Origin of the sequence: Pseudoalteromonas phenolica (assembly GCF_005876835.1) — a bacterium.
Classification (GTDB): Bacteria; Pseudomonadota; Gammaproteobacteria; order Enterobacterales; family Alteromonadaceae; genus Pseudoalteromonas; species Pseudoalteromonas phenolica_B.
The window spans coordinates 57,672-115,342 of the sequence record NZ_PPSW01000012.1; the positions used below are offsets into that span (position 1 = coordinate 57,672).

At 40.1% G+C, this 57,671-nt stretch carries 52 protein-coding genes (2 of these 52 cut by a window edge); 23 read left to right on the top strand and 29 right to left on the bottom strand.

Features of this window, described 5'->3' with window-relative positions; all coding sequences use genetic code 11:
- From C1E24_RS08370 to C1E24_RS08390, 5 genes are all read right to left on the bottom strand, one after another.
- Nucleotides 1–701: the 5' portion of a zinc-binding dehydrogenase gene (locus C1E24_RS08370; protein WP_138480478.1), read on the bottom strand. It extends 307 nt beyond the left edge of the window; only the first 701 of its 1,008 coding nucleotides appear in the window; its start codon is at nt 699–701; its stop codon lies off the left edge, out of view.
- 13 nt (nt 702–714) lie between these two features.
- Nucleotides 715–2,133 (bottom strand): TolC family protein, encoded by a 1,419-nt coding sequence (locus tag C1E24_RS08375; protein WP_138480480.1) that lies wholly within the window; start codon nt 2,131–2,133, stop codon nt 715–717.
- A gap of 1 nt (nt 2,134) precedes the next feature.
- Complete coding sequence (locus C1E24_RS08380) at nt 2,135–5,263, bottom strand: efflux RND transporter permease subunit (protein WP_058029459.1); 3,129 nt, start codon at nt 5,261–5,263, stop codon at nt 2,135–2,137.
- Between the two features lie 8 nt (nt 5,264–5,271).
- Nucleotides 5,272–6,447, bottom strand: coding sequence for an efflux RND transporter periplasmic adaptor subunit (locus C1E24_RS08385; protein WP_138480482.1), 1,176 nt, complete (start codon nt 6,445–6,447; stop codon nt 5,272–5,274).
- A 137-nt stretch (nt 6,448–6,584) separates the two neighbouring features.
- Nucleotides 6,585–7,157: a hypothetical protein gene (locus C1E24_RS08390; protein WP_138480484.1), complete on the bottom strand. Its 573-nt coding sequence runs from the start codon at nt 7,155–7,157 to the stop codon at nt 6,585–6,587.
- 310 nt (nt 7,158–7,467) lie between these two features.
- Between C1E24_RS08390 and C1E24_RS08395 the strand changes: the two genes are divergently transcribed.
- From C1E24_RS08395 to C1E24_RS21075, 3 genes are read left to right on the top strand one after another with little or no spacing between them, the layout of a single operon-like run.
- Entirely contained in the window at nt 7,468–7,815 is a 348-nt protein-coding gene (locus C1E24_RS08395) for a metalloregulator ArsR/SmtB family transcription factor (RefSeq protein WP_138480486.1), read from the top strand.
- Nucleotides 7,816–7,834: 19 nt separating this feature from the next.
- On the top strand, nt 7,835–7,990 hold the full coding sequence (locus C1E24_RS21070) for a hypothetical protein (protein WP_240721965.1): 156 nt from the start codon (nt 7,835–7,837) through the stop codon (nt 7,988–7,990).
- Between the two features lie 54 nt (nt 7,991–8,044).
- Nucleotides 8,045–8,329, top strand: a complete 285-nt coding sequence (locus tag C1E24_RS21075; protein WP_276609847.1) for a protein-tyrosine phosphatase family protein — start codon at nt 8,045–8,047, stop codon at nt 8,327–8,329.
- A gap of 1 nt (nt 8,330) precedes the next feature.
- Here C1E24_RS21075 and C1E24_RS08405 read toward each other — a convergent pair whose 3' ends face one another.
- The gene (locus C1E24_RS08405; RefSeq protein WP_138480488.1) at nt 8,331–9,209 is read right to left on the bottom strand and encodes a LysR family transcriptional regulator; all 879 of its coding nucleotides are present in this window, start codon (nt 9,207–9,209) and stop codon (nt 8,331–8,333) included.
- Between the two features lie 107 nt (nt 9,210–9,316).
- On the opposite strand from C1E24_RS08405, the gene C1E24_RS08410 reads away from it, so the two are divergent.
- The gene (locus C1E24_RS08410) at nt 9,317–9,691 is read left to right on the top strand and encodes a YybH family protein (protein WP_138480490.1); all 375 of its coding nucleotides are present in this window, start codon (nt 9,317–9,319) and stop codon (nt 9,689–9,691) included.
- A gap of 45 nt (nt 9,692–9,736) precedes the next feature.
- Here the strand turns inward: C1E24_RS08410 and C1E24_RS08415 are convergent, their stop codons facing one another.
- From C1E24_RS08415 to C1E24_RS08435, 5 genes are all read right to left on the bottom strand, one after another.
- Nucleotides 9,737–13,111, bottom strand: coding sequence for a hybrid sensor histidine kinase/response regulator (locus C1E24_RS08415; RefSeq protein WP_138480491.1), 3,375 nt, complete (start codon nt 13,109–13,111; stop codon nt 9,737–9,739).
- Between the two features lie 88 nt (nt 13,112–13,199).
- Entirely contained in the window at nt 13,200–14,405 is a 1,206-nt protein-coding gene (locus tag C1E24_RS08420) for an EAL domain-containing response regulator (protein WP_138480493.1), read from the bottom strand.
- Nucleotides 14,406–14,413: 8 nt separating this feature from the next.
- A complete protein-coding gene (locus tag C1E24_RS08425; RefSeq protein ID WP_138480495.1) occupies nt 14,414–14,764 on the bottom strand; it encodes a response regulator in 351 nt (116 codons plus the stop codon).
- Between the two features lie 7 nt (nt 14,765–14,771).
- On the bottom strand, nt 14,772–16,562 hold the full coding sequence (locus C1E24_RS08430) for a PAS domain-containing sensor histidine kinase (protein ID WP_138480497.1): 1,791 nt from the start codon (nt 16,560–16,562) through the stop codon (nt 14,772–14,774).
- 37 nt (nt 16,563–16,599) lie between these two features.
- Nucleotides 16,600–17,625, bottom strand: a complete 1,026-nt coding sequence (locus C1E24_RS08435; RefSeq protein ID WP_138480499.1) for a response regulator — start codon at nt 17,623–17,625, stop codon at nt 16,600–16,602.
- Nucleotides 17,626–17,743: 118 nt separating this feature from the next.
- Between C1E24_RS08435 and C1E24_RS08440 the strand changes: the two genes are divergently transcribed.
- Nucleotides 17,744–18,430, top strand: coding sequence for a response regulator transcription factor (locus tag C1E24_RS08440; RefSeq protein WP_138480500.1), 687 nt, complete (start codon nt 17,744–17,746; stop codon nt 18,428–18,430).
- 17 nt (nt 18,431–18,447) lie between these two features.
- On the opposite strand, the gene C1E24_RS08445 is transcribed toward C1E24_RS08440, so the two are convergent.
- Complete coding sequence (locus tag C1E24_RS08445; RefSeq protein WP_138480502.1) at nt 18,448–20,604, bottom strand: exonuclease domain-containing protein; 2,157 nt, start codon at nt 20,602–20,604, stop codon at nt 18,448–18,450.
- Between the two features lie 286 nt (nt 20,605–20,890).
- On the opposite strand from C1E24_RS08445, the gene cspE reads away from it, so the two are divergent.
- Nucleotides 20,891–21,097 carry a transcription antiterminator/RNA stability regulator CspE gene (gene cspE / locus C1E24_RS08450; protein ID WP_058029451.1) on the top strand — a complete coding sequence of 69 codons (207 nt, stop codon included), beginning with the start codon at nt 20,891–20,893 and terminating at the stop codon, nt 21,095–21,097.
- Nucleotides 21,098–21,165: 68 nt separating this feature from the next.
- On the opposite strand, the gene C1E24_RS08455 is transcribed toward cspE, so the two are convergent.
- On the bottom strand, nt 21,166–21,780 hold the full coding sequence (locus tag C1E24_RS08455) for a response regulator transcription factor (RefSeq protein ID WP_138480504.1): 615 nt from the start codon (nt 21,778–21,780) through the stop codon (nt 21,166–21,168).
- Nucleotides 21,773–22,897 carry a histidine kinase gene (locus C1E24_RS08460; RefSeq protein ID WP_138480506.1) on the bottom strand — a complete coding sequence of 375 codons (1,125 nt, stop codon included), beginning with the start codon at nt 22,895–22,897 and terminating at the stop codon, nt 21,773–21,775. Before C1E24_RS08460 ends, C1E24_RS08455 begins: the two co-directional genes overlap by 8 nt.
- A gap of 140 nt (nt 22,898–23,037) precedes the next feature.
- On the opposite strand from C1E24_RS08460, the gene C1E24_RS08465 reads away from it, so the two are divergent.
- Nucleotides 23,038–23,340 carry a hypothetical protein gene (locus C1E24_RS08465; RefSeq protein WP_138480508.1) on the top strand — a complete coding sequence of 101 codons (303 nt, stop codon included), beginning with the start codon at nt 23,038–23,040 and terminating at the stop codon, nt 23,338–23,340.
- Between the two features lie 5 nt (nt 23,341–23,345).
- Here C1E24_RS08465 and C1E24_RS08470 read toward each other — a convergent pair whose 3' ends face one another.
- Nucleotides 23,346–23,789 (bottom strand): hypothetical protein, encoded by a 444-nt coding sequence (locus C1E24_RS08470; RefSeq protein ID WP_138480510.1) that lies wholly within the window; start codon nt 23,787–23,789, stop codon nt 23,346–23,348.
- Nucleotides 23,790–23,999: 210 nt separating this feature from the next.
- On the opposite strand from C1E24_RS08470, the gene C1E24_RS08475 reads away from it, so the two are divergent.
- The 5 genes from C1E24_RS08475 (at nt 24,000) to C1E24_RS08495 (ending at nt 27,088) form a co-directional block, all read left to right on the top strand.
- Nucleotides 24,000–24,833 (top strand): DUF6279 family lipoprotein, encoded by an 834-nt coding sequence (locus C1E24_RS08475; RefSeq protein ID WP_138480512.1) that lies wholly within the window; start codon nt 24,000–24,002, stop codon nt 24,831–24,833.
- A 409-nt stretch (nt 24,834–25,242) separates the two neighbouring features.
- Nucleotides 25,243–25,626 carry a thioredoxin family protein gene (locus C1E24_RS08480; RefSeq protein WP_138480514.1) on the top strand — a complete coding sequence of 128 codons (384 nt, stop codon included), beginning with the start codon at nt 25,243–25,245 and terminating at the stop codon, nt 25,624–25,626.
- A 2-nt stretch (nt 25,627–25,628) separates the two neighbouring features.
- A complete protein-coding gene (locus C1E24_RS08485) occupies nt 25,629–26,339 on the top strand; it encodes a cytochrome c biogenesis CcdA family protein (protein WP_138480516.1) in 711 nt (236 codons plus the stop codon).
- 72 nt (nt 26,340–26,411) lie between these two features.
- Entirely contained in the window at nt 26,412–26,660 is a 249-nt protein-coding gene (locus C1E24_RS08490) for a DUF2798 domain-containing protein (RefSeq protein ID WP_138480518.1), read from the top strand.
- On the top strand, nt 26,657–27,088 hold the full coding sequence (locus C1E24_RS08495) for a YtoQ family protein (protein ID WP_138480520.1): 432 nt from the start codon (nt 26,657–26,659) through the stop codon (nt 27,086–27,088). Before C1E24_RS08490 ends, C1E24_RS08495 begins: the two co-directional genes overlap by 4 nt.
- An 87-nt stretch (nt 27,089–27,175) precedes the next feature.
- Here the strand turns inward: C1E24_RS08495 and C1E24_RS08500 are convergent, their stop codons facing one another.
- From C1E24_RS08500 to C1E24_RS08510, 3 genes are all read right to left on the bottom strand, one after another.
- Complete coding sequence (locus C1E24_RS08500) at nt 27,176–28,531, bottom strand: sensor histidine kinase (protein ID WP_138480522.1); 1,356 nt, start codon at nt 28,529–28,531, stop codon at nt 27,176–27,178.
- A gap of 94 nt (nt 28,532–28,625) precedes the next feature.
- Nucleotides 28,626–30,581, bottom strand: a complete 1,956-nt coding sequence (locus tag C1E24_RS08505) for a HAMP domain-containing methyl-accepting chemotaxis protein (protein WP_138480524.1) — start codon at nt 30,579–30,581, stop codon at nt 28,626–28,628.
- 152 nt (nt 30,582–30,733) lie between these two features.
- The gene (locus tag C1E24_RS08510; RefSeq protein ID WP_138480526.1) at nt 30,734–31,678 is read right to left on the bottom strand and encodes a sodium-dependent bicarbonate transport family permease; all 945 of its coding nucleotides are present in this window, start codon (nt 31,676–31,678) and stop codon (nt 30,734–30,736) included.
- A gap of 94 nt (nt 31,679–31,772) precedes the next feature.
- On the opposite strand from C1E24_RS08510, the gene C1E24_RS08515 reads away from it, so the two are divergent.
- The 3 genes from C1E24_RS08515 to C1E24_RS08525 all read left to right on the top strand — a co-directional run bounded on the left by C1E24_RS08515 (nt 31,773) and on the right by C1E24_RS08525 (nt 35,720).
- Nucleotides 31,773–32,726 carry a LysR family transcriptional regulator gene (locus C1E24_RS08515; protein ID WP_138480527.1) on the top strand — a complete coding sequence of 318 codons (954 nt, stop codon included), beginning with the start codon at nt 31,773–31,775 and terminating at the stop codon, nt 32,724–32,726.
- Between the two features lie 166 nt (nt 32,727–32,892).
- A complete protein-coding gene (locus C1E24_RS08520; protein WP_240721967.1) occupies nt 32,893–35,172 on the top strand; it encodes an LruC domain-containing protein in 2,280 nt (759 codons plus the stop codon).
- Nucleotides 35,169–35,720, top strand: coding sequence for a hypothetical protein (locus C1E24_RS08525; RefSeq protein ID WP_138480528.1), 552 nt, complete (start codon nt 35,169–35,171; stop codon nt 35,718–35,720). The genes C1E24_RS08520 and C1E24_RS08525 overlap by 4 nt, the downstream gene beginning before the upstream one ends.
- A 51-nt stretch (nt 35,721–35,771) precedes the next feature.
- Here the strand turns inward: C1E24_RS08525 and C1E24_RS08530 are convergent, their stop codons facing one another.
- A complete protein-coding gene (locus tag C1E24_RS08530; RefSeq protein ID WP_138480530.1) occupies nt 35,772–36,551 on the bottom strand; it encodes a putative porin in 780 nt (259 codons plus the stop codon).
- Nucleotides 36,552–36,688: 137 nt separating this feature from the next.
- Here C1E24_RS08530 and C1E24_RS08535 point away from each other — a divergent pair, with 137 nt between their 5' ends.
- From C1E24_RS08535 to C1E24_RS08555, 5 genes are all read left to right on the top strand, one after another.
- Nucleotides 36,689–38,473 (top strand): ABC transporter transmembrane domain-containing protein, encoded by a 1,785-nt coding sequence (locus C1E24_RS08535; RefSeq protein WP_138480532.1) that lies wholly within the window; start codon nt 36,689–36,691, stop codon nt 38,471–38,473.
- Nucleotides 38,474–38,664: 191 nt separating this feature from the next.
- Nucleotides 38,665–39,504: a pirin family protein gene (locus tag C1E24_RS08540; RefSeq protein ID WP_138480534.1), complete on the top strand. Its 840-nt coding sequence runs from the start codon at nt 38,665–38,667 to the stop codon at nt 39,502–39,504.
- A 148-nt stretch (nt 39,505–39,652) separates the two neighbouring features.
- Nucleotides 39,653–40,309, top strand: a complete 657-nt coding sequence (locus tag C1E24_RS08545) for an ABC transporter ATP-binding protein (RefSeq protein WP_138480536.1) — start codon at nt 39,653–39,655, stop codon at nt 40,307–40,309.
- Nucleotides 40,310–40,312: 3 nt separating this feature from the next.
- On the top strand, nt 40,313–42,709 hold the full coding sequence (locus C1E24_RS08550; protein ID WP_138480538.1) for an FtsX-like permease family protein: 2,397 nt from the start codon (nt 40,313–40,315) through the stop codon (nt 42,707–42,709).
- Between the two features lie 2 nt (nt 42,710–42,711).
- A complete protein-coding gene (locus C1E24_RS08555) occupies nt 42,712–43,767 on the top strand; it encodes a lipocalin-like domain-containing protein (protein ID WP_240721968.1) in 1,056 nt (351 codons plus the stop codon).
- 157 nt (nt 43,768–43,924) lie between these two features.
- Here the strand turns inward: C1E24_RS08555 and C1E24_RS08560 are convergent, their stop codons facing one another.
- From C1E24_RS08560 to C1E24_RS08600, 9 genes are all read right to left on the bottom strand, one after another.
- A complete protein-coding gene (locus tag C1E24_RS08560) occupies nt 43,925–44,251 on the bottom strand; it encodes a hypothetical protein (RefSeq protein ID WP_138480540.1) in 327 nt (108 codons plus the stop codon).
- Between the two features lie 419 nt (nt 44,252–44,670).
- Complete coding sequence (locus C1E24_RS08565; protein ID WP_138480542.1) at nt 44,671–46,857, bottom strand: OsmC domain/YcaO domain-containing protein; 2,187 nt, start codon at nt 46,855–46,857, stop codon at nt 44,671–44,673.
- Nucleotides 46,858–46,980: 123 nt separating this feature from the next.
- On the bottom strand, nt 46,981–47,622 hold the full coding sequence (locus C1E24_RS08570) for a protocatechuate 3,4-dioxygenase (protein WP_138480544.1): 642 nt from the start codon (nt 47,620–47,622) through the stop codon (nt 46,981–46,983).
- Nucleotides 47,623–47,806: 184 nt separating this feature from the next.
- On the bottom strand, nt 47,807–49,564 hold the full coding sequence (locus C1E24_RS08575) for an endonuclease (protein WP_240721969.1): 1,758 nt from the start codon (nt 49,562–49,564) through the stop codon (nt 47,807–47,809).
- A 470-nt stretch (nt 49,565–50,034) separates the two neighbouring features.
- The gene (locus C1E24_RS08580; protein ID WP_240721970.1) at nt 50,035–50,544 is read right to left on the bottom strand and encodes a GNAT family N-acetyltransferase; all 510 of its coding nucleotides are present in this window, start codon (nt 50,542–50,544) and stop codon (nt 50,035–50,037) included.
- Between the two features lie 86 nt (nt 50,545–50,630).
- Nucleotides 50,631–52,469, bottom strand: coding sequence for a S8 family peptidase (locus tag C1E24_RS21035; RefSeq protein ID WP_138480546.1), 1,839 nt, complete (start codon nt 52,467–52,469; stop codon nt 50,631–50,633).
- Between the two features lie 385 nt (nt 52,470–52,854).
- Nucleotides 52,855–53,253: a fosfomycin resistance glutathione transferase gene (gene fos / locus C1E24_RS08590; RefSeq protein WP_138480548.1), complete on the bottom strand. Its 399-nt coding sequence runs from the start codon at nt 53,251–53,253 to the stop codon at nt 52,855–52,857.
- A gap of 51 nt (nt 53,254–53,304) precedes the next feature.
- Nucleotides 53,305–53,571, bottom strand: coding sequence for a hypothetical protein (locus C1E24_RS08595; protein WP_138480550.1), 267 nt, complete (start codon nt 53,569–53,571; stop codon nt 53,305–53,307).
- Between the two features lie 108 nt (nt 53,572–53,679).
- Nucleotides 53,680–54,042, bottom strand: coding sequence for a hypothetical protein (locus C1E24_RS08600; RefSeq protein WP_138480552.1), 363 nt, complete (start codon nt 54,040–54,042; stop codon nt 53,680–53,682).
- 207 nt (nt 54,043–54,249) lie between these two features.
- On the opposite strand from C1E24_RS08600, the gene C1E24_RS08605 reads away from it, so the two are divergent.
- The 3 genes from C1E24_RS08605 to secF all read left to right on the top strand — a co-directional run bounded on the left by C1E24_RS08605 (nt 54,250) and on the right by secF (nt 57,544).
- On the top strand, nt 54,250–54,690 hold the full coding sequence (locus tag C1E24_RS08605) for a hypothetical protein (RefSeq protein WP_138480554.1): 441 nt from the start codon (nt 54,250–54,252) through the stop codon (nt 54,688–54,690).
- 72 nt (nt 54,691–54,762) lie between these two features.
- Nucleotides 54,763–56,649: a protein translocase subunit SecD gene (gene secD / locus C1E24_RS08610; RefSeq protein ID WP_138480556.1), complete on the top strand. Its 1,887-nt coding sequence runs from the start codon at nt 54,763–54,765 to the stop codon at nt 56,647–56,649.
- Nucleotides 56,642–57,544 (top strand): protein translocase subunit SecF, encoded by a 903-nt coding sequence (gene secF, locus C1E24_RS08615; protein ID WP_138480558.1) that lies wholly within the window; start codon nt 56,642–56,644, stop codon nt 57,542–57,544. Before secD ends, secF begins: the two co-directional genes overlap by 8 nt.
- A gap of 49 nt (nt 57,545–57,593) precedes the next feature.
- Here secF and C1E24_RS08620 read toward each other — a convergent pair whose 3' ends face one another.
- Nucleotides 57,594–57,671: the end of an adenylate/guanylate cyclase domain-containing protein gene (locus C1E24_RS08620; protein WP_138480560.1), read on the bottom strand. It continues 1,182 nt past the right edge of the window; the window shows 78 of its 1,260 coding nt (coding positions 1,183–1,260); its start codon lies beyond the right edge, outside the window; it ends in the stop codon at nt 57,594–57,596.

Sequence of the window (57,671 nt, forward strand, 5' to 3'; positions counted from 1 at the left end):
TGAATATCTTGAACGACACTTTCTTTGCCAATTGTGTTAATCACACAATCAAAGCCATCAGGGCCAATTTCGTGCTTTATTTGGGCACAGATTGCATCGTCTTTTTTACTACAATCAAACACAAAGTCAGCACCCAGTTTTTTCAAACGTTTATGATGCGCCTTTTGAGCAAACGCAAATACTTGTGCTCCCTGTTTTTTTGCATACTGAATCGCAAAATGAGCCACTGCACCTTGTGCGCTGTTTATTGCGAGTGTGTCTCCTTCTTGCAACTTAAGTTTTTCAAGTGCAAGCAATGCCGCCATACCCGAGTTTGGCAATGCAACAGCTAATTCGCTTTCGATTAGCTCTGGTAACTCAGAAACCGCATGATTTGGCATAACAGTAAATTGCTTTAGCATGCCTTGCTGGGCAAGGTTCGCATGAAATAAAACCCGTGCGCCTTTAGCCGGAAATACCCCTTTTGGTGCATCAACAACCGTACCCACAGCATCTGAGCCCAAAATATGCGGATATTGCCACTGGCTAAAGCCTTTTACAGCAAAGCTGGCATCTAAATGATTTAACGCGACATACTCTACTTTTATCAACAGTTCATTACCTCTAGGAGTAGGCAAATCGAGTTGTGTCATTTCCAAATCGAAGTCAGCCCCATGTTGGCGTAACTCCAATGCATTCATTTTGTTGTTATCCTTGTACATGAGGCCTCCTCTTTTAAAGGTTAGATACTAATTGTGATGACCAGCCACCGCTCAATTGGCTATATGCTGCAACAGAAGCACTTAACCATTGGTTATGGGTCAACACTTGGCTGCGCTCAGCACTGAGCACGTCTTGTCTTGCTGCAAGCAAATCAAGGTAGGCTAATTGCCCTTCTTGATATCCCGCTTCAGCTTGTTGATAGGCAGCTCGCGCGGCTTTTACAGTTTGCGTAGAGAGTGCATATTGCTGCTGAGCATGTTGCAGCGCACGCAAAGACAATTCGGTTTGCGACAATGCATCGGTCAAAGTTTGCTTATAACTGTGATAGCTTGCTTCTGAAAATGCAGTTTGAGCGTCAAGTTGAGCTAATAACTGCGGGTAACTGAATAAAGACCAATTGATGCTTGGCGTAACTTGCCAATTCGATTGGGTATTATTGAAGTTCATACCCGGCATATTTAATACGCCAGCAAAGGCCGATAAGCTAATATCAGGATAAAGCGCACGCTCTGCACTTTGTGCCAAATAACCTTGTTGATGTACCTTGGCCATGGCTGAGCGAATATCACCGCGCTGCATGAGTGCGTCATCTGCCGATTGTACATTCACTGTTAAATTAAGCGCATCGTAATCTGTTTGACTCAACACAGTGAAACTAAGTTCATCGGCACGTTTATAGGTTAGTGCACTTAAAATTTGCTCAACTTGGGCAAGCTCAACACCAATTTGAGGTAATCGTTGCTTGAGCTCAAAGTACTGCACACGTGTTCGGTTTAACTCAAGCTCTGTCGCTATGCCCTCCTCAATACGCACTTGAATGATCTCCATCGAGTCTTCAAGTGCTTTTAATTGGTTAAGGGTTAATGCCTGTTGCTGTTGTAAGTTTTGCCATTGTAAAAAACTACGAACAGACATGCTAACCAGCTCAGTCACTAACTGCTGATATTGCGCTTGGCTATCAACTGCCACCGCTTCTGCCGCTGAAGTGAGTGCTGCAATGCGACCCGACAAATCCAGTTGCCAATTCATGTTACCACCCGCGGTTGCTGAACTCACAACATCTGCGTTTGGATTTGAACTACTAGGCGTATTAGAACGGTTACCAGATACCGCTAAGCCACCTTGCGGTAGGTTTGCGTGTTGCTGAGCTGACAACCCAGCAAGGGCGGCGCGCAAACGCGCCATTGAAGCTTTCAAATTTTGGTTTTTGTCCAATACATCAACCACAAGTTGGTCTAACTCAGCGATGTTCAGTTGCTGCCACCAGTTTTGTTCGCTTTGTTTCGACACTTCAGATAACAACACATGTGTGCTTAACGCATTACTGAAAGATTGCGACGTTTGCTGTGCTTGGTCAATATTTGGGGCACTTGCGCATCCTGCCAATACAGCCAGAGCAATGCCCGATAACGTCATTTTAAATACGCGCATTTTATTGCTCCTTAGCCGTTACTAGACGATAGAATACTGGCGTGAATAATAAGCCAAATACCGTTACACCAATCATGCCGAAGAATACGGCATTACCCATTGCTTGACGCATTTCAGCCCCTGCGCCTGATGCCAGTACCAGAGGTACTACACCTGCCGTAAAGGCAATTGATGTCATCAGTATTGGACGAAGACGTAAACGACACGCTTCAATGATCGCCTCTAGATGCGTTGCGCCTTGTAAGTGCTTATCTCTGGCAAATTCGACCATTAAGATTGCATTCTTAGAAGCCAGCGCAACCAGTACAATCAAAGCAATTTGCGTAAAGATATTATTATCGCCACCGAGCATGTATACACCTGCCAGCGCTGAGAAAATCGTCATTGGTACAATTAAAATAATCGACAATGGTAAACGTAAGCTTTCATATTGCGCTGCCAATACCATGAAGACCAATACAACCACCAGTGGGAATACATACACCATAGTATTACCCGCTAAGATCTGTTGATACGTCACCTCAGTCCACTCATAGGTGATCCCTTCTGGCAGTGTTTTCGCCAGTACCGCTTCAATCGCTTGTTGCGCTTGGTCTGAGCTATAACCCGGTGCCGGGCTGCCGTTCAATTCAGCGGTAACATAACCGTTATAGTGCATCACACGATCAGGACCTGTAGTTTCTTCTACAGTCACAACAGAACCTAGAGGCACCATGAGACCTGCAGCATTGCGCACTTTTAAGTTGTTGATCTGCTCTTTCTTCGACCTAAACTTCGCTTCAGCTTGCGCTTTTACTTGATAAGTACGGCCAAACATATTGAAGTCATTCACGTATGCAGAACCTAAATAGACTTGCAGTGCGTTGAATACTTCGTCTAACGGAATGCCTTGAATTAGCGCTTGCTCACGGTCAATGTTAATGTCCATTTGCGGTACTTGAATTCTAAAGCTTGAATATAAGCCCATGAGTGCGGGGTCTTTTTGTGCAGCGCCAATGGTTGCTTGCAGTGCAGCAAATAGCGCTTCAAACCCTTGGTTACTTCTGTCTTCAATTTGAAGTTTAAAGCCACCCGTTGTACCTAAACCCAGAATTGGCGGTGGTGGGAATACGGCCACAAACGCTTCATCAATGGCAGCAAAACGTTGGTTTAATTGCATTGCAATGGCAAAGGCCGACAAGCTAGGGTCGTTACGTTCGCTAAAATCATCCAGTGGCGTGAACACAATGCCGCTATTGGTACTATTGGTGAAGCCATTGACCGATAAACCAGGGAAAGCAACCGTATGCGCAACGCCCGGTACTTCAAGGGCGATCTCTTGCATTTGCTTAATCACTTCTTCAGTTCTATCAAGGCTTGCTGCATCAGGCAGTTGTGCCACTGCAACTAAATATTGCTTGTCTTGCTGAGGAATAAAACCACCCGGTACAGAGTTGAATAAGCCAATAGTTGAGCCAACTAAGGCAAGATACACCACACCAACAACCACACTCATACGGATCAGCTTTTTCACGACTTTTTCGTAGCCTTGTGCGCCTTTATCAAATAAGCGATTGAATGGTTTGAATAACCAAGTACCGAATAACGCGTTCAGCAGTTTTGTCAGCTTATCTTGTGGTGCATCATGTGGCTTTAATAAAATTGCCGACAATGCAGGTGATAAAGTTAATGAGTTAAACGCAGAAATAAGTGTTGAAATTGTAATGGTTAATGCAAACTGCTTATAAAATTGTCCTGAAAGACCGGTAATAAACGCCGTAGGGATGAATACCGCACACAGGACAAACGCAATCGCAATAATTGGCCCTGTTACTTCGCTCATAGCGATTTTAGTGGCCTCAAATGGGCTATGACCATCGGCAATATTACGCTCAACGTTTTCAACAACAACAATGGCATCATCCACAACAATACCGATTGCCAAAACAAGACCAAACAACGACAAGGTATTAATAGACACGCCCAGTAATTGCATGATGGCAAAAGTACCAACCAATGACACTGGCACAGCAATTAAAGGAATAATAGAGGCGCGCCAGGTTTGTAAGAACAACACCACAACCACAACAACCAATAGGATCGCTTCTGCTAGGGTTGCAATCACGGCATCAATTGAGCCACGAACGAAAACCGTTGGATCATAGGCAATTTCATACGTCATACCTGCAGGAAAATCTTGCTGCAAACGCGCCATGGTTTCACGCACATCATCCGATAGCTGAATTGCGTTTGAGCCAGGGCGCTGGAACACAGGCATCGCGAGTGCAGGCTGGTTATCTAGCATGGCACGCAGTGCATAGTTCTCTTGACCCAGTTCAATTTTAGCTATGTCTTTAAGACGTGTAAGTTGACCGTTTTCACCCACTTTGATGATGACTTGCTCAAATTCTTCGATGCTTTCTAAACGCCCTTTTACGTTTAACAGAATTTGAAACTGGTTTTCTTCAGGCGAAGGTTGTGCCCCTAAAGAGCCTGCTGCCACTTGTTGGTTTTGCGTGCGCAAAGCGCCCATTACATCTGTCGCTGTGAGGTTACGTGCTGCTAATGCATCTGGGTTTAACCACACACGCATTGAATATTTTGAACCGCCGAATAGCTGTAAGTCACCCACACCCGGTAAACGCTTAAGCTCATCTTTGATATAAATGTCAGCATAGTTCGCCATATATGCGGTATCTTGAGCGCCATCAGGTGAAACCAAGTGCACCACCATCGCCAAGTTGGGTGACGACTTTTGTGCCGTTACACCTAAGCGCTGTACTTCTTGTGGTAAACGCGGCAAGGCGTTATTCACTCGGTTTTGCACCTGTACTTGCGCTTGGTCAAGATCAGTCCCCAGTGCAAATGTCACCGTTAAGGTTAAACGACCATCACTGGTAGCTTGAGATGAGTGATACAGCATATTCTCAAGGCCATTGAGCTCTTGCTCAAGGGGCGTTGCAACCGTTTGTGAGATAACTTTTGGGTTGGCACCTGGATACGTTGCGTTTACAACTACCGTAGGTGGCACCACTTCTGGATACTCACTTACTGGTAGCTGAAACAATGAAATCGCTCCGGTGATCACGAAGATCAAAGAGAGCATGGCCGCGAATATAGGCCTTGAGATAAAAAAGTGTGAAAAGTTCATAATACTCTCTACTTCGCTGCGCTAACTAATAAATCACTTGAGGTATTTGTAGACTTAAGAACAAACTGAGTATTCTCAAAATTAAATGCCACCTTATTCGGTGTAATTGGCATACCCGGACCAACGCGCGCTGGGCCATTTACTGCAATGCGTTCGCCACGAACTAAACCGCTTTTGATGGCACGATACGCACCATAGCGCTCACCGAGTTCGACCAAGCGATATTGCAAGGTGTTATTTTCATCGACGGTTAAAACAAAGCGATTTTTAAGATCGGTACCAATTGCGCGCTCTGGTACAATTGCCAAGGTTTTTGGTGTTTCTGCAGCCATTGAAATACGCGCAAAGGCACCCGGTTTTAAGTTATGCGCTTGCGCGTCAAACACTGCGCGAACACGCAAAGTACCGGTTGTTGGGTTGATTTCGTTATCAATGAAGTCGACTTTACCTGCAATTGGCTGTTGGCTATTAATGCGTTGTAATTGCACCATCACGCCAGTGTCTGCGTTCATGCCAGCAAACTGTTTGCTCCAAGTGCGTTCGTCTACGTCAAAATACGCATAAACCAAGTCATCAGAAACAATGGTTGTAAGGGCTGTATCACCGGCACTCACATAGTTACCTTGCGTGACATCCGCACGAGAAATGACACCGCTGATAGGCGCAGTTACTTGGCTAAACTCTAAGTCTAATTGCGCTTTTTCAAGCTGTGCAGCAATGGCATTTTTGTTTGCAATGGCACGGCGTAGAGTCGCGTCACGTTGATCTGCTTGCTCTGTCGACATGGCGTTTTTAGCAACCAAACGCTGTGCGCGCTTTGCTTCACCTTGCGCTTGGCTTAACGCAGCTTCAGCACTTACAAGTTGTGCTTTCAAGCTTTCAACCTGAGTTGCAAATGGACGAGGGTCAATGCTAAAAAGTAATTGACCTTTTTCAACGCGCTCACCTTCTTTGAATGCCATGCTTTTAAGTTGACCAGATACGCGTGGTTTAAGAACAACACGTTCAGGTGCTTCTAAGCGAGTCGTGAAGGTATGCCAAGACTGAACTTCTTCTAATTGAACGTTAGCCACATCAATTGTTAATGGCGGCGGTTGTTGGCCTTGTTGTGCATTCGATTGACCACAGCCGCTCAGCACTAAGGCTAAAGCAACTGCACTAAGTGTATAGCTAAGTTTGTTCATGACATTCTCCGATAAAAGTGATTAATGTGATCGTACGGAGAATATCTGTGCAGAAAAATACGCAATTATTAAAAACATTAGTGCCTAATTGGCACCAATAATGTTATTCAGTCATAACAAATCTTGAGAAACCTGCGCTAATCGGACTTCATGACAAAATTATGCTTTTTTGCTTGCTGAGAAATAAAATCAAAGACTGCGTCTTCATCTATCTCGAATTCGCGAGCTTCAAAAGAGCATGAATGTTGACTGTTATCTGCTTCAAAGAAATACGCCTGATGAGACTTATTCACTGAGCAAATTACACTGCGAACATTTGACCAAAGTAGAGAGTGCTCAGCTTCACCAAGCTTTAGACTGACACCTTGTTTATCAAGTCGTAAATAATCGCCTTTGTGTCGCTGATACTTTCGCTTTTGCAGCAAATAAATAAAAGGTGTTGCGACCAAGATAAAAGGCGCAAAAAAAAGTTTAGCTTTAACTAATCCTTCCGTGAAAAGTATCCATGTGCAACATGCCATGGAAATAAATATAGCAATGCTTCCTATCAGGTTATTATTTGGCCGCATAGCTTTCAGAACCGTTTCTTCAGACCAAGTTTTAAGTCGTAACTCCAATGCTTCAACCCGCGCAGGGTACGCTTCTTTATCAATGCTTTCTAAAGCTTCTAGTAACTCCCTGTAAGTGTAATGCGCATAATCTGGTTCCATACATTTCCCTTAAGATTGAATTCAATATACAATAATTGAAATATCATTCATTTTCATCTGCTTATTTATCAATTAAAAACAATTGGAACTGTTAACTTTGTGAGTTAGTTGGCTCGATTTCATTCAATGCTGGCATAAACTGACTGTATTTATCAGCAAAATCTTGCTGGAAAACACAATTGAATATATGATTTTTCATATATTCAATTTTCGCTCAAATATAAGCGCACTTTGTTTTAGAAACTTTTTATACCAATCCTTTTAATTAAGCGAACGAGTTGAAGCTTGCTATCAAAGGCTTAGGAAAATTATGGAACCTGTACAATTTTACAAATGTCTCGCCGATGAAACTCGCTTGAAAAGCTTGCTTCTCATAGAAAAAGAGCAAGAACTATGTGTCTGTGAATTGATGGCAGCGCTTGAAGAAAGCCAACCCAAAATATCGCGTCACTTGGCGCAGCTCAGAAAGTGCGGATTACTTACCGACAAGCGTCAAGGTCAATGGGTCTTTTATAGCATTAATAGCGAGCTCCCTAAGTGGGCTAAAACTGTGCTGAGCAGCACTACTGAAAATAACCCTGACTTTTTAGCAAATGATTTGGCGCGCTTAAATGAAATGGGCGATAGACCTACCCGTGTTTCATCTTGTTGCCCATAAATTCTAGTTAGGAAAGATTATGTCTTTACATCCATTTGATAAATTAACTGTAAAAAACGACATTAGTTTTTTGTTCACGCCTTGCCCAGGAATAAGAGACGCGAATTTAGTCGACTCTGTATCGCAATTGAAAGCGGCTGGTACCAGTGCCATTGTGACGCTGATGTCAGATTAAGAGCTTGAAGAGAATAATGCCTCAACGCTAGGTGAAGTCTGTGCTAACCAAGACATCACTTGGTTTCAATTACCTATTTCTGATGATAAAGGACCTGATGAACGATTTTTTGATGCTTGGCAAAAGCAAAAATCAGCGCTGCTGACTTTACTGAATACACCGGCAACTGTCGCTGTACATTGTAAGGGAGGCTCTGGTCGCACAGGCTTAATGATAGCCATATTGCTCGTTGAGCTGGACTACAGCAAATCTGAAGCAAAAGAAAAAGTACAAGCAATGCGCCCTAAGGCGCTCAGTAAACCTGATCAAGTATCATTCTATGAGCTTTATCAAGCTTAAATTAATGGGTACTTTGAGCAACTAATTTTGTTAGTTGCTCTGTTATCGCTTCAGTACACACTCTGACATTCAATGGTTGATTTTTGCCATAAGGATGCATTGCGAAGACAGGGTTACTCGGCAATATTAATTCAGAATCTACAGCCACCAGCTCATCGGCAAATTGAGACAAATAAAAATCAGGCACAACTCCAATGCCTGCCCCCGCTTTAAGCAATGATATACATGAATAAAACGAGTTCGTTATACATTGTGCCTCCGTAGAAAATTGCTGCACTTCTTTATTCTCTTTCACAAAGGTGTGCGAAACCTTTTTACCTTGCCACATATTAGCAATATAGGGTAACGACCCTAATTGCTGACCAGCAAACTCTGGCATACCACAAAGTACATCTTTGAATGAGCCAATGCGCTTTTGCGTTAAACTGCTATCAGAAGAGCGGCCGACTCTGATTGCCAAATCAATATCATGCTCCATAAAGTCTAACTGCTCATCGGCGTTTATCAATTCAGGTTTTAGGTCTGGGTAGCGCTTGAGCAGCTCAGCAATCACTGGTGTCACTAAAGTTTCCATCAAAGCGTTTGGCGCTGTGATCCTTACACGCCCTTTTGGTTCATTTAGAAAGGTTTGTGCTTGTTCCCATGCATTACTAGCAATAAGGTTTATCTCTTTGCATTGCAAATAAAACCGATTTCCCGCATCTGTGAGCGACAATTTTCGCGTAGTACGCTTTAACAAAATAACCCCAAGAGCAAGCTCAAGATCTTTTAAGTTTTGGCTGATCACAGACTTTGAGAGCGATAGTTGCTCACCAGCTGCAGATATAGATCCAGCTTCAACTATCGCGGCAAAAATCATCATTTGTTTTAAACGTTTCATTTTATTGTTCTGTATAGAAAAACAGTTATTTCTATTATATCTGTTTTTAAAACTTTTAAATCCGTTAATCTAGCCTCAAAAATATTGATATAAAAGAGAGACTAGAAATGATCGAACAACAAGTATTAGAGGCATGTAAACAAGGGATCGCATCATGGCAAAAAGCCTTTAACAACCAAGACGCTAAAGGCTGTGCCATGCAATATAACGATAATGCAGTTATGCAAGCACGCCCATTTGGTACCTTTGAAGGCAGACAAACAATAGAGTCATTCTGGCAAGGCATTATTGACCAGGGCTTCAAAGAGGTTGAATACACTGATGTAGAATGGAGAAAATTTGATGATACAAGCTTCATTTTGACTTCAAAATGGACCATGAATAAAGCATTTGGTGTCGTTCTTCGCGAACTATGGCGAATAGAAGCAGATGGTAAAGCACGCCTTATTGAAGACGAATTCGAAATTATGGGCGAACGTTAATACCTTTAAATAAATTAAGCAGGCTGTATTCTTCCTGCTTAATTACTAAGTTTTAAAAATGATATTGATCATATTGAGCAGTTTTTCTTTATTGAAGGGTTTATAGAGAATTGCATCACCAATAATTTGCTCAGGGTCATCAGTGCCTATATACCCCGAGATAAATAAATAGTTTAAGCTTGGGTTATGTAGTTTCGCTTGCTTAATAAACTCTATACCGCCGTTATTCGGCATAACAACATCACTGATCACAAAATCGATTTTTTGCTCTTTGAGAATAGAGAGTGCTTCAACTGGGTCTTCTGTATCAAATACTTTAACGCCTTCAGCTTCTAAAAAAGTTCTGATCAAAAAGCGAATACTTTCTTCGTCATCAATAAGCAGTATTTGTTGTAGTGAGTCAGGTAATCGGCTTTGTAATTTTTTATCATCTACGGTTTTTTCTGCTTCACGGTACTCGCACATTGGAATATATACTAAAAACGATGTTCCCATTCCCAACTCAGAAACCACATCAATACTGCCACCGCAAGATTTAATAAAACCATAGCATTGCGCGAGACCTAAACCATTGCCTGACTCTTTCTTCGTTGTAAAGAATGGGTCAAATACTTTATCGATATGCTCTAGTGGAATACCACACCCTGTATCTGTTAATGTAATTTTGATCACTTCTTCAGCATTAAGCTCAAGAGCACTGGACTCTTCATAACTTAAAGTATGTCGACACGTTTTTATTAAAAACTGCCCACCATCAGGCATCGCATGCATGGCATTGATTGCCATATTTAACAACAAATCTTCAAATAAATTTTCTTCTAAGTAGGCATCAGCAATTTGCTTGTCTAACTCAAGATGTAATTTTATTTTTGAAGTCATTGCTGTTTCTAGCAACTTTTTATTTTTTTCGATGAGTTGATTTATATTTACTTGAATAGGCGTCAAATTACTTTTTTTAGCAAAAGTAAGTAGGTTATTTGTCAGCTTCTGGCCACGTGAACAGGCGTTTTCAATGGCTTCAATGCATGAACTGGGGTCTTGTTTAAATTCATTTAACAGTTCGGTATAGCCTAATATGATCCCCAAGATATTGTTAAAGTCATGGGCAACGCCACCAGCGATATTTCCTAATGACTCTAGTTTTAAACTTCTATTAATAAGTTTTCTCTGCTGCTCATGTTCGCTCATATCTTGAAAATTAGCGATAAAGTGCAAGTCACCTTGCTCAGTCGGAGGCATACTTGCGACCGCGATTCTAATTGGGAATGTATGACCCTGTTTGTGTTTGGCTCTTATATCTCGACCAAGGCGATTATTAATAATCAGTGAGAATCCAGTTTTTATAAAATTCTGAACTGTTTCTTTATGGTGGCCTACGCCGTCAGTGAGCATATCAACATTCTTACCCACCACTTCGGACTCTTTATAACCAAAAATATTTTCAGCTTCTGGGTTAAATGAAAGTATTTTCCCCTCACTATCGACGGTAAAAACTCCTTCAAGCATAGACTCTATGATGTGCTTTTGCTCGGCTTCTTTGAGCTCAATAATCCTCTGTTTAGCTTCAAGCTCAGTGATATCTTCCCCTTTAAAAATAAAGCCAACAATGACTCCATCATCAGACCAATAAGGTATATACGATACTTTTAAAGCTTTAATCCTTGTTGTATTTGGCAAGTTAGTTTCAATAAAGCTCACTGACTCCCCTTGTAATGCCTTGTCTACTTTTTCTTTTAATTTATTGAAAAATAAGGTTTCTCCTAAAATTTCAGAAACCGACTTGCCAATAACTTCTTCTCGGGTTAAACCATGTATATCAAGGTAGGCTTGATTGACTGTTTTATATCGATAGTCCAAATCAAGAAAGGCAAACATATCACGGGAGTTTTCTATGATCCCTTTGTAACGTTTTAACTCTTTCATCTGATGATATTTTTCAGATAAGTTAACCACGAAAACGATAAATTCTTGACTGTCTTTATTAAAAATAGAACCGCCAATTAATATAGGAACAGGATGCCCACTTTTATGGATATACACCTTCTCAAAGGGGGTCCAATACCCTTTAATATTGGCCTCCTCTACGGCTTTTATATCCAAATGAAGATACTCAGGCGGGGTTAAGTTTTTCCAATCTATCTCTCCACTTTCAAGCTCTTCTCTTGAATAGCCAATCATGTCTAATATGGTCGAATTTGCATCTAAAATATGCCCTTGTGCATCAGAATGAATGATGCCGATAAAGTTAGACTCCTTCCAACGCTTGAACCGTTCAGCCTCAGAGTCGAGCTTGGCGTTTAACTCTGTTAACTCCGAAATCGATGTATGCAAAAAATTATCAGACTCAAGTCTTTGCTTATTCATTGAGTTAATGGCTTTGCTTACCTCTTTAATTTCTCTTATGGCTGAGTGCTCTTCGATGAAATCAATTCTCCCTTTCGCTGATTTAGCCAATGCCAAATAAATGTTGATGAAGGGTTTTGTAAACCAAGCGGCAATCAAGATTGAGGTAAAAGTAACTACTAAAAGAGCCGCTAATAACACTTTGAAAGATCGTATTGTCAGTACTTCAAGTTTTTTGAACATCTCCTGTTTATCTATTTTAACTATCATGCCCCAGTTAGTTTCTGGTATGTGATGAGAGATTGCTAATACAGGAATATCTCGATAGTCCACATAGTGTGGGAAAACATCATTAACGCCGTTCATCGCATGAGTGATTGGGATTTCTAAATTACTCTTTGGGACTGTAAGTGTTAGTGCGACTGAAGGATCATGTCTGGTTGGGGTTAAAAATATAGCATCGCCATTTTTATCTTTTGCAGCTAAGACTATCTCCCCCGTCTGACCTAGCCCTGTATAATCACTGACAATTCGGTTTAATTCGTCACTTTTAAACGCAACTTTAATGAAGCCTATCACATCATTCTTCAATGTGATTGGTTCAATAAACAGTAATTGCTGCTGGTCTTCTATGAAAATCACCTCAACATTAAACGCATTTTTTTCGTAACTTTCGCCTCTATTTAAAGTCGGAATATTTAGCCAATCATTAGAGGGGAGGAGCAAATTTTGCTGTCTACTATACAAGGCGATGCCTTCAATGCTATCTATAGCTTCAATAACATCTGTAATGATTTGTTTAAGTTTTTCAGATTGTTGCTTTGATAAATCTGAAGCACTGTCTTCTATAATTGTGCGAAGCTGAGTCCGACTTTTGATAAGAGCCACAGCTTGCTTTTTATTTGCAAGCAGCGTCTTAATCCTTTGATGTTGTATGTCTGCAATTTCTTTTAACTTAAACTGTGTTTCACTCAGCAGTAATGCCCTTTCGTTGTCTATGTTAATCATATGCAATACCACCAAAGGCAGCATGGTGCTGAAAAACATGATTGCCATAATCAGGGTGCGAAGCTGCATAAACTCGGTCTCTTATAAAATAATCAAATAAGTCATATTTGTTGCTTGATTACATCCAGTTAAAGTATAGCCAACACTAAACTCTGTTTTAATGTGATCTTCTAGATTTCTCGATTTTTTTTAATATAAAGTAATTGAGTTCATTTGCTTTGAGTGGCTTTGAAAATAAGAAACCCTGCATGATACAACTCCCTTGCTCTTGCAAGAAATCAAGCTGTGCTCGCGTCTCTACCCCTTCAACAATCAAGGTAAAATTTAAGGAGCTCACAAGATTAAAGGTTGCACACACTATTGCTTGTGCCTTGGTATTTTGGCCTAATTGCGAAACAAAGCTTCGATCTATTTTAATTTCATCAAAGGGTAAATCTACGAGTTGGCTAATAGACGAATAACCTGTGCCAAAATCATCAATAGATAATTTAACCCCAAAAAGCTTCAATCTTGATATTGCATATAACGCCTCTGCGTTCATTTGTATTGCAATGCTCTCTGTGAGCTCTAAGGTGATCTGTGAGGGTGTAACTTCGTAACGCTTAAATAACTGCACCAAGCTATCAGCAAAGTCTTTATCTAAGTTTTGTGCTGAGATATTAAAAGAGCATGTCAGCATTTTATCTTGCACTAAAAAGTGACTGATTTCTTCAAGTGCTTTATCTATCAATTTCAACGTGTAATCATCTATCAACTGACACTTTTCAAGCACAGAAATGAATTCAAAAGGACTCACACTACCAAGTTCAGGATGGTTAATTCTGGTTAGGCACTCAAATCCTGTTAAAGCTGAAGTAATGCTAGAAAACTGTGGCTGAAACACAGGATAAACGTAATCATTGTTAAACCAAATCGCTAAATCAGTCGCTTTTAAAGATGACTCTATACTTGGTTTCGTTTTTTCAAATAAAGTTCTGGTTTTATGAGGACACGCATTCGCCATATCAATTAGCTGTGAAAGCTTAGATAACTTAATGGGTTTGCTGAGCGAGCCTGCAAAAGCAATATCTAACTTTTTAACCGTCGCTTCAACCGATGAAATAATCTCTTCATCAGCACCTGACATCACCGCAAGGCTGCTAGAAAAGCTATTTTCAGCTAGCTCTAGAATGATATCTAAAGCATCTTTATCTGGCATATAAATATCAATTAAGCACAAGTCTTGGTTATTCATGTTTGAAGTACAAAATGATGCATACGATTTGTGCCCTTCGAAATCTAACCCAAGCGCATCGGCGAATCCTGACAAAATATCGATATATCCTGGGTCATCATCTAAGACTATCAATCTATTTATAGACATAATCCCTCCTAATGCGCTACTTCAAAGTCGGGTGACAACAATTTAACTGTGTCTAACAACTCAGCCAACCTAAATGGTTTTGCAACCAATGCATCAAACTTATAACGAGTTTCAATTTGAATATCACCGGTCACTAATACTTTTTTAATCTGACTCGGTACCCTTTGCGCGATTTCATCGCCTCTAAGTGTTTCGAGACGAAAATCAACAAATAAAATATCGGGCGGGTTCGCAATACAAAATTCAATGGCCGCAAACTCATCGCTAAAGACCGTTAAATCAACCCCTTTTTCTTTGAAAAAACAAAGGAAAATATCGGTTAGATACACTTCATCATCTAAATACACTATGCTGACCATCTTGCACCTATTTTTCTGTTGCTGGGAATGTGATCACAAAACTGGCTCCAAGTTCATTATTTGTCATAGCAATTGTTGCTAGGTGGTCATCCAAAATACCTTTTACAACCGAGAGACCTAACCCTGTTCCATTTGCTGCAAGCTTTGTTGTGACAAACGGCTCAAAAATCGTTTGTATTACTGATGAACAGACCCCGCCCCCGGTATCTTCTATAACTAACTTAGGTAACATGTCTTGCTTCATAAGCTCGACGGTGACAGTTCTTAACTTGTGCTTTGCAAGCGCATCTAACGCATTGTTGATTAAATTTATAATCACTTGCTCTAGTTCAATGTGATTACCCAATACCCATACTTCGTCATGCGCATTCAAATAAATTTTAGAATGCTGACGTTTGGCTCTAGGTAAAGTGAGTGAGATTGCGTCATTAACAACTTCTAGTAAGTTCACAGGTAATTTTTGAGGGGTATCATCAGTTCTTGAGAAGCGTTTTAAGTTTTTAACAATATGAGTGATCCGATCACAAGACTTTAGAATTGCCTGATACTTATCATCTTCACTCCCACCTTGCATTTGCAATAGTTCTGCATAGCCAGAGATGATCCCCAAGGGGTTATTAATTTCGTGAGCCACACTTGCAGCAAGTTCACCTAACGCGGAGAACTTCGCGTTTTGAATACTCTTTTGTCTTTCTTGCTTGAATTTTATCTCGTTTGATTTTTTTTCATGAATATCTTGTACCGTGCCTGATATGAGAAAAGCACCTTTACCTGTCTTATTTGGCTTACCTGTGAAGTTAACCCACTTCTTTTCACCGCTTTGTAAACTCACTAAACACTCTCTGGAGAATGCCCGTTGTTGTTTTTCACAAAACGTAATATCTTCAAGTAAACCTTGTTGATCTAACTCTGTTAAACATGAAAGTACTTCCAATAACGAGGTATCGTTATTATGTGTTGAGCCTAAATTAAAAATTTTGTAAGTTTCTTGAGTACAGGTTAATTGCTGAGTTTCTACATTAAGCTCCCAGCCACCAACTTTGGCTATTTCCCCCGTCTGATTTAACATCTCTAATGTTTTATCATTCAATTTCTGAAAATGAATTCGTTCAGTAATATCTTGCCTTAGGGCAATGAAGGCTTCTATTTTTTTATCTAAATCGAATACCGGAATAATGATGCTTTCTACAATATATAAGTCACCATCTTTCTTCCTATTTTTGATTAACCCCGTCCAAACTTGACCCGATGAAATAGTTGCCCACATCTCTTTGAAAAAAGCTTTATCATGGCACCCTGAGTTCACTATTTTATGGGTTTTACCAATAAGCTCTTCACTGCTGTAACCGCTTATGTCGCAAAACTTTTGATTAACCTCACAGATCACCCCTTTCACATCTGTTTTAGCAAAAATAATATTCTTGGTAATGGCTTGATAGAGCTGTGTATATCGGCTTGAAATTAATCTCTCAGAGGTGACATCCCTAGCCGTGGCAAATATCAACTGCGTTTCTTGATCAAATGTGGCTTTCCAATTCAATATTTTGATTTCTTTACTCGCGGAGATATAGCGGTTTTCAAAATTAATAATCTCTTTTCCTGCACCTAAGCATTCAAGTTCACGGACGGTTTTAGTCACATCATCAGGATGGACAAGATTTAGAAAGGATTCAGATAACAAATACGCTTTGTCGAAACCCAAACAATTTATAAAAGCGTCATTAACTTGAATAAATTTACCATCTAGGGATGCAATACAAAGTAGCTCGTTAGAATAATTAAAAAACCGCTCAAACATACTTAATTTCCTAGTATCAGCTCATGGGCATACGTATTCATCTAGTGACATATTTTCGAACAGATTGATGGCTACTAGACACGAGTTCAGTGGCTTTGGCTATTGTGTCATTAAGCTGGCCTAATTCATCTGGTACCTTTGAGTTCTCTTTATCTGAGGGATTGAATGAATACTTGCACAGTTCAGCCAACAACATTTGGCTTTGCTTTAATTCGTAAGCCAGTTTGCCTAAATGAGATTGTGCGTAAAGGGAGCGAATTTTGTCATCAACGCTGTAAGTAATAGATAAAATATGATCTTGTATTTCAAACATATAGTCTTTTTGCGATGCAACTTTACGTATTAAAATAGAGACATATTCAGAGTTGAATAATAAATGGTTATTAAAGTCTTTTATGCCTGCTTTATAACTTGCCAAAGATGAGAACTTATCATCATCTTCTGATAGCACTTTTCCACCGCCTCTAAAATCGCTCAACACATCAGGCCTGATGTAAATTGCAGCACTAAACCCCAATGTTTCTATGGAATCCGTCAATCTTGAAATTAGGCTATTAAAGTCATTACAACTAGAAATGCTTCGAAAGCAAAATAGCGCTTTCTTATAGCACATTGTTAATTCGGAGGAGACATGAGTCTGAGACGACGCCACTTTGGCTTCTTCAAGCGCCATTTGATAAAGCAAATGTTTATCAATACTCGTAGATACTTTTTTTCTAAGCTCTTTGACTTGAAACGGCTTTGAAAGAAAATCCACTGCACCAATGTCAAATGCTAGCATTTTCTTAGAAAGACTGGTTTCACCCGATACAAAAATAATGTCGCTATGCTTAAGAGAATAGTTTTGATCTTTAAGTTGGTTACAAAACTCAAACCCATTTAAATCAGGTAGATTCAAATCAAGAATAATCGTGTGAGGATTAATATCGTGAATGTTTAGCAATGCATCGCTAGCACAACTAAATGCATAGACATCAAACTCATCAACTAAAATATTGTGATAGAGCTCTAGATAATTTTGATCATCATCAACTAGTAATACTTTGCCTTTAATGCGTTCCATAATCACTGTTTCTCATTTCTTACTTTCGTGGAAAAGACTAATTCAGGTATACCGCATATTTTTGTCTATACTTTTTCTTAGATGTTTCTGAAATGTTTCTTACTCCAAGGGCGCTAATTTGAATTCAATATTGCTCATTGAAGATGATGTACAACTTAGTGAAATGACGTGTGCCTATTTAGAGCTGTGTGGTTTGAAGGTAACGGCGGCACCTTCTGCGAATGATTGTTGGTCATTACTTGAATCAAAGACTTTTGATTTGATCATTCTAGATTTAGGCTTGCCCGATGAAGATGGCTTGGTGCTGTTAAGAAAAATCAGAGCACAAAACTGTGACACCCCAATCATTGTTTCTTCAGGCAGAGCATCTGATGAAGACAAAATTGCGGGGCTTGAATTTGGAGCCAATGACTATCTAGCAAAGCCTTATAAAGTCAAAGAGTTGATGTTGCGGATAAAAATATTACTCAAATCAACGCAGCTATCCGATTCTAGTGTCAATTTAGTTAAGCTTGGGGTGACGTCTTTAAACCTTGTATCTCATGAACTAGTTAATAGCGACGGCCATGAAATATCTCTCACCGCACACGAATATGCCGTTTTGAAGTTTTTAGTGAAAAGTGCTCCAAGAACACATTCTAGAGCAGCAATCATAGATGCCACCCATTTAGAAGAAGGTCCTGAATCTCCGCGCGCTGTCGACACCATCATTTGCCGATTAAGAAAGAAAGTAGAAATTGACCCAAAAAAGCCAACAGTCATTAAAACAGTTAATGGTGTTGGCTATAAAGTCATAACTGGTTAAACATTTCCATCAACACATCAACTCGCTGTATTTACCCTTGCTTTATTAATCTTAATGAACAATTCAGCGGTTGCCATCGCATCATTTAATGCTCGGTGGTGACCGACAAGGCTAATATCCAGATCTCTGCAAATATTGCCCAAAGAATATGATTTATGCCCGGGTAAAAACTTACGCCCTAGCGACACAGTGCATAGCTTTGCGCGCTTGTAATACATGCCGCAACGTGCAAACTCAGCGCGAATAAAACCCATATCAAAATTCACGTTGTGGGCAACAAAAATACACCCCTTTGTAAATGATGCTATGTGCTCAGCAATCTCAACAAACTCTGGTGCATTACGGACCATTTGATTATCAATGCCTGTTAATTCGGTAATGTATTTAGGAATGTGTTTGTTCGGATTAACTAATGAGCTCCAATGCTCAATAACCTCTTCACCAATCACTTTGACCATCGCCACTTCGGTAATACGTTCGTATTCTTTTTTACCCCCCGTGGTTTCTACGTCTATGATCACATAAGGCTGGGCGGGATCAATTTGCCATTCGACTTTTTTAATCGAGACATCAAAGCCTGCTTTTAATAACTGGTTCATGGTCACCAGTTGATTGCGTCTTACACTGTCACCCGGTGCTTTGACTTCGACACAAAACAGCTCGGTATCTTTAACACAAATAAGATCTGGGTAGCCGTCTTTTAGCCCTTTATAATTTTTAGCCATGGCTCGAAGATGCGCACAAAGCGACTCAATGGGAGCGTGCTTTACAAATAGTGAGAGCTCATCAAACAAGCTCTCATACCAAGCAATAAAGCCGTTAGGCTTGCCATAATGGGCTGTGGTTTGTTTTAGCAACCAAGTGTATAAGTCATGATTACTCGAAAAACTAGTTAAACGTTTTTCGATATCTACCTCAAATATGTCATAAAAGCTATTTTCTTTGATAGGTTTAGGTAAACGAGAAAATTCATTACCTAAACCACTGAGTTCATGCTCATAAAGTTCTGGCCAAAATGTTAAACAAAATAGCGCACGCCAGATAATATTCTCGCAGTGAATCGCAGTGATCCCTTGACGAGCAAAGCTATCTATCAGCCCCTGCTCCGGCGAGCCAACGAATGCTTCATCTAAAGGAATAGCCTCCCCTGAATTTCTAAGCATATTTGTTAAAATTGAAGTGCGTTCAGAACAAAACTTTCTTCTTGAAAAGTCTTCGGCAAAAATTAATAAACCTTCATCCGCTGAGTGTTCAATAATATCGTCAAGTTTTTGCTTGCAAGCCTCTATATCGCCTTGAGCATATAAAGTTCTCACTAACTTTTCTTGCGCACTGACATGACCGCTAAGCGTCATTAATTGTGTAGCAAGCTGTGCATACTCAGGCAGACAAAACACGGCGAGTTTATAGGTCAGAGTGTTGTATTTAGATTCGGCCTGAAAGCCCGTTGGTTGTGGAGAATCAGAGTTTACAAGGGTGTGTGCCAATGTCAGTTTTTCATCATCACTCAATGTTTTTAAAGATTGTAGTAATTTAGAGAAATAAAAAGCGGTTTGAGCTTCTTCTTGCTCATCAAAATGGGCGTTTATTTGTGTATTCGTTTTTTCATGTACATCTAAAACACCCAGGTCGCGCATGGAAAACTGCGAAAGTGTACCACCCAATTTGCCAAAATATACAAATAAGCAAAGCTCAAAAATCGGCTTGAAATCAGAATACACATAACGATTAAACACCGAGCACTGTTGCACATTAATATGCTGAACTTGCTGCAAGAGCGCTTCTACCCAAGCTTGTTTTTTTGCTGATTTAACCGGCGTGTTCTCAAGATTTGAATTAATACATACTTGCTGAAGATCTTGTTTTTTCAGCTCTTTAATTAACTCATGAGGTGGTTTATGAATTGCAAACTTAACAAACTCAGCGTCAAGTAGCTCACTGAGAGCAAGTTCAACATCTGTTATTTCGTCATAGTTTAAGTGCTCTTTAAAAACAAACTCACTTTTTCTATTTACAATACGCAATAACAAACACAATGCTGATTCATTTAATAAAGACAATTTTTCTAATTGTTGACGTTGTTTATCTGTAAATAAATGCATACTTGTCGAGCGTAAAAAATTCATTAATTCATTGAAATGTGACAAGTAATACTTTTCAGGTAGAGCTTTCATAACAAACAATAACTGTATATCAATACAGTTATCATATTTCAGATGCTCTGAGCTGTCCAGTTACTGTCTAGTTACCGTTCACTCAAGAAAAAAATTTAAGAAATAACTGGACTTACTCAATCATTGCCTATAAAGTGCGCATCAGCTAGAAAGAAAGTCTAAATTTAAAATCTACATTTCGTTGTACTACTCGTAATACTCGTCCTGAAGCTTTAAGTTCAAGTTTTATTTTCCAAGCAATACCGCCTTCGGGCACATTTTACAATTTATTTTTTAGGATATGATTATGTCTAAAGTAACTGGTACAGTTAAGTGGTTCAACGAATCTAAAGGTTTTGGTTTCATCGCTCAAGAGTCTGGCGCAGACGTATTTGCACACTTCAGTGCAATTTCTGGCGACGGTTTCAAAACTCTAGTTGAAGGCCAAAAAGTTGAGTTCACTGTAACTCAAGGTCAAAAAGGTCCTCAAGCTGAGAACATCGTAGTACTTTAATTTTTAATTAAAATACTCTAGAAAAAGCAGACATTGTCTGCTTTTTTTGTGCCTCAATCTCAAGGTGCTTAAATAATCCCTTCATTAATAGCTTTGATCACAGCTTGCGTCCTGTCAGTAACACCTAACTTTTCTAAAATCTGCGAAACATGATTGCGGATCGTCCCATAAGAGTTGTTTAATGTGCTAGCTATGGTTTTATTGGCCATACCTAATGCCAAACATTTCAGAACTTCATGCTCTTTTTTCGTTAAAGCATCAAACTGCGAGTGTTGTTTTTGTAGTAGAAATTGAGTTAAAGCTGGCTGCAAAACTTGATGACCTTGATATACCGATTTAATCGCTGTTATTAAAGTTTCAAGCTCGGCATTCTTTAGAATATAACCCATGGCGCCTAATTGCATGGCTTTTGCTAATACATCACAATCTTCAAACGTCGTTATTATCAGTACAGGTAACTTTATTCCTTGCTTATTAAGGTAAGTGAGTACACCCAAACCATCTAAATTTGGCATTCTCATATCAAGCAAAACAACATCGAAAGATTGCTCGTTAAGATAGGAAATACACATCTCTCCATCTTCTGCCATAGCGCTTATCATGATTGTCTTATCGAGCTCTAATAGACTCTTTAAACCTAACCTTACTAACGTTTGATCTTCTACTAATAAACACTTAATCATCACAACATTCCTGCTCTTTGAAAGGGAGTCTTATTTGATTTACCAAAATACCATCTTCAATTTCTTGAAAAAATGTCCCACCCACTGCACCGAGTCTTTCTGACAAGCCTTTAAGACCATTTTTCTTGATTGGTAAAACATGTTCGGGCTGATTATGTGAGGCTTCTGCTTCAATCATTGAAACAGACTCATTGCTCACTCTAATAGAAAAATTAAGCTCAGAGGCCTGTGTATGCTTCAAGGTGTTATTGATCATTTCTTGGCAAAAGCGAACTATACATAAAGCAGGTGTACCGTTTAAGTTCTCTAATTCTTTTACCAAATGAACAGAGCATTGTAAGTTAGGTGTTTGAGAAATAAGATTTTCTAGACTGAGTTTTAGCGCCCCTCTACCCCTTCGTTGTGATGAAACAATTTCTCGAACTTCCTCAAGTATTTCTTGGCTGATTTGATGACAAGACGATAGCATTTCTTTAGAGCTATCGTCTGCGGTGCGTTTTAGATAGTCTAAATTTATAGAAAGCGCTGTGAGTTTATGACCCAACGCATCGTGTAATTCGTGTGAGATATGCAACCGCTCCTGCTCTGCACTCATCGCCTGCAGCATGCCTTGCGTCGCTTTCAACTCCTCATAGTTTTGTTTAGATTGGTAATGCATATTTAAACTTTCAACAATCTTTTTGCTAATTACCCCATTCATCAACGCAAACCCAGCCCAAATAGCGACTGTACTCCAAACTAAACTGCCTGATAGCCACCAGTAATATGCTAAATATTCGCCCAGCAATGCCCCAATTAACCCCGACATAATTGGCCAAGAAAAGTGAACACTAAATAAAGCGGTAAACATCACCATATGGATTAATACTAAACTGGTATTCGTTAAGGGGATAAGGGCCACTAGCGAAAGCCAATATACTGCTGCGATAACCCTAACTTGCTCATTTGGTTTTCTGATCGAGTGCCAAAGTAAAACAAGTATTAATGCGTGTATCGGCAACTGCCAATATATAGATATACCTCCGGCTGGGTATAGTAAGCAAAGTGCTGTAACAATACCCCAAGAGATTAAGGTCGATGCTGACCAATCGGTTGTGTGATGAATAACCTGTGACATGAATAATTTTTTCTTTAATTATGACAAACATACAGGTTTAGGAACAGTGCCAAATGTCATAGTTAAGCTCATATTATTGTCACTGTTTTGTTGTTTAACAATCGGGTAAGCTAAATATAATAATTCAAAAAGGAAAAAAAATGGCAACTGCACTTACAAGCCCTGCAACTATTCAAATCGGCGCGATGCGTTCTGACGGCCAACTGTCTTTAAATGAGCAAGGTTTAAGCTTTAAACCTGCAAGCAAATCTTTATCTTTAGGGGCTTTAAAGATTGCCTTATCTGAAGTGAGTCAAGTTGAGCAGTGTTTAGCCAAAGGGGCGGGATTTTTACCTATTTCAGAGCAGGCTATGAGAGTGACTTTAAACACGGGCAAACAGTATGAATTTGTTTTGGCTGAACAAGAGAGTTGGGTAAGTGCCATAAACGAACTACTTAATTAATGCGATTACCCACACTTTTGTAATAACTGCTGTGTTAGCCACGCTTGAGCTTGCTCATGGGTTTTGAAAAAAGCAATATTTTGCTCAAGCAAAGCGGGTGAACGCTGTAGTATGATGTGTTTCGTCATTCTATCATTGACGATAAATGCTTTAGCAATAATCGGTTGAGTATTGAGCCAAACATTATAGGCTTGCAAAGTTTGATACGCCTCAGGCGTGCCACCTTCAAGTTCTAGGTCATCAATCAGCATTGCAAAAGGCTCACCATTCAATGCTCTAACGATGTTTTTTACCGATTCGGTATAATTAAAACAGCCCCTTTCATTGAAGCTGCCAATTAGCTTTGCACTGATAATATTATTTTCTAAAAGCGTTGTAGAAAAACGCCCATGTCCACGTTTAGAAGAAATTGCCATATCACGAAAATAAACCTTAATATCTGACGGCATTATAACCAATCCAGCCACGAGTTTGTTGAACTTTATCAATTTATGGGCAAAAAAAGTGAACAAATAAGCTTGCTCAAAGTCTGAGCATTAAATAATAAATAAGTATGTTTAGTAAAGCCTCGACTGATACAGTCATGGCAACACAAGCTTGTTAGTAATCTAAAACAAAATTAACAACGTAGATTTACGTAAGCTCAGAAAGGAAGACTTATGAAAAAATATTGTTTGCTCTTATTGTTCATACTGTTAACAGGTTGCTCGACTAAGTTTGCTTATAAGAATGCGGACTGGTTAGCTTATTGGTATGTTGACGATTATGTGTCATTAAACGATGCCCAAGAAGGCCTACTCGATGAGCACCTAAAAACTTGGCTTGATTGGCATAGAAGCAACGAATTGCCTGCTTATATCGCCCATTTAAAACAAATCAAAACAGATATCGAACAAGGAAACATCACCCCAGCGCGTATTGCTTATCATAACGATAAAGCCGTTGCGCATTGGCACTCTGTACGTGCAGAAATTGTACCCGACCTAGCCGCTTTAGCACCAAATTTAACTGAAAAACAAGTAAATAACCTGTTCGAAGAACTCGCAGAGCAAGAAAAAGAAAAACAAGAGAAACGAGTAAAACTCAGTGATGAAAAACGCCAAAAACGTTGGTTTACTCGCACGGAGAATTCACTAGAAAATTGGTTAGGTGACATCACCTCATCTCAACACAAAATGGTCAAATCACTTTACCTTGCTCAATCGCCAACATCAGATCTTTGGTCAGATTATCGAGCACGTTATCAAGCCTCTCTCAAAACAGTGTTGTTAAATATTGTTTCTGAGAGTAAAGATCAAGACAAACTTAAATCGCTGTTACTAAGCCCTGAATCATTTCGTAGCGACGAGCTAAACAAATTGAACAACCAAAATCGTCAAAGCTACCACGATTTTTTATATGGTGTTTTTCTAAGTTTAACCGACAAACAAAAACAGCACCTCTTGAGCGAAATTGATGATTTAATTAATGATATTTCTGAATTATCACAATAAATTTGCCTTATAATTTTTGTTAAATTGTTTGTAGATTTTTATAACCAAACCTAGGGCGTGTTGACCTTTGTTGTGTGCTTTTGCAGCAGTGAGTTGGATATTTAGGCAAGGCAGAGGCTGCGTAGCATAGTTATTCTATGTAAGTCAGCCGATAACGCTGAATAAATTTCCAACTCGCGCTGCTCGAAGAGTTCAACCAAAGGCTTCCACTACTTTGTCATTCGCCACTTACATAACCCATTATGCTGCGTAGCTCATTTCGCGTATTAAAAGCCTTTGATTTGAACAAAATTTATACCTCAAAGATAAACACGCCCTAATTTAAAAAATATTTTTATGTTTTTTTGAAATAAAAAACGCATTCCCTCTCTCTACTAGAGCAATTAATCAGTCTTTTAGAGAGAGCAACATGAAGTATATTTTCACCAGCCTTATTAGCTTATTTATGGCATTTTCTGCCTCTGCATTTGAGAAGAAACCATTTAGTGAAGCACTGTTTTCAGAACTACAAACTCAAAATGCGGTCATCATGATTGATGTATATGCCCCTTGGTGCCCAACGTGTAAAAAACAACAAAAGCTTTTCCAACAATACCATGAGCAAAACCCAGATAATCCGTTTCATGTGCTTGTTGTTGATTATGACAACGATAAGCAGTCGGTAAAGAAATTTAGAGCACCTAGACAATCAACGCTGCTTTTATACAAGGGTGACAAACAGTTTTGGTACTCTGTAGCCGAAACCCGTTTCAATGTTATTGAAGAAAAACTAAATAGCGCATTTAAGTTTTAATCATGGGTATTGAATTTGTCTCTTTGCCATTAGCATTAATGGCGGGTGTGCTAAGCATACTCTCACCGTGCGTATGGCCCCTTGTTCCCATTGTGATGGCTTCATCTTCAAATAGCGGTAAAAAAGGTCAATTTGCATTAGCACTGGGTTTGAGTGTCGCGTTCGCGCTTGCTGGCGGTGTATTAACCTTTATTTTATTTAGTCTTGGACTGTCGCCAGAAGTTTTACGCTGGTTTGGTGCTGCTATGTTAGTTCTTATGGGTGTCAGTTTGCTCATACCTAAAGTCGCGAATTGGTTATCTTTGGTATTAACCAAATTGACACCAGAACAACGAACGCAACAGGGCGAGCGAGACGGTGTTTTCAATCAATTTATGATTGGCATGATGCTTGGCCTAGTGTGGCTACCTTGCGTTGGTCCAACACTTGGTGCAGCCATTGCTCTAGCTTCGCTAGGTCAAGACTTACTGATGGCGAGCTCTGTGCTCTTTTTATTTGGCTTAGGTACAGCAAGCGCTTTAATCATTACCAGTATTATCTCGACCAGTGTCTTACAAAAATTCCGACCAAACGTATTCAGTAATGTTGAAAAGCTTAAAAAGCTGCTAGGAATTCTGTTACTCATTTTGGCTATCATGGTCATAACAGGATTTGATAAAACACTTGAAACAATCGCACTTAATTATTTACCTTCATGGGTGACTGGTGTTTAAATAATCCATTCTCAATCACAGAAAGCCAAACATATTGGCTTTCTTTTTCTTTCGTCAAAGGTAGTGCATAAAATGATCTCTGCTAAATATCAAAAACTCGTTTTCTCTTTTTTTATGGCACTATTAATGTCATGCATTATGTCTTTTGTCATTACGCTTTTTAATGTTGGTTTTATTGAAAATATCCTGTTTGTTTGGTTAAAAGCATGGGCTTTTGCGTTTGTTGTCGCGTTTCCAACCATCAATCTTGTCGCCCCCATCGTCAACAAACTGGTAAGCTTAGTTATTATTCAATCAACACCACATGAGGAGCAATCATGAAAATTTACTTATCTGGCGAAATTCACACGGATTGGCGCGACCAAATTATTGCTGGATGTAAAGCGAAAAACTTACCGGTGACATTTATTTCAGCAAATACCGACCATGGGAGTAGTGACGCAGCCGGCGATTGCTTGGGAGAAGAAGAAAAACAGTTTTGGCGTGATCACAAATCAGCTAAGGTTAATGCCATCAGAATTCAAAATGCCATTAAAAGTTGTGACCTTGCGGTGATCCGCTTTGGCGATAAATATAAACAATGGAATGCCGCATTTGATGCCGGTTTCTGTGCTGCACTAGCAAAGCCTTATATTACTTTACACGACGAATCTATTATTCATCCTCTCAAAGAAGTTGATGGCTCTGCACATGCCTGGGCAACCACAACAGAGCAAGTTGTTCAATTAATCGAATATACTTTGGGTTAAAGATTATTAAACCATCTTGCTAACCGCGCGGTTTATGCCGCGCAAAACATAAATTTATATTACGTATAAATTCTCTAACCGAGAGATTTAAGCTGTCTTCTCAACTTGGTGTTTCACCGGCAACTGAATTGTAAATACAGTGCCTTGATTATCAGAATCGACACTCAATTTACCGTTATGCTCTTGGCATATGATTCGATAGCAAATCGCCAAACCCAACCCCGTGCCCTCTCCCACAGGTTTGGTTGTGTAAAAAGGCGTGAAAATATCTTTTAGGTGAGATTTAGGGATCCCACAACCTGTGTCGCTGACTTTTACCTCTATCCAATCACCAAAATACTGGGTGCTAATTGCGATTTTTCCTCGCTCAGAAATCGCCTGCTTTGCATTCATAATGAGATTCATAAACACTTGGTTGAGCTTACCAATATTGACCGACACCTCAGGTAAAGGCTGCAAATCAAGGGAGACTTCACAATCTGTTTTAAGCTCATTCCGTAAAATATTTAAAGTCGATTCAATGCCTTGATTAATATCTGAGAGAATGAAAACATCAGAGTCTTCCCGTGAAAAACGCTTTAAATCTAGCATTATCTGCTTGGCTGATTTGAGGCCATTTAACGTTTCTTGCGTCAGTGCAGATAAGTCATCTAACACATAGTTAAACTCTTCGTCATAAAGCAAGGCTCGGCTTGTAAGCGGCAGATCTGGATCTGATTTTACTCGTTGAATGACTTGGGTTAGCTCAGGCAAAAAGTCTTCTAAAACTGTGTTTAGATTGCTTATTGAAAAACCCAAAGGGGTGTTAATCTCATGGGCAACCCCCGCTGAAAGCACACCCACAGAGGCCATTTTTTCAGATTGGATCAATGCAGCTTGATTCTTCGCGAGTTCATTTAAACTATGCTTTAACTCTTCGTTACTTCTTTCTAAACGAACTTGTGTTTGCTTCAATTTCAATTGATATTGCGCTGATGCAATACGCGGTGAGGCAATGTTAGCTATTACCTGTAATAAGGCTTGTTCAAATTCAGAATAGTCGTTTGGCTTATTTGATTCAGAGTCTATTACAGCTATGGTTTCTCCTTCATAGACTACAGGTACCGCAAGCTCAGACAAACCATCATATTGGTCATTGATGTAACGAGGATCAGTTCGGGTATCACAGACGATTTCGGATTCACCCGTTAAAGCAACAGTACCAACAATCCCCTCACCCACAGGTATTTCTATTCGCTCAAAAATTTCTCTGTCTTTGGGGTTTTTAATACCGAAAGCTGCCATTTGCACGAGTTTATCGCCATTACGCAAATAAATGACGCAATCATCAAACTCCATAATTTCGCCAACACCTTGTGCAATTGACCAGAGCAAATCGTCTAACTCAGCTTGGTTTAACATGGCTAGAGCAAAAGCATTAATTTTATCGACACCATACATCATAAGCAGTACCTCAAAGTATGCATATACAAAAGCATAGTTGAGATACTGCGTTATGGCTGAGAAAAAATATTTAAATGGTTAATTTTTTATTAAACTAGCGCACTCTAAATTGTTTAACAATCCCATCTAGCTCACTGGCAAGTTTGGATAAGTTATCTGCAATTTGAGAAGCTTGATCGGCCCCTTCCATCGTATCATGCGCTTTCTCATTAACGTTTTGCACACTGTCACTGATTTGCTGGCTCACCACATTTTGCTCTTCTGATGCACTGGCAATTTGTACATTCATATCTTTAATGGTGCCAACTGAGTGGGAGATCGTTTCTAAAACTTGCTCTGTTTTAGCGGTTTTTTCAGCCGTTTGCTCTACACCTTGCATATTTGCACGCATAGAATCGACTGAGCGTTTTGCTTCATTTTGTAGCTTAGAAATCATCACCTGTATTTCTTCTGTACTTTGTTGAGTCCGACTTGCTAATGACCTTACTTCATCAGCTACAACTGCAAACCCTCTGCCCTGTTCACCAGCACGCGCAGCCTCAATTGCGGCATTCAAAGCGAGTAAGTTAGTTTGATCTGCAATCCCTCTAATTACATCAAGAATAGACCCCACAGACTCAGTTTCAGCTTCTAAATTTTCTATGGTTTGGCTGACATTGAGCATAGTCTCTACTAATTCAGCCATGGCCTGTTGCGTTTCTTGCACAACTTCTTTACCCGAAACCGCATCGTTATCTGCATTCATTGCCGAATCAGCTGCCATTTGCGCACTTTGTGTAATTTCATTTACAGTGGCAGCCATTTGATTCATCGCTGTAGCTGTTTGTGTTAACTGATCAGTCTGTTGCTCGGCGCCTATTTTTGATTGAGTAGTGATCTGATTCAATTCTTTTGATGTGTTGGTTACTTCAGTCGTTGACTGCATCACTTGTGCAATCATGGCATTTAATCTGTCGACCATTTCGCGCATAGCTAAGTATATGCCCGTCTCATTCCCGGTATTTTGGAAACGATAAGTTAAATCTCCTTGAGATACTGCTTGTACAATTCTCTCCATTTCTGTTGGCTCACCACCAATGGGGGTGCGAATGAGATTCGAAATGAAGTAACTCAAAAAGATACCGACCGCGATAACAATGAGAGAAAATACAATAATCGTCACAATTGCAGATTCACTATCAGCTTGTAGTTCAGGACCAATCTCGTCCTGACGGCTTTTACTGGCTAGCTTAATTCTTTCAATTTGCTCTGCAATTTCAGGCCCTATCTTATTCAATGAATTCTCTATGATGTTGTTGCGAGAAATGATGATATCTTGGACCTTTTTAATGCCTTCAACATATACCTCCGAGCGACGCTTAAAATCATTAAATGCGGCAATATCACTACTATTACTTAATACCGCTTTTAATTTATCCGCTTCTCGCGCAACTTCATCGAACTCATCTAAAGAGCGCTGGTATTCTTCCACAGAGTTATTGATAAGGAACTTACTGACGTATAAACGACCAAGTAGCAATGCTTCTTGCAATTTTGAGGACTTATGCAATAAATCTGTATCCCTGATTGACGCACTTCTATCAATTATCTTGGTAATACTTTTACGCATCTCAGCGCCATTACCATCTAAGTCATTTTGCACAACCTGATTACGTTGTTCAAACAATTGAACCACTTGATTAAAAGCATCTTTGTATTGCTCTGACTTGGACTGAATATCATTTATGACACGTATTTTATTTGGATCTTTAAACTGAGATTTGCCCTGAGTAATAAGATCGTTTAGCAACACAAATCGTTCGTTAAATTGATTCACACTCTGTTGGTCTTGCTCTTTCAAAAACTTTAGTGCATTGAGGCGCACGGATAATAAATTCGCTTGTATTCGCCCAGATAAATTACTATCTCTAGCGTTCATGCGGTATTCGACAAAATTGTCATGGCCAGAGCTTAACGCAAAGTAGGACACTAAGCTCACAACACTCAGCAGGGCAATCATTAAACCAAAAGCAAGGTTTAGTTGGGCGTTTAGTTTTAGACGTTGAAACATTAAAATGACTCTCTGTGATTAACACATCCTGTGCATTTATGATCCATTAAAAGACTCGTTTGATAACTATAGATGATATATTAAATTTTGCGGGATAATATTGATTAAAATTAACTTTTTAGAAATAAAGCTGGCTATGCCAGCTTTATAGATTAAGCAAGATGCCACAAGGCTATGTGATGGTACACGCCAATACCTATCACCACATTTAACGGGAAGGTCAAACCCAGCGAGCTTAACATTGCCAAACCAATATCTGCTTCTTTAATAGATGCCTTAATTGCCGCTGGTGCTGCAATATAAGAGGCACTAGCCATAATACTCGCAAGCACAACGATAGAGCCTAAGGTTAAACCTAGCGCAGCCCCAACAAACACACCCAAAGTGCCTAAGATAAATGGTACTGTTAAGGCAAATATTGCCAACTTCCAATACTTAAATGGCATCGGCCTTAACGTTTGCGCCGCTGTAATGCCCATTTCTAATAAAAATAGTGCCAGCACGACTTTAAAGCTTGAGGTTAGTAGTCCTGTTACTTGTGCCCCTTGCTGTTCGCCATACATTAAGCCGATAAAGACACCGCCAACGAGCAAAATAACACTTTTGTTCGTTAACGCTTCATGCCACAGCGCCTTCATTGATACTTGCGAGCTAGTATCTTGAGAAAGTCTTCTAAATAACAGCAAACCAACAATAATTGCAGGTAGCTCTAACAATACTAGGTAAAGAGTAACTTCTGCACCGACTGTTAATTGATTTGTTTCAGCATAAGCTAAAGCAACAGCAAAAGTACCAGCGCTTACCGAGCCATAGTGGGCTGCAACACTTGCACTATTTGCAATCGACAGGCCAATCAACTTTCTTAAAATCGGGAATAAACTTAGGGGGATAAGTGCCCCTAACGAGACAACCGCCAACATTTGCGGTAATAGAGACCAGCTCACATTACCATGTAATGCTATCCCGCCTTTTAGACCTATAGTCAGCATGAGTAACAAACTTAACGTGTCATAGGTGGCTTTGGGGATCGCAAGATCAGATCTCAATAAACCCGCAACGAGTCCAAGAATAAAAAACATCACGATAATATCTGGCATAAGCACTCCTTAATTTCGACGAGCGGCATTGTAAAAGACTCTTAATATTGATAAAAATTAAACTTAAAGAATACACCTATAGATAAATATCAATATGATTGAGCGATATCTCACTTTTCGGCTATTAAGAGTCTATGTGACTTTAGTACAAACAAGTTCAATTAGTGAAACTGCAAGACGCCTTCACCTCACTCAGCCAACCGTCTCGATACAATTAAAGAAACTGCAAGAATCAGTCGGGCAAACTCTGTATGTTTTTAAACAACAAAAATTTGTTTTAACAGAAGCTGGCAATGCCTTGTATTTATCGTGTCAGCGCATTTTTGCTTGTTTAGATGAATTTAATGCACAGCTTACTGATATTAAGGCTGGGCACTCTGGACACTTAAAAATTGCTATGGTTAACACTGCGCAATATATATTACCTAGGCTGATTGGGCCATTTCAGGCACTATACCCTGAAATAGAAATAACCCTTGAAATCGGTAATCGAGAACAAGTTTTACAACGCTTTGAACGCGGGCTAGACGACCTATATGTATTTAGTCACCCGCCGTCTCTTGAGCATGCGATAGCTGAGCCTTTCTTGGCAAACCCGCTTGTTTTAGTTGCTGATAAAAATCACCCTTTAAGTTCACGCAGCAGCATCAAGGCAAATGAGCTGGTTGCGCATCGTTTTTTAATGCGTGAACAAGGATCTGCCACTAGAATGATGTTTGACGGCTTTTTACAAAGTAACAGTCTCGCACCCGCCCATATGCAGCAACTTTCAAGTAATGAAGCTATCAAGGTGGGTATTTCTTCGGGTATGGGTATTGGTATGCTTTCACAGCATGTTTTGGATCTCCACAACGCGAATTTAACCGTATTGCCCGTAAAAGGGCTGCCTTTAGTTAATCATTGGTACTTTATTGCAAGAAATGACCGCTATATGCCAAAAACAGCACTGAAATTTTTATCTTATTGCCAATCATCGGTTGAAGACGTTTTAGGCAAGCCTTGGCAAGGTGAGCTAGAAGGGAAAATAGTCGCGTTTTTTGAGACTTAATAGAATAGCCCCCCCCTTTGTAGTGCTTGCCAGATAAATTTGCAAAATGCCACGCAGAACAAAAATAAACACTCATTCATTTTTTAATATCATTTTAAAACAGACACTTAAACATTGGGCTTAATCATGCATCTACTTTTAAAACTCTAAAGCCCTAGGTGCTAACATGATTAAAAGATGCTTAATTGCTGCTGCATTAACGCCATTTTTGGCCAATGCCGCACCTTTTGAAAACTGTCCCAGTCAAGCCTTTTTAATGCAAGATAGCAATGCCAAAATGTATGGCATTGACTTAGCATCAGGGCGAGCCAATCTCATTGCTGGCACCCTAAGATTAAATGGTTCTGAAGACACAGCTAGCGTGAATGCTATTGGCTTTAACTTCAAAGACCAATATTTATATGGCTTTAGAAAAGAGAGCAAACAAGTTGTTCGAATTGAACAAACCGTTGAAGGCGAGACAACCCATTACGATTCAACACCGCTGAATGTGAGCGGTCTTCCCGAGGGTATTCATTTCTTTGTTGGTGATGTAAAAGTCAGTGGTGATGCCCCTGCTGAAGGTGAAACCGATAACCGTACATCGAGCTACTTTATTTATAATAAAGGTAGAGGTCTATTCGAAATCCCGCTTTCTGATGACTTAAGTGCACCACTTACAGCGACTAAACAACCGGGCAGTGAAACTTGGTCTACAACAATTTATGATTTCGCTTTTCACCCTATCACTAACAAACTTTATGCGATGGAATCAGATGGTGATCTGTTCGAGATTTCTCTTGAACCAAACAGTACCCCCGAGCTGGTTACACGCCTAGATATTGGTACAGATACCGGCGCTTTTGGTGCGGCTTATTTTGGCGTACAAGATGTTTATGACGAAGCGACTGGCGAAACAACTGAAAACATCATTTTTTATGTTAGCAATAATAACTCTGGCAATATTTTTAAAGTCGACTTAACCAATGTACCTGACGACAAATCAGGCTATAGTCCAACCACGGAAATCTTCACGCTCGGCCCAAAATCAGGGCAAAACGATGGCGCGCGTTGCGCTATCGCAAAAGTCGAAGTAACAGATGAATCGATGGATTTCGGTGACGCGCCACTCCCTTATCGCAGTGCACTTGATAACAATGGTGCACGCCATGTATTCGACCCCAATCAAGATAGCCAAAATCTTATTTTTTTAGGTGACTCTGTAGACGGAGAAAACATCAACACCAGTAGTGATATGAACATTGATTATTCAGACAACTCTGATGATGGCGTGATTTTAGCTACAGACTTCGCTGCAGGTTTAACCGCGCAAGTCATCGTCACAGCATCTCAATCAAGTACCTTATATGCTTGGTTTGACTGGAACCAAGATGGTACCTTCTCAGAAGACGAAAAAGCCATTGATAAAGTTAATCTTGCTCAAGGTGCGAACAGCATTTTGATTGAAGTACCTGAGGACGCAGCTAATGGTAACTCATGGGCTAGATTCAGAGTTACAGACGGACAAGAAGTAACTTTAACAGCCTATGGTTCGGTACAAGGTGGAGAAGTTGAAGACTATGAATTCGAGACATATGGGTCTGAAAGTTACCCTGGCCAAAACGATTGGGTAACACTGGCCTATGAAGACCGATGGCCATACCTTGGCGATTCTGATTTTAATGATTTAGTCCTTCATTATCGTACCACTAAATACTTCTCATCTGAAGGGGTAACAAGCTACCGCATTGAAGGTGAAATTCTTGGTGTGGGTGCTAGTTTCCATAATGGTTTTGCTGTCAGACTTTACGAAAAAGATGTTGATTCTGAACTCGTGAAAGTACTTTCTGCAGAGCAAATCGACAGCTCAAATTCGAGTTTGTTTATTAATGGTCAAGCTGTTTCACAAACGATTATTGAACCTAATAGAACTGAAGCCATTGCCATTGTCGCACCTGATATTTGGGATCATATTAATGTACAAAACGGTTGCGAATATTTTAGAACAGAGGTCAACTGCGATGTGAACGCTAAAGTCACTTTCTCAATGACCTTACCTCTTAAAACAGCGCTTTCGCCAGAGAGTGCACCGGGTAGTATGCTCGACCCGTTTATTTTTGCGAGTAGCGACCATTACCATGGTGATGCCATCACAGACGGTAACTACAGAGGCTTAGAGGTTCACTTAAAGAACCAAGTACCTTCAGAAGCATTTAACACCGCTCTCTTTTCTGTTGCAGCGGATGATGCGAGTAATCAAAGTAAATCATTATATTTTCAAACTGAGAACGGCATTCCATTCGCTATAGCCATTGGTGCTTCTTGGCGCCACCCTCATGAACGCGTCGATATAAATCGCGCATACGACAGGTTTGCAGACTTTGCAACCAGTAGCGGGGAATCAGCACCGCTTTGGTACAACACAGTGAACACAAACATCACTATTCAATTTGGAGCCGAGCAATGAACAAATATCTTATTTTATTAACTAGCTTACTTGCCCTGAGTGCCTGTGGCGGTGGTGGCAGCGAAAGTGATAACAGCGTATCGAACACATCAGCGAGTTCATCTGCTTCGCAGCAAACCAACAGCACTTCGAACTCAGATAACTCATCACAAACAGATAACTCTGATAGTTCGAGTGATGATGCAAATAATGAAGACAATGCTAGCTCAAACTCTGAAGTCATTATGACAAACCTAACAATTGATCAATCGTTTGACTTGAAAACAGATTTTGATTTATTGATAGATGCCAAAATATCTACAGGCAATGTAAGGGCATATTTAAATGTCTGTCAAAGTAAAGTTGACTCTAACAAAGCTGATTATCAAAACTGTATTTTAAGAAAACCGATTAAGAATGGTGAGCTGTCGCAGCAAGTAACTTTAAGTCGCCAAGACATCGCCCTTGTCGCGGAAATCTGGCTTTACGATAACAATCCTGAACCACTTAGATATCAATGGCAGTTCGACGAAAACGCAAATCAGCAACAATTTGAAATAAGATATTAATATTAGATAAAGCCGTTTTGTTGAGCAAAACGGCTTTACATTGAAATGTGATTAATACTGAGCAGTGAAAGAAAGCTGGTAAACTTCGCCACTATCAAAGTCGATGATACTTCCGCCTAAATGAAACTTATCATTGAAGAAATATTTCGCTTGGATGCCTAAGTCATTGTCATACGAGCCCACACCAAGTGATATATTTTTATTCACATAGTAATCAGCTTTAATAGTGCTAACATCATAAGAGCCTTCATATTCTTTATGATCTACATCTATCGCAAGATAGCTATCAGCACCTAAGTGTTTGAAGTATCTACCTGAGAGTGTATACGAGTCTAGATCAATATCTGCTTCGAAAGTAACGCCCAAATAATCGCTGCTATTAAACTGGTGATTATACTCGGCCTTGAAAACAGTGTCGTTAGGTCCTCGCTCTTTTTTATTATAGAAAAGGCTAAGCTTCAATTTATCATCAAATAAATACCCAAAGCCGAAATTGCTGTTGTCATTTAAATCGCCAACATCTGCTGTACCTGCTGTTACAAACCATTCTTTAGTTGTAAACCATTCACCAGATAAACTGAAATCTTTAGAAGAATGACTATTCAAGTACGCAGCTTTTATATTACTGTCTGTATCCAGATAGCCAAAGTCATCCCACACTCCGCTATTTTGCTGCTTAGCAAAGTAATAATGACTAGTAAAGTAATAAGCTGCTCGAGAATCTTGCTTGTCTGTGAGGTATACCTGATTGAAAAGCTGTTTAGAATCATCAGCTAGGGAATTGAAAGAGGTAAGAGAAGCTAGTATTGATAAGGCTATTATTTTTTTCATTGTAATCCTTTATAAATAACTTTGAATAAAACAACTTTAACAATAACATTAAAGGCTTATTCATATTGTAAAGAACTGTATTATTAAAACTTGGATCATTATACATTTCTTAACAAGAAAAATTGTTGCGCTTTATTATGTCTCCAAAAGAAAAAGATAACGGTCAAGATTCAGCTTTTAAAAGCCTGCTACCTATTTTTGGTTTTGTAGAACCTTACAAGCTAATTGCACTTTCAGCCTTGTTAGTACTGCTATTTACTTCTGGCTTAAACCTTTTATTGGGCCAAGGGGTGAAATATGTCATCGACCATGGGTTTATAGCTGGCTCTGTAGAACAGCTCACCAATGCGGTTTTTGTCATGATTGCGCTGATTGTTTTATTTGCAAGCGGTACATTTACCCGTTTTTATTTAATGAGCTGGATTGGCGAACGAGTATGTAATGACATACGCAAAGCCGTGTTTAATAAAATTATCCACCTACACCCGAGTTACTTTGAAGAAAATCGCAGTGGCGAGCTGATGTCACGCTTAACCACGGACACAACACTGTTACAATCTATCGTTGGTTCTTCATTTTCAATGGCGCTGCGCAGTGCATTGATGATGGTTGGCGGTTTAGTCATGTTATTCATTTTGAACTTTAAGCTGACTTTATTGGTGATGCTATGCGTACCTTTGACCCTGCTCCCTCTTTTCTTCTTTGGTAAGAAAGTACGTAAGCTTTCAGAAAGCAGCCAAAGTGCTATTGCGGATATAAGCACCTATGCAGGTGAAATCATTCAAAATATCAAAGTAGTTCAAAGTTATACCCATGAAACAAAAGAAAAAGCCGCATTTGGCGAAGAAGTAGAAAAAGCCTTCACAGTTGCAAAACACCGTATCACACAGCGTGCAATCTTAATTGCCGCAGTAATTGGTTTAACATTTAGCGCCATTACAGTGATGCTTTGGGTTGGTGGCATGGATGTGATCGCTGGACGTATGTCAGGCGGTGAATTGGCTGCCTTCGTTTTTTATGCCGTGATTGTTGCCTCAAGTGTCGCAACTGTCTCTGAAGTATATGGTGAGCTTCAACGTGCAGCCGGTGCTGCAACCCGATTATTAGATTTATTGAATGTCAAAAGTGACATAACTAACAAAGACAATGCCTCTTTGCTTACTTGGCATCAAGACGCCCATTTAAAATTTGACAATGTTACCTTTAATTATCCTTCAAGACCTGAAGTTGCTGCACTTGATAAGGTTAATTTGACAGTCGAAAAAGGCAAAGTTGTTGCTATTGTTGGCCCTTCAGGTGCTGGCAAAACCACCTTGTTTGAGTTATTACTGCGCTTTTACGACCCGCAAACCGGACGTATTTGTATTGGCGAGCAATCTATTGATTCTCTGACTCTAGATTCTCTTAGACACACAATGGGCATGGTGCCGCAAAACCCTGTACTATTTAGCTCCGATGTCTGGCACAACATTCGATACGGCAACCCTGACGCAACGGATGAGCAAGTAATAGAAGCCGCAAAACGTGCCCATGCCCATGATTTTATTACCAGTTTACCCGAAGGCTATGGCAGCTTTCTTGGTGAGCAAGGCGTAAGATTATCAGGTGGACAAAAACAGCGGATCGCGATTGCTCGAGCTATTTTAAAAGACCCATCAATTTTATTGCTTGATGAAGCCACCAGCGCCCTTGATGCAGAGAGTGAATTTCATGTTCAAGCTGCTTTGAATGAGCTCATGCAAGATAGAACGACCTTAATTATTGCCCACCGCCTTGCGACCGTCATGCATGCCGATACCATAGTGGTGATGAATAAAGGACAAATTATTGCTCAAGGTAAACATCAAACACTACTCAAAGAATCAAAGCTATATCAAAGACTTTGTGAGTTACAATTTGAACATTCGGGTAAATCAGCTTAGTCAAGTTTCTTGCTTTGAGTTAACTAACAATATTGCTTATCACCTAGCTTGATTACACCCAATCAAGCTAGGCAACCTACTCTAAAATAAACTATTCAAAATATTTGAATATACCCATCAATTTACTGCACTTATTTACCTCAATAAAACTTGCTAAATTTACCTCATCAAAACGTTAGAGATTAAACAACATGAAAATTATTCGTACCAACAAAGCACACGCCACCCAAGATGGTGCTGGCGTCAACATTAGCCGTATTGCGGGGTTTGACGGTAGAAGCCTTGATCCATTTTTGATGATCGATGAACTAAAATCAGACAACAAAAGTGATTTTATGGCAGGCTTTCCCGCTCACCCTCACCGTGGAATTGAAACCTTTACTTATATTCGTAAAGGCGGTTTTGAGCACCAAGATCAAATGGGTAATAAAAAAGCCATACGTGCAGGTGACGTACAGTGGATGAGCACTGGACGCGGTGTCATTCACTCTGAAATGCCACTCGCCGATGCCGAACACGGTATGCATGGCTTTCAGATTTGGTTAAATATGCCAGCGAAAGACAAGATGCGTCCACCTCGTTATCAAGATACCACGGAACAAAAAGTCCCGGTGTTACAAAATGATGCTGGTATAGAGCTAAGAGCACTGGCTGGTACCTGGCAACTAGAGCAACAAAGCACGACATCATCAATTGATGAATTAGCCGGTAATGGCGCGATTGCCGATGTAATATTGCCAGCCAACACTGAAACAACCTTAGACATTTCAGCTCACAGCAAAGCTCTTGTTTATATTCATTCTGGCTCTATTGCTGACACTGAATACGTCGAAACCTACCAGTTTGAAGTTGACCCCAAAGCACCACTGACTTTAAAAGCAGGTGAAAGTGGATTAGGTGCTTTAGTATTAGTCGGCGAGCCTATTCGAGAGAAAATCGCCCACATGGGGCCTTTTGTGATGAACACCCAAGAAGAGCTTCATCAAGCTGTTCGCGATTATCAAATGGGTCGCTTTGGTGACATTGTATAAAACTAGATTGAAGGTATTCTCGAGGTAATTCATTGTAGCTACTTCGAGAATATTCGCTGATGAAAATACTTTGTTTCAAGTTTATGCTTTCACTTATTTAAATCGATTATGTAAACTAAGCAAAACCACTGAGCAACAAGGAATTACAGTGATAAGCGTAACTGATCTTTGCTTCTCTCGCGCTGATGGCGACCAGGTACAAACCCTATTCGATGGCTTTAGTTTTGAAGTCGATGCACAAGAGCAAGTAGCTTTGCTTGGCGACAGTGGTTCAGGAAAAACCACCCTTTTACACCTACTCGCGGGGTTACTCTCACCCGACAGCGGCCAAATCAGTATTAATGACGAGATTATCTCTGCGTATAACGACAAACAACTTGCCCATTATCGTCGAAAAATAGGTCTTATATTCCAGCATTACCAATTGCTTGATTGCCTAACGGTTAAACAAAATATCTTATTTCAGCACCAGCTTAACTACCCTAATCAAGACGCCAAAGAGTTTGATATTTTAATTGAGCAACTTGGTTTAACTGGTAAATTGAATAAGTTACCGCACCAGCTGTCTGGTGGTGAACAACAAAGAGTAGGAATAGCCAGAGCCTTATTAAACCAGCCTAAGCTCATTCTTGCTGATGAACCTACCGGCAACTTAGATCAAGCTCGCTCCCACCAAGTAGTTGAAATGCTCACAAGCTTATGTAAAGAAAGACAAATCAACTTAATTATGGTCACTCACTCGCAGCAACTGACACAGTATTTTGATACGGTGAAAGTGCTCGCTAACGGGCAATTCAACGAGTAACTCATGGCCGAAATTAAACTGATTTTGACGACGCACATTGCTTATTTCAGGCGCCACCCTTGGCTATTATTGCTCTTCATTGTGGGCTTGAGTTTAGGTAGTGCCCTACTCTCCGCCATTGCAGGGCTTAATCAAGAAGCAAAAAATCGCCATAGTAAATCATCGGCACTCATCGACTCTGCAATTAGCCACATCGTAAAGCCACCCATAGGGCAAGACTATATTGATGGTAGGTTGTGGCTAACGTTACGCGAACATGGTTTTAGCAACGCCCAGCCAGTATTACGGGGAAAGCTGACTCTCGCGTCAGGTCAAACGCTCTACCTGCAAGGTATCAATAGCTTGCTCTGGATGACGAAGCCCATTACTACTTCGTCAACACAGACCGAACAGTCAAAAAATCAAAACGCTGGTTTTTCATTTGATGCCATTATGATTGATACTGATCGGGCACAAAAATATCAACTCAACAAAGATGACAATGCGCTTGCGCTGCAAAACAACCCGCATACGCCAAAATTTATATTAGTTGATGACATTGGTGTTTGGTCGCTCACCGATATTGCTTATGCAGACATGCTACTCAACGCACAAGGTAAACTCAGTTTTATCGAGTTTACAGGCTTATCATCTGAGCAAGTTTCGCAGGTTGAAGCCATTTTAGGCAATGAAGCCAGATTAACTTCCTCACAAGAGCAAGACTTTGATGCGCTTTCCGAAGCTTTCTTTTTTAACCTCGCAGCACTGGCAATACTTGGTTACATTGTCGCAGCGTTTTTAAGTTTCAATGCCATTAAGCTTTCTATTGCTGGGCGCAAAAAACTGCTCACTCAATTTAACCTGTTGGGGTGCTCAAAACTGGCGGTTACGACGGCCATTGTCATAGAGTTTACCCTCTTGAGTTTTATGACCGCGCTACTTGGCAGCGTGGCAGGCTTTTTAATTGCCAATGCACTGGTGCTCGATATAAACCGTACCTTGATGGGGCTATATCAGTTAGATAAAGCGCTTACCATCGGCTGGCAGTGGCAAACTTTAGCACTGGGATTTATTGTCAACTTAGCAACATTGGCACTAATGGTTGTAACTCAAAAAAATACGCTGAAAAACCAAGGCAATATGCTTTTCGGTCTATCGCTCATTAGTATTCTTGCCGCACTGAGTTACTTGTATTTAAATGCCAACACTGAATTTGAAGCACTGTTATTGTGTTTTTTCATCTTAGCTTTGTTTGTGCTGCTCACTCCAACTTGCCTACAAGGTTTGCTGAGTTTCAACAACCCATTTAAGCAACCTCTTTGGCAATGGTTATATGCCGACAGTAAATCTCAATTAACTGAATTACGTATTGCCATTGTGGCTATCTTAGTTGCGCTTGGTAGCGCTATTGGTATGCAAATTATGGTAGAAAGTTTCAGTAACACCCTCAATGCACACCTTGAGAAACAACTTAGTGCCGACATGTATATTCATGTTGATAAATACCAATCAGAACTAAGAGCGAACCTAAGTAATGATGTTGAGATTCAGCGCGTCGGTATTTACATGGCATCAAACGGTTACATCGACGCTATACCTGCTAAACTTGCCAGCTTTGGTAATAGAACTGAAGCTTTCTCACATATCAACTTAACATCGGGCGAGCATGTAAATCAGGCTCATTTTGCTAATAGCGGCTGCATAGCCAATGAACAAGCACTTATAAAACACGGTATTAAACTTGGCGATACTGTGATGTTCAAACAAAACCAACACACTTTCTTATGTCGTATTTCTGCCTTTGCTTATGATTATGGCAACACCGCATTGGGTCTCATTACCCTTGAAGGCAATATCAAGCAAAGCCCATTACATTGGCAAGTGCATGGCTTATCACTGACCTTAAAAGAACAAGTATCAACCTCTCAAATTACTGAAAAGCTGATTAATAACTATGGAGTAGATAGCGCCGCTATCTCAGAAAATAAACGCTTTAAAGAAATCGCTAATAAACTGTTTAACGACACCTTTAAAGTCACGAAAATACTTAATGGGTTTATTCTCGCTATTGCGCTACTCAGTTTATGTATAAGCTTATTAAGCCTCAGTGCCCAGCACGCAAAACAACTGGCTGTGCTTAACAGTCTAGGGGTCGAACCCACTCAACTACATAAGTTAAAACTCATACAAACCTTTGCTTTAGTTGGTTTTACATGTTTATTTGCCGTCCCACTCGGCTTAGCGTTAGGTTTAGCGCTGTTGAAGTATGTTATGCCCATCGCCTTTGGTTGGACCATTCATTTCTATTTAGATATACCAGCTCTGATCAGCACTTGTTTCTTCTTGCTGTTATCTGCTGTGATATGCGCTTATCTACCTGTGAAACGGCTCACAGCAAGCTTGAATCGTAAGGAAGGTTAATTGTGAAATCCTTTTATGTCTTATTATTCTCTTTATTGACACTACTGGGGTGTGAAAGAGCGCCACAACCGCAAGAAAAACAGCTTTTACATACCATGCGCGGCGAACCTGTCGATGCTAAACGTGGTATGAAGTTTCCAGAAGATCATGGCGCACATTTCGCGCAAGGCATTGAATGGTGGTACATCACTGCAACCCTCACGGCTGAGACAGGTGAAACATTTGGTGCGCAGTGGACGCTATTTAGAACCCAAGTACCTCTACCTTTTAAATCAACTTGGTGGGACGATCAGCTCTACTTCGCGCATTTCGCCCTGCAACATGAGCAAAAACATGTTGCCTTTGAGCGCTATGCCCGTGCAGGCCAAGCGCAAATAACATCACAACCCTTTGCTGCTTTTTTAGATGATTGGTCACTTGAAAGTACAGCGCACAGTTTTCTACCTTTGCAAATGAAAGCAAAACAAGGCGACTATGCCATTGATGTTTTGCTAACTAACAGCCCAATTACGCTACATGGCGACAACGGCTACAGCCAAAAAACACAAAGCGGTCATGCCTCTTACTATTTTAGCTACCCGTTTCTTGAAACTGCTGGCACCCTAACCTTTGCAGGTAAAGAGTATAAAGTCACAGGTAACGCGTGGTACGACCGAGAATGGTCGGCAAGCTTAATCGACAAAAACCAAATGGGTTGGGACTGGTTTAGCCTTGTAAGTCAGACGGATGCAAAACAAAAAATAGGCCTGATGTTATTCTGCATTCGTGATGCACAACAAAACTATGATTACTGTAGCGGCACACATATTGATGAAAAAGGCCAAACACAGCAAATTCTCAAACAAGATATTCTGCTAGAGAAGCTCGAACACATAAGCATTGATAATAAACACTACCCGAGCAAATGGCGTGTTACTTTGCCCAATATCGAACCTATCGTAATTGAAACCATCACCAAAGATTCTGTTAATAAGCTTTCGATTCAATACTGGGAAGGCAGAGTTCGAGCCAGTGGCGGCTTTAAAGGTATGGGGTATGCAGAGTTATTTGGATACTAACTATCAGGGTGCTGGCTATTTGAGTACTGGTTATGTAGGTTTTAGTTTTTGATAGTGGAAGCGGTTAGTTAGACAATTTATAAACTAACCCTCGTCACTCATCTCTTTCACTTCTACTGGCTGTAGGCGTGGCTTCATGCCACGCTCAAGTTTACATTTAAGCCCGAACAGCTTGAGCTTTAACTTCAGACTTGTTCAGCTTTAAGACACACAAAACAGCCATTAACACGCCGATAAGATTAATCACCATATAACTGTCTGGCGTAATATTAAAATGTAAGCTGATTGCTACAGCAAAAGAAAAGCCGAGTTTAGTACCACTCCACCCAACTACAAATATTTGGCATAACCAAAAAATCTTCACGAAATTTTGACCTAAGCCATGTCCTCTTAACAGAGAAGCACTCGCAACTAAGCCGAAAATATATAATAACGCTGACAAAGGCTCTAAGACATCGTGAGATACGTAACTATAAACGTTCACAATTAAGCCTAGAATAGCTGAGACTGCGGTAAAAGAAACAATAAATATAATGGGGTTATTAAATTTGAACACTCAGGTTTTCTCTTACTTCTAATAATAGCTGATAATAAATAGTTTCAAACAATTCAACAATACTCAGAAAATAAAAAAGCCCCAACATGTGGGGCTAAAATAGCTCAAGCTTGGATGGGAGGTAAGCTTTAACCTTGTGAAAATAAGCAGTCAGGTAGCACTCCTAAAGTTTGGATAACTAATCTGAATGAGCTCACAGTGTATTACTTTATTTGCACTAATTGATGTCAATTTTGCTTTTAAATGTAAGCGGTTATGTCTAGCGACATACTCTAGAATAAATCGAATACAAAAAAGGCGCTAACGTTCGCTAGCGCCTTTCAATCTTTTTATTCTCGAAGCCAAAATTAGCTTTGTGTTAAACGTGCTCGTGCAGCATGAAGCTTTTTATAGCTTTCAATTAAGCGTAAATGCTTGTCTAGACCTTCAAGGTTCATGCTGGTTTCAGTTAAACCATAGAAAGTCACATCGCCATTGATTGAGCCGACAACCGCGTCCATCACTTCTTGACCGAACATACGTGTGAAGCTGTGAATGTAATCTTCAATTTCAAGCTCTTCATCAAGTGCTACTTCTAAGGTTGCATCCATCGCTTGGTAGAATAAACCACGCTCAACAATGGTGTTGTCGTTGTATTGTAAGAAGGCTTCAACAAGCTCTTTAGTCGCTTCTAAATCACCTAACGCTAAATAAATTAATAGCTTAAGCTCAAGAATTGTCAGCTGACCCCACACTGTGTTTTCGTCAAACTCAATACCAATTAAGGTGATGATGTCGATGTAGTTGTCTAGTTCAGATTCTTCTAAACGCTCAACTAAATCAGCCAATTCATCTTCACTCAAACGATGTAGATTTAAGATGTCTTCACGATATTGTAGAGCTTTATTGGTATTATCCCAAATTAAGTCTTCAACCGGATACACTTCTGAATAGTCTGGTACAAGAATACGACATGCGTTGCCAATGTGTGTAAATTCAGTCACATAAGCTTCTTTACCCATTGATTCTAATATACCAAATAACTTGTCTGACTCTTCTTCAGTTGTGCCTGAGAAGTCCCACTCAACAAACTCATACTCGTGCTTAGCACTGAAGAAACGCCAAGAAATTTTACCTGTTGAATCAATAAAGTGTTCTACAAAGTTCTCAGGCTCTTGCACTGCCATGCTGTTAAATGTTGGCTTAGGTACATCGTTTAAGCCCTCGAAGCTACGACCTTGCAATAGCTCAGTTAAGCTACGTTCAAGCGCAACCTCAAAGCTTGGGTGTGCACCGAATGACGCAAATACACCGCCCGTTTTCGGGTTCATCAGTGTCACACACATAACCGGGAATTGACCGCCAAGTGATGCGTCTTTAACAACAACAGGGAAGCCCTGCTCTTCAAGACCTTGTATACCTTCAACAATACCAGGGAATTTATCTAATACGGCCTGTGGTACATCTGGTAATACAATTTCTTGCTCGATGATCTGACGTTTAACCGCACGTTCAAAAATCTCAGACAAACACTGAACTTTCGCTTCAGCTAGGTTGTTACCCGCACTCATACCATTACTTAAGAATAAGTTTTCGATTAAGTTGGTTGGGAAGTAAACCGTTTCACCGTCTGAGTGACGTGTGTAAGGAATTGAACAAATCCCACGTTCAACATTGCCTGAGTTAGTATCGATTAGGTGTGAACCACATAACTCACCCTCTGGATCGTAAATCTCGCGCGTATATTCGTCTAAGATCTCTGTTGGTAATTCATCTTCTTCGTTTGGCTTGAACCATTTTTCATTTGGATAATGCACAAACTCAGCATTGGCGATTTCAGTACCGAAGAACTGGTCGTTATAGAAGAAGTTACAGCTTAAACGCTCAATGAATTCACCTAGTGCCGAGCATAAAGCGCTCTCTTTGGTTGCACCTTTACCATTGGTAAAGCACATTTCAGAAGCCGCATCACGGATATGCAAAGACCAAACATTCGGTACGATATTACGCCATGAAGAAATTTCGATCTTCATGCCTAAGTCTTCCATTACCGATGTCATATTGGCAATGGTCTGCTCAAGCGGTAGGTCTTTACCTAAAATATATGTCTCTGTGCCGCCTTCTGGCGTTGTCATCAACATCGCTTGCGCATCAGCGTCTAGGTTTTCAACGGTTTCAAGTTGGAAATCAGGGCCAGTTTGGATCACCTTTTTCACAGTACAGCGGTCAACCGCGCGCAACATACCTTCTCTATCTCTCTCAGAGATATGCTCTGGGATCTCTACCTGAATTTTAAAAATCTGGTTATAGCGATTTTCAGGATCAACAATGTTGTTTTGCGCGACACGAATGCCATCAGTCGGAATATCACGGGCGTTACAGTACACTTTAATAAAGTAAGCCGCACACATTGCTGATGAAGCTAAGAAGTAATCGAATGGGCTTGGTGCTGAGCCATCACCTTTATAACGAATTGGTTGATCGGCAATAATTGAGAAATCATCGAATTTCGCTTCAATTCGAAGATTATCAAGAAAGTTAACTTTGATTTCCATAGAGCGGTTTCCACGGTCGCGCGCTTACTATGCTTTGTAAGCGCTTTTCTAAAAATACCGCTAATTATCCGCTTTTTCTGCTCAACTGTCTTGGATTAATTATAAAAAAACGCCAACGGCAGACTAAAATGCCTTTTGCAGAAAAATATCGTAGCGATACTCGTTCAATTTACTGGTTTTTTTAGCCGTCATCATTTTCTGCTCTTGCTTAGATTTACGTTTAAACAAGCCATCTTTGTCGTTTAAAGGCTGTTCGGGAAAATACAGCTGTGTCAGTAAAGATTTATATCCGTACTTACTGATTTTTATATGAATATGAGGTGTACGCTGCTGCGGTGCATTTAACGGATATGCTCCCGGCATCACGGTTTTAAATTTAAAGCGCCCTTGTTTACCACTTTGCAAAATCGCCCAGCCTTGAAAATGCGGGTCAATTGGCGCTTCACTGTTATCGTGAGGGTGATGATATTTACCATAACTATTAGCCTGCCATAGATCTATGGTGACATCTTCAATGGCATTACCATCTTGGTCAAACACTTGTCCAAAGATTTCTATAATAGTGCCTTTGGCACGCCCTACTTTACCTTCGACTTGGGTTAAATCTGCATCTTTGTCTTTTTGCGGGGTTATAGGATAAAACGGCCCTTCGACTTCTCTAGGGGTTAACATATTAGCGCCTGCCTGTGCGCCAAACGTTTGGCTTACAAGTAACCCCCCCATCGAGCCTAAGGCTGCACTTTTAATAAATTCTCTGCGCTTCATTGTATTCTCCTCACCTACTTAACATGGCTATTTGTCATTGCATGGTTTTCACTGTAAAGCGCAGCGGTTTATTCGTCTTATTAATCTTCTATTATTTTTCTATCTCAAAATTTATTTAATTAAACTATGAAGTTGAAACAAAAAAGCCCGCTTAACAAAGCGGGCTTCTCGTCTTAAAAGATTATTAGTTAATCTTAATCGACCAGGCGTTTAATGTGCCCACGTCTTGGTTATAGTGATCTTGCACTCTTAACTGCCAAGTGCCTTTTACACTACCCGATAAATTCACCATGTAAGACTCGACTACATTGTCAGCACTATCACTGCCGTTATAGTTTTTAAGCTGATATTGAGCACCTGTTGGCGACGTTAATACAAGGCTAATATCACCACGGTAAGTGTGGCTGATATTAACGTTTACCGTTGCTGTGCCTGAAGTCGTTGAGTTATCAACATCCAGTGTTGAAGCCATTGCGCTGTTATCAGGAATCGCTGATACGCTATTCATTTCAAAGAATGTGTCTTCAACTACAGGGTCAGTAACAGGCGTTCCACCATTGAAACTTTGCCCTGCATTCACTTGGTTGTACGTTGAAGCTGTTACTTGCCACGTAAAGTCACTGTACTTTGAACCTGAGCCAGTAAGTTGTAGCGCATGGCCTACTGCAGTAGATGACGTTTCAGAGACAGGAATTGCTGTTGAAGATTGACCCTGCGCTGCACCATCGGTTGCAGTAAAGGTACCTTCATAACTTAAGAATTGAACCAGCTTGCCAGAATTATCGACTAATGCGATACCGTCAGGGCCACCATTTTGTAGGCCACTCATGGCGAAAAATTTAGTACCAAAACCAGATTGTTGATCTGCTAAAGTGCCTGATAGTGAAATGGTTTTGTATGCCGCACCGCCGTTGCCGTTATAAGCAACAAGTTGCCAGCCACTTAGATCTGTTCCAACTGCACCTGCAATTTCAACCCCTTCGTTCACATCCGAACCATTGTTATCATAATGAAGTTCGTTGATCCAAGGTGTTGCGTCATGACTACCTGTGTCACCACCACCGGTTTCGCCACCGCCAGTTCCAGTACCAGCATCTACGCCTGAACAATCACTTTCGAAAATACACGCTGCAAATTCAGGGTGATCGATAAATGGGTTACGGTTACCTTGATATTCAAAAATCACATCGTTGCGACGACGTTCAAAATCATCAACTGGGTCGTCTTTGTGCCATTGAATAAGCACTGCTTTTAAACCCATGTAAGCAACAGATTCATTACCTCCGGTTTTAGAGGCTTCAATTTTGCTGCGATCATCGGTCAATATTAAATCAGGCTCTACAAAACCATTGACATTTGTACCACCTTCATAGCGCACTGCTAAATACATTAATGCACGGGCTACATCACCACGACGACCCGGCCAAGTTTGCCAAATACCGTCTAACGGACCTGAACCCATAGTTAGATTCACTTCAGATGATGATCCACCGCGGTTGTTATTTATATCAGTGGTTTTTGTTGAGCAAGATGCACTAGTACAATTTGCATAAGGTTTGTTATTTCTACTCGAATTGTAGCTACTATTTGAAATAAATAAGTGATGTAGGTCTGTATATGCCAAATTTTGACTGCCATCTTTTGGAAAACCATAAGACTTCGGCCAAGAGTGTTCGCGGTTGTAGCTAGTATTACCACCACCCACTTTGGTATAAACTGCATTTTTATATACATCAACAACTTGAGAGTTATTATCTGGGTTTTCATCGGCTTTTTCTAGCACGTCCCAAGTATCTGTATTTGATGATGTATAAGGAATTTTGGTGTGACCCTTAATAATTATATGCAAGCTTTGTTTCAGTGTTGTTGCATTTGCATTATCAATGTTCTGGTAATAGTTTTGTGGCGCAGCAGCCAAGGATACACCTGACAACGTGCTCATAAGCATCGCCATAGATGTCAATCTAAGTGAGAGTTTCATAATTAACCGTGTGTTTTAATTAAGATTTATTTTTATATTCACCTTCCTTTGCAAACCGCTTCCAAAAGCTGACCCCATGCCAGCGCGCAGAAGTATACACTCTAATTTATTACAAAAAGATAACAAAAGAATAAACTATCTAACGTGTCAACGCTGTCAAAATCTCTTAAATAGAAATAATTCAGATTAAACAAGTGGTTATTTTGTTTACATTTATTTACTTAAAAGAGATCGCGCGCGGACTTAAGACATTGAGATTTTAAGATCTAGGTGGTAACTACATTTTAATTAATGTATTTAAGGCGATTAATTCAGTTTCAGACAGTGATATTAATCAGTGGGTTTAATTTTTATGTGCTTTAGATGCAATGATAAAGTCGATGCAGAGGCAGATGATGAGAAAGTTTATTTTAGGTCAAAAAATGAGGTATTTAAGCTAACTTTACACTCGTGTAAACCCAATTCTGAATTTTTACGCCATGAAAATCGAACGTTAATTGTCCGATATTAATAAGCCCTAGATGTTTATAAAAGTCATTAGCGTCATTTTCAACCCAGGTATAAAGCCAGAACTTAGGGCCTAACTCATTTTGGCACCTTTGCAGAAGTGCTTTTCCGATACCCTGCCCTTTAAATTGAGTATCAATATAAAGGCGCTCAATTTCATAGCCAAACTTAGATTGATCTTGATAATGGCTCTGTCTATTTGCGAGCAAATAACCTTGCAGAATGCCCTCTTGTTCAGCGACTAAAATGGTTTTATTTAGACTATTTATGTCTTGCAGAAATGATTCAGTATTGAAGTTATGAACTACAAAGTTTGCATACTCAGGTTTAACGCCTTCTTTTGCGTAAGTCGCTAACCAAACCTTGCTACTCAAAACAGATAAGCAAGTGATATCTTGTTCTAAGGCTTTTCTTATAATAGTTTCTGCTTTCATAATTTCTTTGTAAATTTATTTGGCGATAAAATAAAAAATGGCTTGTACAAAGACAAGCCATTTTTATTTTCGCATCAAACCATTAATTACAGTGCACAGCTACCTGCAAGTTTCCACTGCTTATATTGACCTTCATTTTCTGATGGCTGATCATTTTTAGTCCAATAATTAGCCTCGAAAATTTGACCGTTAAAGGTTACTTGATCGCCTTTCGTATAAGCTTGGTTTTCATACCATGCTTTTGGACAGGTTGATTCTGGAACATCACAGCCATTTGCTGCGATAAAGTCATATGCTGCTTTTGCATCAACTAAACCATGACCAAACTCGTGATCTTTACCTTCAGTACCAATATCCGTCGCAGTAAAGTTAAGAACGTCGCGGATTTGAGAACCTGTACAATTTGGGAAGTGGCTCCATACTTTCGCTGCAACACCTGATACATGCGGCGTTGCCATTGATGTACCTGACTTATACTCATAACCATACTTGTTATATTCAGTTAGCATCAGACCACTGCTATTAATTAATTCACCAACCACATTTGCAACGGTTAATGTTGGGAAATCAGTTGCGTAGTCAATATTATGAACGTCTCTTGATACCCACTCAGGAATACCTGCTGGCACATCGAAGTATGTTACTAGAACTTGACCTTCATTTGCTTGACATGCTGCTGTAGCAGCATCAAAACCCGCTTTGTCAGTAGCACTTAATGTACCGTCAAAGTACTGGCTTAAGAATGCATCAAATGGGATCTTATAGAAACAGCTTTCGCTTAATTGTGAGATGCGTGGATAAGGTGTGTTACCTGCATCAATTTGCTTAAAGCCAGAAGAGAAAAAACCGCCAGTTTTCGCATTCCAGATAAAACGATTTACATTTACAGACTCGCTATCAACAGTAGAAAGTACACGTGTACCCGGGGCTGCAATTTCAACTTGATCGTTAACCGCAGAGAAAGTTGAAATTTCAGTATTTTGATCAACTGACGCTACCGACATAACATTTTTGTATGACGCAGGGAATAGGTATGAGTCATCACCATCAGTCGCTGTTGAACCATGGTTACCAGCGGCTGCAACAATTAACACACCACGATTAGTCAAACGGTCTACTACATCACGCTCCGTATCAGACGAACGAGAACCACCTAGTGACATATTGATGATGTTCGCACCTTGGTTCGCACACACTTCCATTGTTTCTAGAATATGTGAAGTTCTGAAACCTGAGTTTGCACCATGTGCTGTGCGAGATAGCTTTTGCACATATGTGTCTACGGCACCATTAGAAACCACACCTACAACACCTTTACCATCACGGTTAGCAATGATAGTACCCGCTACGTGTGTACCGTGGTCAACTGCATCGTTAAACCAAAAATCAGAGTAATCACTGTGGTTACCGCTCAAATTAGTTGCTGCAAACTCTTCGTGGTTGCCTTGAATACCAGAATCGATAACACACACTTTGATGCCATTATTCGCAGGATCAGCAACTAAATCAGACTTAGTCAATGTAATGCCGTAAGGAGTCACTTCTTGTTGAGCTAGATTTTCGAACTCATTATTCGTGAAGTTAGCCGCAGTGACATCGCTGTCAACTTGTTCCAGCACAAAATTACTTGGAGACTGAGGTAGAATTGCAAAACGTTCTACATCTAGCTCTACACGCACACCAGAAATCTGCTGAAGCGCGCTTGCTTGCTCTTCTGTTAACGAAATTAAACCTACAGTACCTTTGGCAACTTGAGTGATGTTTTTGATGATTTGTTGTTGATACTCAGCTGGAAGGCTAGATGCTTCATAAGTAATTAGATAATCAGCTTTTTTGTTATTTGAGTCTAGCGCTGTGTTCGCAACAGCCACGCTCGAACTTAAGATTGCTGCGCAAATTAAGCTTTTTTTAAATTTAGATTTCATCTTACTTTCTCTATTTTTATGAATTATTAGATTTGTCCCTTTTACAGTACAAAAATAACTTTAAGAAAATGTAAAATCAAATTTAAAATTATGATTATCTACAATATCAGGCAATAACATATAACGAAGAGAGCTAAGCGCTCTATAAGAAAATAACCAAAAATCAGTGTTTAAAGGGTCTGAGCAGGTGTTTTGCTAATGCGAGCCATAACACCTCTGATCTGTTAAATTTTTTGAGAAATAAGTTTATTCCAGCTGGTATGTCTGAATTTGTTAAGCACTTTATCGTGAAGTGTCAAAAATAAAACAGTTTTATCTGATCAAAAACAGGAAATCAGCTTCTGTCAAAATGTTATTCGCTTTATAAGACCTGGTAAGTTTATATTCAAAGCCAGACCAGGCCTTTATATGAGTGAGCTTTCAAAGATGACAATCTGCTTTGCAGATCACCCACATGTATTTCTAATTTATGACCGTCTGGGTCCAAAATATAAAGTGACAAGCCTTCACTTTTGTTGTTTTTCCACTGTGACACCCCCTTTGAAAGAACACGCGCTTTAAAACCCTCAAATTGCTCAGGTGCAATATCAAAAGCAATATGGGTATAGTCATCTTTGCTACACGGCTCATCACATGACAAGCAAAACCATAGCTCGCCAACAGATAAGTAAGCGCCATTGTCCCATTTTACATGTGCCGTGAACCCAAGAATATCTCGATAGAACAAAATAGAGCGATCTAAATCACTTACTGCGATGGTTATATGATTGATCCCCAAAAGCATGGTTTTCTCCAAAAAGTTCTTGAACTGAAACGTGATTAACAGACTTGCTTCTTAAAGTTCATTTGCTGTGAATTCAGTTTTTTCGTTAATTTCTTTTAAAAGTTTTAATGACACATCTTTGATACACAAAAACACCATAACAATAGCAGTCATGAGTGCAGAAAAGTTGTTGTTACCTAGAGTATCTAAACCAACTGAATCGTCCTCAGTAAGATAAAGAAACTGAATATGAGTCGAGAGCATTTGCATTGCACACACGATAGCCAGTGTAGCGATAGCCCATTTCATCACTAATTTCGATAAAGTTTGATGAGACATAAATAAACTCCTTGTTTAAATGATATTGTTTTTAATTTTTGTACTTTTGAAAATCAATTCATTTCATTGAATGGGTGAAATGAACAGTATCTAGAAAGCCTAAAAAGATCACACAGATAAATTATTGAGCAGCATGCCCGGCATAAAAAAGACCATGGATAAGCTGATGGAACCGGTTACGACAAAAGCAATCACACAAAAAGTGCTTTGCAGATAAAACGTACGAGGCTTAAATGCAGTTGTACTCAGTAAAGAAGTATAAATGGTATTAATAATACGTTTGAATGATTGACGCTTTATTTCAAGCCAAGTGCGCATTGATTGAATGTACATCACCATAAAGCCAAAGATTAACTCAATGCCCCCTACTTGCATAAAAAAAATAAGTTCAGGTAATAGCAAAACACCAATGATTGCAAGCATGCCAAAAATAAACTTCTTAAATAAGCTCAGGTTTCGCCAATGTTCCATAATTTTACTTTTAAATCTGAGTTCTTAGCACTTACTCATATCTGTGAGGTATCTATAATTTATAGATATTTATCGAAATAACGATATAGCGTTTCTTATATAGGTTCAACCAAATCTAATATAAATGACCAAATAAGCTATCTTCCCCTTGATAAAAATCATACCGCCCTTATCATACTTGCACGCTTTTAATTTGAACTTGTTGCTTTGAACCGAATTTTAAAAATTCTTGCTGTGCTGCTTTTACTGTTTGCCGTTGCCCCGTCATCTGCCGAACAGATTGCGCGTGTGCAGAATAATGTTCAAAGCCAAACTAGTTATCAAAGTTTGTTTGAAGTTGGTGATGAGTTTTTATCGCAGCAGCAATCTCAAAAACATCATATTACTACCGATGATTCGGGGTTGTTTTCGATTATTGAGCGCCCTTCTCAACAGCAAGCTATTCGGTTTTTACACCCTAAACAGCAAAGCGAGTTTATTTTAGTTTTTGAGCTGATGTTAGACACTTACATTAGCGAAAACCGCTTGCAAACTGACAAGCTCGAACAACCTTGGTATCAGTGCAACACGCGGCCAAATCACGGCTTTATTGATGCCTGCAAACCTGCCAATTTAGTTTATAAAGCTCAGCTCACCTACCACGCTTAATTTCACTTATCGCAAAAAAATCTTTTAATTTTTTCGGCAAAACGGTGTTTTGCCGCCCTAGATGAGTGAATTATGAAAAATCAATTAAACCCTACGTCAAACAACCGTTTGACCCCATGGGCGTTGCTGTTAGTCATTGTATTTTTGGCAATTAGCGCGCTACCTAACCTGTATCCAAATAACACGGTATTAAAGGTCAACAGTCATAACAATACGCTATCGGCGACTCAAATTAGCCAATACCTTGAAGACGCAAAGTTGCCTGTGCGCGAAGCGACTGTAAATCATCAAACCGGTGAAATTCGTGTCTTGCTTGAACACCCAAAAGCAAGTGTGAATGCGCAAGCCTTATTACAAAAAAAGTTGCAAAAACAACTACAAAGCGCAGCAAATATTAGCGTACAAAGTGAAGCTACCACGCCCGCATGGCTGCAAAGTTTTAATTTATCCCCTTTAAAGTTGGGTTTAGATTTAAACGGCGGCGTGCTATTTGTATTAAAAGTCGATACCGACAAAGCCCTTGAAGAGCGTCTTGAAAAACTGCGTTTAGTCGCAAAAGATTATCGCATTGAGCACAAATTACGTGGCATCAAGATTGAAGCTGCCCGTGATAATAGCGTGGTCGTAAAAGCCAATAGTAACCAAGCAGATAAGCTCGCGACCTTAGTGAAGCTTTTAAAAGCAGACTACCCAAGCCTTACGAGTATTGAACAAAACACGGCAAGCCAAGTGATTTGGCAACTTGGTTTTGACGAAGCCAGCCAAAAGCAAATTGCTGAACAAGCAATAGGCCAAGCCATTAGTACTTTGCGCTCGCGTATCGAACAATTGGGGATCACAGAAGCTGTTACACAACGTCAAGGTAAGCAGCATATTCGAATTGAGTTACCGGGTGTACAAGATCCAGCTGCTGCAAAACGCTTAATTGGGGCAACTGCTGAGTTGTCTTTTCACGCATTGAAAGACATTGGTGGTCACACTTACAAATATAAAGAAGGCGGCACCACGAACCTAAACCCGCTGCCTATTTTTACCGGCTCAGATATTGAGTCTGCGCAGGCGGGTCGTGATGAGTCTGGTCAGCCATTGGTACAGTTAATGCTCTCGCCTGCGGGTGGCGACAAAATGAGTCGTTTTTCACGTCAAAACATTGGTAAGCCAATGGCAACTTTATATGGCGAATATCACCAAAATCAAAAAGGGGATGTGGTTAAACAACAAGAAGTGATTTCGGTCGCCACCATTCAACAAGCCCTAAACCGCCAATTTAGTATCACTAATTTAGGCACCATGCAGCGTGCACAAGAGCTGGCTATGGTATTACGTGCCGGGTCACTTCAGGCACCTATCACCATTGTTGAGGAGCAAACGATTGGCCCAAGCCTAGGCGAGCAAAACATTGAAAACGGGTTTAATGCTCTCAAACTGGGCTTAGCCATCACCCTACTATTCATGTTGGCCTGCTACGGGCGACTCGGTGTAGTCGCCATCATTGCATTGGTGGTGAATCTGGTCTGTTTACTTGGGTTAATGTCGTTATTACCTGGAGCGGTGTTAACCCTACCCGGGATCGCAGGTTTAGTACTCACCATAGGTATGGCGGTCGATACCAATGTGATTATTTTTGAGCGCATTCGTGATGAAATCAAACAAGGAGCAAGCACACTTGGCGCTTTAAAACGCGGCTATGAACATGCTATGTCGAGCATTATCGATGCGAACCTAACGACGATGATCACTGCGCTGGTTTTACTTGGTGTAGGTTATGGCCCAATCAAAGGTTTTGCTATTACGTTAGCCCTTGGGATCTTAACCAGTTTGTTCTCGGGCGTATTGGTGTCGTCTTACCTGTCACCACTCTTTCTTAAACATGAGAGAAAAAAAGAGCATCAAAAAGATAAAAACAAGGCCCAACTTGAATCAGTAACAACAAAGAAAGAAGGAGCGCATCATGCATAATATTTGGCAATCTGCCCGTAAAATGGGCTTTATATTTAGTCTACTTGCTATTGTTGTTAGCCTTGGCGTTTTAGCCCTTAACCCCATTGCATTTGGTTTAGATTTTACGGGGGGTACCGTTTTAGACTTTACGTTAATGTCGCTAACCAGTATGAGTGAACTGCAAACCACATTAAGTACCTTAACATCAGACGCATTTAGCTTATCGCAAAGCCAAGACGGCCATTGGCGTGTGTTGTTTTTACCCGACGTAGCTTCAGATTCAATCGCCGCTTTTCAAACTGCTATTGAGTCACAATTAAATGCCCATATCTTAGAAAGTAAGTTTTTAGGCGCTCAAGTAGGTGAGGAGCTCAAAACCAGTGGTGCACTGGCGGCTGTGTTTGCTGTGGTGTCTGTGTTGATTTATTTAATGGTGCGTTTTGAATGGCGACTCGCCGTTGCTGCAACTGTCGCACTGTTCCACGATGTATTAATCACCATCGCTTTATTCACAGTGCTTGGTTTAACCTTCGATTTAACGGTATTGGCAGCACTTTTAGCGATTATCGGTTACTCGCTCAACGACAGTATTATCATTGGCGACCGTATTCGTGAACTCATTCGTGCCAAACCTGAGCAACACATTGGTCATTCTATAAATGAAGCATTGCAAAGCACTTTACGCCGCACGCTTATTACCTCATTCACCACCCTTGCGACCGTTTTTGCCATTTGGTTACTCGGCGGCGATGCTTTAAATGGCTTCGCCAGCGCCCTGTTAATTGGTTTAACTGCAGGCACCTTGTCGTCAATATTTATCAGTGCGACCTTGCCTGAGTTTATGGGGTTAAGTTTTGAGAATTATCAAGACCAAGACAGTGACGAAGTGAAAAAGCTATTGGCTGAGCCATAAGCTCAACTAAACAAAGCGCATTATGTTGGTAATGCGCTTTTTAAGGTTTTTATGAACACGAGAGCGAGTATAAATCGATGGTTTTATCTCGCCCTTTTAAATGCACATTGGCGACTTTATTCAACGA

Coding starts and splice junctions, on each gene's coding strand:
- C1E24_RS08375 (WP_138480480.1), bottom strand. CDS start 2,133: ATGCGCGTATTTAAAATGACGTTATCGGGCATTGCTCTGGCTGTATTG.
- C1E24_RS08380 (WP_058029459.1), bottom strand. CDS start 5,263: ATGAACTTTTCACACTTTTTTATCTCAAGGCCTATATTCGCGGCCATG.
- C1E24_RS08385 (WP_138480482.1), bottom strand. CDS start 6,447: ATGAACAAACTTAGCTATACACTTAGTGCAGTTGCTTTAGCCTTAGTG.
- C1E24_RS08390 (WP_138480484.1), bottom strand. CDS start 7,157: ATGGAACCAGATTATGCGCATTACACTTACAGGGAGTTACTAGAAGCT.
- C1E24_RS08395 (WP_138480486.1), top strand. CDS start 7,468: ATGGAACCTGTACAATTTTACAAATGTCTCGCCGATGAAACTCGCTTG.
- C1E24_RS21070 (WP_240721965.1), top strand. CDS start 7,835: ATGTCTTTACATCCATTTGATAAATTAACTGTAAAAAACGACATTAGT.
- C1E24_RS08405 (WP_138480488.1), bottom strand. CDS start 9,209: ATGAAACGTTTAAAACAAATGATGATTTTTGCCGCGATAGTTGAAGCT.
- C1E24_RS08410 (WP_138480490.1), top strand. CDS start 9,317: ATGATCGAACAACAAGTATTAGAGGCATGTAAACAAGGGATCGCATCA.
- C1E24_RS08415 (WP_138480491.1), bottom strand. CDS start 13,111: ATGCAGCTTCGCACCCTGATTATGGCAATCATGTTTTTCAGCACCATG.
- C1E24_RS08420 (WP_138480493.1), bottom strand. CDS start 14,405: ATGTCTATAAATAGATTGATAGTCTTAGATGATGACCCAGGATATATC.
- C1E24_RS08425 (WP_138480495.1), bottom strand. CDS start 14,764: ATGGTCAGCATAGTGTATTTAGATGATGAAGTGTATCTAACCGATATT.
- C1E24_RS08430 (WP_138480497.1), bottom strand. CDS start 16,562: ATGTTTGAGCGGTTTTTTAATTATTCTAACGAGCTACTTTGTATTGCA.
- C1E24_RS08435 (WP_138480499.1), bottom strand. CDS start 17,625: ATGGAACGCATTAAAGGCAAAGTATTACTAGTTGATGATGATCAAAAT.
- C1E24_RS08445 (WP_138480502.1), bottom strand. CDS start 20,604: ATGAAAGCTCTACCTGAAAAGTATTACTTGTCACATTTCAATGAATTA.
- cspE (WP_058029451.1), top strand. CDS start 20,891: ATGTCTAAAGTAACTGGTACAGTTAAGTGGTTCAACGAATCTAAAGGT.
- C1E24_RS08455 (WP_138480504.1), bottom strand. CDS start 21,780: ATGATTAAGTGTTTATTAGTAGAAGATCAAACGTTAGTAAGGTTAGGT.
- C1E24_RS08460 (WP_138480506.1), bottom strand. CDS start 22,897: ATGTCACAGGTTATTCATCACACAACCGATTGGTCAGCATCGACCTTA.
- C1E24_RS08465 (WP_138480508.1), top strand. CDS start 23,038: ATGGCAACTGCACTTACAAGCCCTGCAACTATTCAAATCGGCGCGATG.
- C1E24_RS08470 (WP_138480510.1), bottom strand. CDS start 23,789: ATGCCGTCAGATATTAAGGTTTATTTTCGTGATATGGCAATTTCTTCT.
- C1E24_RS08475 (WP_138480512.1), top strand. CDS start 24,000: ATGAAAAAATATTGTTTGCTCTTATTGTTCATACTGTTAACAGGTTGC.
- C1E24_RS08480 (WP_138480514.1), top strand. CDS start 25,243: ATGAAGTATATTTTCACCAGCCTTATTAGCTTATTTATGGCATTTTCT.
- C1E24_RS08485 (WP_138480516.1), top strand. CDS start 25,629: ATGGGTATTGAATTTGTCTCTTTGCCATTAGCATTAATGGCGGGTGTG.
- C1E24_RS08490 (WP_138480518.1), top strand. CDS start 26,412: ATGATCTCTGCTAAATATCAAAAACTCGTTTTCTCTTTTTTTATGGCA.
- C1E24_RS08495 (WP_138480520.1), top strand. CDS start 26,657: ATGAAAATTTACTTATCTGGCGAAATTCACACGGATTGGCGCGACCAA.
- C1E24_RS08500 (WP_138480522.1), bottom strand. CDS start 28,531: ATGATGTATGGTGTCGATAAAATTAATGCTTTTGCTCTAGCCATGTTA.
- C1E24_RS08505 (WP_138480524.1), bottom strand. CDS start 30,581: ATGTTTCAACGTCTAAAACTAAACGCCCAACTAAACCTTGCTTTTGGT.
- C1E24_RS08510 (WP_138480526.1), bottom strand. CDS start 31,678: ATGCCAGATATTATCGTGATGTTTTTTATTCTTGGACTCGTTGCGGGT.
- C1E24_RS08515 (WP_138480527.1), top strand. CDS start 31,773: ATGATTGAGCGATATCTCACTTTTCGGCTATTAAGAGTCTATGTGACT.
- C1E24_RS08520 (WP_240721967.1), top strand. CDS start 32,893: ATGATTAAAAGATGCTTAATTGCTGCTGCATTAACGCCATTTTTGGCC.
- C1E24_RS08525 (WP_138480528.1), top strand. CDS start 35,169: ATGAACAAATATCTTATTTTATTAACTAGCTTACTTGCCCTGAGTGCC.
- C1E24_RS08530 (WP_138480530.1), bottom strand. CDS start 36,551: ATGAAAAAAATAATAGCCTTATCAATACTAGCTTCTCTTACCTCTTTC.
- C1E24_RS08535 (WP_138480532.1), top strand. CDS start 36,689: ATGTCTCCAAAAGAAAAAGATAACGGTCAAGATTCAGCTTTTAAAAGC.
- C1E24_RS08540 (WP_138480534.1), top strand. CDS start 38,665: ATGAAAATTATTCGTACCAACAAAGCACACGCCACCCAAGATGGTGCT.
- C1E24_RS08550 (WP_138480538.1), top strand. CDS start 40,313: ATGGCCGAAATTAAACTGATTTTGACGACGCACATTGCTTATTTCAGG.
- C1E24_RS08565 (WP_138480542.1), bottom strand. CDS start 46,857: ATGGAAATCAAAGTTAACTTTCTTGATAATCTTCGAATTGAAGCGAAA.
- C1E24_RS08570 (WP_138480544.1), bottom strand. CDS start 47,622: ATGAAGCGCAGAGAATTTATTAAAAGTGCAGCCTTAGGCTCGATGGGG.
- C1E24_RS08575 (WP_240721969.1), bottom strand. CDS start 49,564: ATGAGCACGTTGTCAGGTGTATCCTTGGCTGCTGCGCCACAAAACTAT.
- C1E24_RS08580 (WP_240721970.1), bottom strand. CDS start 50,544: ATGAAAGCAGAAACTATTATAAGAAAAGCCTTAGAACAAGATATCACT.
- C1E24_RS21035 (WP_138480546.1), bottom strand. CDS start 52,469: ATGAAATCTAAATTTAAAAAAAGCTTAATTTGCGCAGCAATCTTAAGT.
- fos (WP_138480548.1), bottom strand. CDS start 53,253: ATGCTTTTGGGGATCAATCATATAACCATCGCAGTAAGTGATTTAGAT.
- C1E24_RS08595 (WP_138480550.1), bottom strand. CDS start 53,571: ATGTCTCATCAAACTTTATCGAAATTAGTGATGAAATGGGCTATCGCT.
- C1E24_RS08600 (WP_138480552.1), bottom strand. CDS start 54,042: ATGGAACATTGGCGAAACCTGAGCTTATTTAAGAAGTTTATTTTTGGC.
- secD (WP_138480556.1), top strand. CDS start 54,763: ATGAAAAATCAATTAAACCCTACGTCAAACAACCGTTTGACCCCATGG.
- secF (WP_138480558.1), top strand. CDS start 56,642: ATGCATAATATTTGGCAATCTGCCCGTAAAATGGGCTTTATATTTAGT.